This is a genomic window from Pantoea sp. B9002, assembly GCF_013385945.1.
Lineage (GTDB): Bacteria > Pseudomonadota > Gammaproteobacteria > Enterobacterales > Enterobacteriaceae > Pantoea.
In genome coordinates, this window is the sequence record NZ_JACAPA010000015.1 from 1 (window position 1) to 56653 (window position 56653).

General features: G+C 56.1%; 57 protein-coding genes (1 of these 57 cut by a window edge). 31 read left to right on the forward strand and 26 right to left on the reverse strand.

Annotated features, from left to right (window positions below; translation table 11 throughout):
- Window positions 1-81: 81 nt before the first annotated feature.
- From HX773_RS10670 to HX773_RS10700, 7 genes are all read right to left on the reverse strand, one after another.
- A complete protein-coding gene (locus tag HX773_RS10670) occupies window positions 82-2124 on the reverse strand; it encodes a pyridoxamine 5'-phosphate oxidase family protein (RefSeq protein ID WP_176971486.1) in 2043 nt (680 codons plus the stop codon).
- A gap of 10 nt (window positions 2125-2134) precedes the next feature.
- Window positions 2135-2752 (reverse strand): glutathione S-transferase family protein, encoded by a 618-nt coding sequence (locus HX773_RS10675; RefSeq protein ID WP_176971487.1) that lies wholly within the window; start codon window positions 2750-2752, stop codon window positions 2135-2137.
- Window positions 2753-2881: 129 nt separating this feature from the next.
- Entirely contained in the window at window positions 2882-3394 is a 513-nt protein-coding gene (locus HX773_RS10680; protein ID WP_176971488.1) for a ferritin-like domain-containing protein, read from the reverse strand.
- Window positions 3395-3464: 70 nt separating this feature from the next.
- Window positions 3465-3647, reverse strand: coding sequence for a general stress protein (locus tag HX773_RS10685; protein WP_110867269.1), 183 nt, complete (start codon window positions 3645-3647; stop codon window positions 3465-3467).
- Window positions 3648-4061: 414 nt separating this feature from the next.
- On the reverse strand, window positions 4062-5468 hold the full coding sequence (locus HX773_RS10690; protein ID WP_176971489.1) for an MFS transporter: 1407 nt from the start codon (window positions 5466-5468) through the stop codon (window positions 4062-4064).
- Window positions 5469-5629: 161 nt separating this feature from the next.
- Window positions 5630-6718: a tartrate dehydrogenase gene (locus HX773_RS10695; protein ID WP_176971490.1), complete on the reverse strand. Its 1089-nt coding sequence runs from the start codon at window positions 6716-6718 to the stop codon at window positions 5630-5632.
- A gap of 18 nt (window positions 6719-6736) precedes the next feature.
- On the reverse strand, window positions 6737-8047 hold the full coding sequence (locus tag HX773_RS10700; RefSeq protein WP_176971491.1) for an MFS transporter: 1311 nt from the start codon (window positions 8045-8047) through the stop codon (window positions 6737-6739).
- 130 nt (window positions 8048-8177) lie between these two features.
- Between HX773_RS10700 and HX773_RS10705 the strand changes: the two genes are divergently transcribed.
- The 12 genes from HX773_RS10705 to HX773_RS10760 all read left to right on the forward strand — a co-directional run bounded on the left by HX773_RS10705 (window position 8178) and on the right by HX773_RS10760 (window position 18727).
- Window positions 8178-9086 (forward strand): LysR family transcriptional regulator, encoded by a 909-nt coding sequence (locus HX773_RS10705; protein WP_176971492.1) that lies wholly within the window; start codon window positions 8178-8180, stop codon window positions 9084-9086.
- 159 nt (window positions 9087-9245) lie between these two features.
- Window positions 9246-10205 (forward strand): LysR family transcriptional regulator, encoded by a 960-nt coding sequence (locus HX773_RS10710; protein ID WP_176971493.1) that lies wholly within the window; start codon window positions 9246-9248, stop codon window positions 10203-10205.
- A gap of 352 nt (window positions 10206-10557) precedes the next feature.
- The gene (locus HX773_RS10715; RefSeq protein ID WP_176971494.1) at window positions 10558-12012 is read left to right on the forward strand and encodes an NAD(P)-binding domain-containing protein; all 1455 of its coding nucleotides are present in this window, start codon (window positions 10558-10560) and stop codon (window positions 12010-12012) included.
- Window positions 12009-12491 carry a hypothetical protein gene (locus HX773_RS10720; RefSeq protein WP_176971495.1) on the forward strand — a complete coding sequence of 161 codons (483 nt, stop codon included), beginning with the start codon at window positions 12009-12011 and terminating at the stop codon, window positions 12489-12491. Before HX773_RS10715 ends, HX773_RS10720 begins: the two co-directional genes overlap by 4 nt.
- Window positions 12488-13054, forward strand: a complete 567-nt coding sequence (locus HX773_RS10725) for a peroxidase-related enzyme (RefSeq protein WP_176971496.1) — start codon at window positions 12488-12490, stop codon at window positions 13052-13054. Before HX773_RS10720 ends, HX773_RS10725 begins: the two co-directional genes overlap by 4 nt.
- Window positions 13055-13064: 10 nt before the next feature.
- The gene (locus tag HX773_RS10730; RefSeq protein ID WP_154155227.1) at window positions 13065-13802 is read left to right on the forward strand and encodes an amino acid ABC transporter ATP-binding protein; all 738 of its coding nucleotides are present in this window, start codon (window positions 13065-13067) and stop codon (window positions 13800-13802) included.
- A gap of 20 nt (window positions 13803-13822) precedes the next feature.
- Window positions 13823-14638, forward strand: coding sequence for a transporter substrate-binding domain-containing protein (locus HX773_RS10735; protein ID WP_176971497.1), 816 nt, complete (start codon window positions 13823-13825; stop codon window positions 14636-14638).
- Between the two features lie 111 nt (window positions 14639-14749).
- Window positions 14750-15436, forward strand: a complete 687-nt coding sequence (locus HX773_RS10740) for an amino acid ABC transporter permease (RefSeq protein WP_154155525.1) — start codon at window positions 14750-14752, stop codon at window positions 15434-15436.
- A 15-nt stretch (window positions 15437-15451) separates the two neighbouring features.
- The gene (locus HX773_RS10745; protein WP_176971498.1) at window positions 15452-16144 is read left to right on the forward strand and encodes an amino acid ABC transporter permease; all 693 of its coding nucleotides are present in this window, start codon (window positions 15452-15454) and stop codon (window positions 16142-16144) included.
- Between the two features lie 172 nt (window positions 16145-16316).
- Window positions 16317-16862 (forward strand): helix-turn-helix domain-containing protein, encoded by a 546-nt coding sequence (locus HX773_RS10750; protein ID WP_176971499.1) that lies wholly within the window; start codon window positions 16317-16319, stop codon window positions 16860-16862.
- 38 nt (window positions 16863-16900) lie between these two features.
- On the forward strand, window positions 16901-18163 hold the full coding sequence (gene fabF, locus HX773_RS10755) for a beta-ketoacyl-ACP synthase II (protein ID WP_176971500.1): 1263 nt from the start codon (window positions 16901-16903) through the stop codon (window positions 18161-18163).
- A 141-nt stretch (window positions 18164-18304) separates the two neighbouring features.
- Window positions 18305-18727, forward strand: a complete 423-nt coding sequence (locus HX773_RS10760; protein WP_176971501.1) for a MarR family winged helix-turn-helix transcriptional regulator — start codon at window positions 18305-18307, stop codon at window positions 18725-18727.
- Here the strand turns inward: HX773_RS10760 and HX773_RS10765 are convergent.
- The 4 genes from HX773_RS10765 to HX773_RS10780 all read right to left on the reverse strand — a co-directional run bounded on the left by HX773_RS10765 (window position 18710) and on the right by HX773_RS10780 (window position 24420).
- The gene (locus HX773_RS10765) at window positions 18710-19123 is read right to left on the reverse strand and encodes an ester cyclase (RefSeq protein WP_176971502.1); all 414 of its coding nucleotides are present in this window, start codon (window positions 19121-19123) and stop codon (window positions 18710-18712) included. The genes HX773_RS10760 and HX773_RS10765 overlap by 18 nt on opposite strands.
- Window positions 19124-19299: 176 nt before the next feature.
- Window positions 19300-20364, reverse strand: a complete 1065-nt coding sequence (gene uxuA, locus HX773_RS10770) for a mannonate dehydratase (protein ID WP_176971503.1) — start codon at window positions 20362-20364, stop codon at window positions 19300-19302.
- Window positions 20365-20494: 130 nt separating this feature from the next.
- A complete protein-coding gene (locus tag HX773_RS10775; RefSeq protein ID WP_176971504.1) occupies window positions 20495-21199 on the reverse strand; it encodes a response regulator transcription factor in 705 nt (234 codons plus the stop codon).
- A complete protein-coding gene (locus HX773_RS10780; RefSeq protein ID WP_218168222.1) occupies window positions 21196-24420 on the reverse strand; it encodes a transporter substrate-binding domain-containing protein in 3225 nt (1074 codons plus the stop codon). Before HX773_RS10780 ends, HX773_RS10775 begins: the two co-directional genes overlap by 4 nt.
- 351 nt (window positions 24421-24771) lie before the next feature.
- On the opposite strand from HX773_RS10780, the gene HX773_RS10785 reads away from it, so the two are divergent.
- Window positions 24772-25719 carry a sensor domain-containing diguanylate cyclase gene (locus HX773_RS10785; protein ID WP_176971506.1) on the forward strand — a complete coding sequence of 316 codons (948 nt, stop codon included), beginning with the start codon at window positions 24772-24774 and terminating at the stop codon, window positions 25717-25719.
- An 83-nt stretch (window positions 25720-25802) separates the two neighbouring features.
- On the opposite strand, the gene treF is transcribed toward HX773_RS10785, so the two are convergent.
- Window positions 25803-27461 carry an alpha,alpha-trehalase TreF gene (treF, locus tag HX773_RS10790; protein ID WP_052026007.1) on the reverse strand — a complete coding sequence of 553 codons (1659 nt, stop codon included), beginning with the start codon at window positions 27459-27461 and terminating at the stop codon, window positions 25803-25805.
- A gap of 359 nt (window positions 27462-27820) precedes the next feature.
- Entirely contained in the window at window positions 27821-28675 is an 855-nt protein-coding gene (locus HX773_RS10795) for an SDR family oxidoreductase (RefSeq protein ID WP_176971507.1), read from the reverse strand.
- Window positions 28676-28772: 97 nt separating this feature from the next.
- On the opposite strand from HX773_RS10795, the gene HX773_RS10800 reads away from it, so the two are divergent.
- The gene (locus tag HX773_RS10800) at window positions 28773-29135 is read left to right on the forward strand and encodes a helix-turn-helix domain-containing protein (protein WP_008107191.1); all 363 of its coding nucleotides are present in this window, start codon (window positions 28773-28775) and stop codon (window positions 29133-29135) included.
- A gap of 72 nt (window positions 29136-29207) precedes the next feature.
- On the opposite strand, the gene yghX is transcribed toward HX773_RS10800, so the two are convergent.
- Complete coding sequence (gene yghX, locus HX773_RS10805) at window positions 29208-30098, reverse strand: YghX family hydrolase (protein ID WP_176971508.1); 891 nt, start codon at window positions 30096-30098, stop codon at window positions 29208-29210.
- 564 nt (window positions 30099-30662) lie between these two features.
- On the opposite strand from yghX, the gene HX773_RS10810 reads away from it, so the two are divergent.
- The 7 genes from HX773_RS10810 (at window position 30663) to HX773_RS10840 (ending at window position 36433) form a co-directional block, all read left to right on the forward strand.
- Window positions 30663-32084, forward strand: a complete 1422-nt coding sequence (locus tag HX773_RS10810) for a cytochrome ubiquinol oxidase subunit I (protein WP_176971509.1) — start codon at window positions 30663-30665, stop codon at window positions 32082-32084.
- A gap of 1 nt (window position 32085) precedes the next feature.
- A complete protein-coding gene (cydB, locus tag HX773_RS10815) occupies window positions 32086-33090 on the forward strand; it encodes a cytochrome d ubiquinol oxidase subunit II (protein ID WP_008107197.1) in 1005 nt (334 codons plus the stop codon).
- A gap of 1 nt (window position 33091) precedes the next feature.
- Window positions 33092-33259: a DUF2474 domain-containing protein gene (locus tag HX773_RS10820; protein ID WP_176971510.1), complete on the forward strand. Its 168-nt coding sequence runs from the start codon at window positions 33092-33094 to the stop codon at window positions 33257-33259.
- A gap of 222 nt (window positions 33260-33481) precedes the next feature.
- On the forward strand, window positions 33482-34348 hold the full coding sequence (locus HX773_RS10825; RefSeq protein ID WP_008107201.1) for a helix-turn-helix domain-containing protein: 867 nt from the start codon (window positions 33482-33484) through the stop codon (window positions 34346-34348).
- A 251-nt stretch (window positions 34349-34599) separates the two neighbouring features.
- Window positions 34600-34743, forward strand: coding sequence for a hypothetical protein (locus HX773_RS10830; protein WP_255433205.1), 144 nt, complete (start codon window positions 34600-34602; stop codon window positions 34741-34743).
- 278 nt (window positions 34744-35021) lie between these two features.
- Window positions 35022-35804, forward strand: coding sequence for a siderophore-interacting protein (locus tag HX773_RS10835; protein WP_176971512.1), 783 nt, complete (start codon window positions 35022-35024; stop codon window positions 35802-35804).
- 89 nt (window positions 35805-35893) lie between these two features.
- Entirely contained in the window at window positions 35894-36433 is a 540-nt protein-coding gene (locus HX773_RS10840; protein ID WP_176971513.1) for a PadR family transcriptional regulator, read from the forward strand.
- 60 nt (window positions 36434-36493) lie between these two features.
- Here the strand turns inward: HX773_RS10840 and HX773_RS10845 are convergent, their stop codons facing one another.
- The gene (locus HX773_RS10845; protein WP_176971514.1) at window positions 36494-36781 is read right to left on the reverse strand and encodes a SelT/SelW/SelH family protein; all 288 of its coding nucleotides are present in this window, start codon (window positions 36779-36781) and stop codon (window positions 36494-36496) included.
- 220 nt (window positions 36782-37001) lie between these two features.
- Here HX773_RS10845 and HX773_RS10850 point away from each other — a divergent pair, with 220 nt between their 5' ends.
- The 5 genes from HX773_RS10850 to HX773_RS10870 all read left to right on the forward strand — a co-directional run bounded on the left by HX773_RS10850 (window position 37002) and on the right by HX773_RS10870 (window position 43115).
- Window positions 37002-39335, forward strand: a complete 2334-nt coding sequence (locus tag HX773_RS10850; RefSeq protein WP_176971515.1) for a TonB-dependent receptor domain-containing protein — start codon at window positions 37002-37004, stop codon at window positions 39333-39335.
- A 48-nt stretch (window positions 39336-39383) separates the two neighbouring features.
- Window positions 39384-40406 (forward strand): hemin-degrading factor, encoded by a 1023-nt coding sequence (locus HX773_RS10855; protein ID WP_176971516.1) that lies wholly within the window; start codon window positions 39384-39386, stop codon window positions 40404-40406.
- Entirely contained in the window at window positions 40403-41245 is an 843-nt protein-coding gene (locus HX773_RS10860; protein ID WP_176971517.1) for a hemin ABC transporter substrate-binding protein, read from the forward strand. The genes HX773_RS10855 and HX773_RS10860 overlap by 4 nt, the downstream gene beginning before the upstream one ends.
- Window positions 41246-41341: 96 nt before the next feature.
- Window positions 41342-42343: an iron ABC transporter permease gene (locus HX773_RS10865; RefSeq protein ID WP_176971518.1), complete on the forward strand. Its 1002-nt coding sequence runs from the start codon at window positions 41342-41344 to the stop codon at window positions 42341-42343.
- On the forward strand, window positions 42336-43115 hold the full coding sequence (locus HX773_RS10870) for a heme ABC transporter ATP-binding protein (RefSeq protein ID WP_061720246.1): 780 nt from the start codon (window positions 42336-42338) through the stop codon (window positions 43113-43115). The genes HX773_RS10865 and HX773_RS10870 overlap by 8 nt, the downstream gene beginning before the upstream one ends.
- A gap of 72 nt (window positions 43116-43187) precedes the next feature.
- Here HX773_RS10870 and HX773_RS10875 read toward each other — a convergent pair whose 3' ends face one another.
- The gene (locus HX773_RS10875) at window positions 43188-44171 is read right to left on the reverse strand and encodes an MDR family oxidoreductase (RefSeq protein ID WP_176971519.1); all 984 of its coding nucleotides are present in this window, start codon (window positions 44169-44171) and stop codon (window positions 43188-43190) included.
- A gap of 302 nt (window positions 44172-44473) precedes the next feature.
- Between HX773_RS10875 and HX773_RS10880 the strand changes: the two genes are divergently transcribed.
- Complete coding sequence (locus HX773_RS10880) at window positions 44474-46624, forward strand: ornithine decarboxylase (protein WP_176971520.1); 2151 nt, start codon at window positions 44474-44476, stop codon at window positions 46622-46624.
- 134 nt (window positions 46625-46758) lie between these two features.
- Here the strand turns inward: HX773_RS10880 and mltC are convergent, their stop codons facing one another.
- Genes mltC through mutY form a run of 3 tightly spaced genes read right to left on the reverse strand, consistent with a single transcriptional unit; the run spans window position 46759 to window position 49250 of the window.
- On the reverse strand, window positions 46759-47838 hold the full coding sequence (mltC, locus tag HX773_RS10885) for a membrane-bound lytic murein transglycosylase MltC (protein WP_176971521.1): 1080 nt from the start codon (window positions 47836-47838) through the stop codon (window positions 46759-46761).
- Between the two features lie 54 nt (window positions 47839-47892).
- Complete coding sequence (locus HX773_RS10890) at window positions 47893-48165, reverse strand: oxidative damage protection protein (RefSeq protein ID WP_007890330.1); 273 nt, start codon at window positions 48163-48165, stop codon at window positions 47893-47895.
- Window positions 48165-49250: an A/G-specific adenine glycosylase gene (gene mutY, locus HX773_RS10895; protein WP_176971522.1), complete on the reverse strand. Its 1086-nt coding sequence runs from the start codon at window positions 49248-49250 to the stop codon at window positions 48165-48167. The genes HX773_RS10890 and mutY overlap by 1 nt, the downstream gene beginning before the upstream one ends.
- A 154-nt stretch (window positions 49251-49404) precedes the next feature.
- Between mutY and trmB the strand changes: the two genes are divergently transcribed.
- The 3 genes from trmB to HX773_RS10910 all read left to right on the forward strand — a co-directional run bounded on the left by trmB (window position 49405) and on the right by HX773_RS10910 (window position 51345).
- Entirely contained in the window at window positions 49405-50124 is a 720-nt protein-coding gene (gene trmB, locus HX773_RS10900; RefSeq protein WP_008107230.1) for a tRNA (guanosine(46)-N7)-methyltransferase TrmB, read from the forward strand.
- Window positions 50124-50450, forward strand: coding sequence for a YggL family protein (locus HX773_RS10905; protein WP_008107231.1), 327 nt, complete (start codon window positions 50124-50126; stop codon window positions 50448-50450). The genes trmB and HX773_RS10905 overlap by 1 nt, the downstream gene beginning before the upstream one ends.
- A 178-nt stretch (window positions 50451-50628) precedes the next feature.
- Window positions 50629-51345 (forward strand): DUF2884 domain-containing protein, encoded by a 717-nt coding sequence (locus HX773_RS10910; RefSeq protein ID WP_176971523.1) that lies wholly within the window; start codon window positions 50629-50631, stop codon window positions 51343-51345.
- Between the two features lie 29 nt (window positions 51346-51374).
- On the opposite strand, the gene hemW is transcribed toward HX773_RS10910, so the two are convergent.
- The 4 genes from hemW to HX773_RS10930 are packed head-to-tail and all read right to left on the reverse strand — an operon-like array spanning window position 51375 to window position 54398.
- The gene (gene hemW / locus HX773_RS10915) at window positions 51375-52517 is read right to left on the reverse strand and encodes a radical SAM family heme chaperone HemW (RefSeq protein ID WP_176971524.1); all 1143 of its coding nucleotides are present in this window, start codon (window positions 52515-52517) and stop codon (window positions 51375-51377) included.
- Window positions 52510-53103: an XTP/dITP diphosphatase gene (locus HX773_RS10920; protein WP_176971525.1), complete on the reverse strand. Its 594-nt coding sequence runs from the start codon at window positions 53101-53103 to the stop codon at window positions 52510-52512. The genes hemW and HX773_RS10920 overlap by 8 nt, the downstream gene beginning before the upstream one ends.
- 20 nt (window positions 53104-53123) lie before the next feature.
- Window positions 53124-53678, reverse strand: coding sequence for a YggT family protein (locus tag HX773_RS10925; protein ID WP_064738605.1), 555 nt, complete (start codon window positions 53676-53678; stop codon window positions 53124-53126).
- Window positions 53679-53690: 12 nt separating this feature from the next.
- Window positions 53691-54398: a YggS family pyridoxal phosphate-dependent enzyme gene (locus HX773_RS10930; protein WP_064738606.1), complete on the reverse strand. Its 708-nt coding sequence runs from the start codon at window positions 54396-54398 to the stop codon at window positions 53691-53693.
- 16 nt (window positions 54399-54414) lie between these two features.
- Between HX773_RS10930 and HX773_RS10935 the strand changes: the two genes are divergently transcribed.
- On the forward strand, window positions 54415-55407 hold the full coding sequence (locus HX773_RS10935) for a type IV pilus twitching motility protein PilT (protein WP_176971526.1): 993 nt from the start codon (window positions 54415-54417) through the stop codon (window positions 55405-55407).
- A gap of 50 nt (window positions 55408-55457) precedes the next feature.
- Here the strand turns inward: HX773_RS10935 and ruvX are convergent, their stop codons facing one another.
- The 3 genes from ruvX to gshB all read right to left on the reverse strand — a co-directional run.
- Entirely contained in the window at window positions 55458-55874 is a 417-nt protein-coding gene (gene ruvX, locus HX773_RS10940; RefSeq protein WP_061720236.1) for a Holliday junction resolvase RuvX, read from the reverse strand.
- Window positions 55874-56437 (reverse strand): YqgE/AlgH family protein, encoded by a 564-nt coding sequence (locus tag HX773_RS10945; RefSeq protein WP_008107249.1) that lies wholly within the window; start codon window positions 56435-56437, stop codon window positions 55874-55876. Before HX773_RS10945 ends, ruvX begins: the two co-directional genes overlap by 1 nt.
- A gap of 82 nt (window positions 56438-56519) precedes the next feature.
- Window positions 56520-56653: the 3' end of a glutathione synthase gene (gshB, locus tag HX773_RS10950; RefSeq protein WP_176971527.1), read on the reverse strand. The gene runs 811 nt beyond the window's last position; only the last 134 of its 945 coding nucleotides appear in the window; the start codon falls outside the window, past its right edge — the gene reads right to left on this strand; the stop codon is at window positions 56520-56522.

A 56653-nucleotide genomic window follows, 5' to 3' on the forward strand; every position in this document is an offset into this window, starting at 1 on the left:
ATTCAGTGTGCCACTACAGCTCACTAAAGTAATTAATACAAAACCTGAAGAGTAATAAATTACTTTATGATTGAGTACAAGCTACAGCGCCAGCTGAATCGCCTGCACCTCATCCTCCTGTTGCGCCGGCCGCGCGCAGCAGATCAGCACTTCATCATCCGCCACTTGCGCGCTTGGTGGCGTTGGGTAAGTCACCGCGCCTTGCAGCAGTTTGGTTTTACAGCTGCCGCAATGTCCGGCACGACAGCTATACGCCGGGCTCAGGCCACGCGCTTCCGCCAGCTCCAGCAGCGAACCGGCATCCGGCGTCCAGCGCGCCTCTTTCAGTGAATCCATAAACCTCACCGGCACCGATTGGGTTGCTACGGGCAACAGCGGTTTTTCTTCTTTAACAATATCATTGGTGCGCTGCAGTGACGACGGCCCAAAGGCTTCGGCGTGAATGCGAGCGTCGGCGATATTCAAGGCGCGCAGCCCGTCGTACAGCGCCTGGGTAAATTGCGGCGGACCGCACAGATAGAAGTCGTAATCGTTAAACGGCAGCACCTGCGAGAGCAGCGGCATATCGATGCGGCCGGCGAAGTCGTAATCAACATCCGGTTCTGCGTCCGCCGTCTGGCTCAGCACGCGCACCAGCTTCACCGCGCCGTGCGCCGCCGCCAGCAACTGGTCGAGTTCGCGCACGAAAGGGCGCTCGGCTTTGCTGCGCGCCGACTGGAACAGGAACGTGGGGCGCAGGCGCTGTTTTCGCTCTCCTTCGTAAATCAGATGGCGCAGCATCGCCAACATCGGCGTGATGCCCACGCCAGCGGCAAGCAGCACTGCCGGACGTGGTTCGCTGGCGTCGATAGTAAAATCACCCGCCGGCGCACGCGCTTCCAGCGTATCTCCGGTGTGGAGATGATCGTGCAGGTAACGCGAAACCACGCCATCGCGCTTGACGCTGATGCGGTAAAAATTCTCCGACGGCGCGACCGAAAGCGTATAGGCGCGCATCAACGGCTTATCGCTACCGGGCAAGTGCAGACGAATCGGCAGATGTTGACCGGCCAGATGCGGCAATAAACCCGCGCCATCATCCGGCATTAAATGAAACGAGCGGATCGTGGCGCTTTCATCCACCACCTTAACCACCTTGAACGGACGCCAGCGCGATGCCAGATCCGCTGCACGCAGGCGTTCGTCGGCGGCTTGCCAGTCGCCGGTCATCAGCGAACTGGGTGCGACGCCATCCGGCGGCGTTAACCAGCGCAAGGCGAGGGCGGCACGACGACGCACAATACGGCGCGGGCGAAACGTCCACAGCCGCTCGGCACCCTGAAAGGCGGCGATCTCGGGCGAGTCGAGAATCACTTCGGCATCGCCGCTCAGTTGCAGCGTGTCGCCGCTGGCGTAATCGACAAACAGCAATCCCGCTTTGCCATTCTGGTGAATGTTGCCGAGCGTGGAGAAAAACAGATTGCCGTTAAAGTCGGGAATGGTCAGCAGGCCATCTTCGCTGACGCGCACGAAACCCGGTTTACCGCCGCGATGCGAGGCATCAACCTGGCGTTCGGCATAGGTGGCGACGTAGAAGGTATCCGCCACGGCGATGGTGGCGCGGGCGGCATCATCCAGCGCGCTCAGGGTTTCCACCTCACCGCGATAAGGTTCGGCGGGATGGTGCGCAAAGTGAAAGTCGCGCAGCTGGATATAGCGCGGGCAGTTGCCAAAACTCTGTTCCACCTGCACGCGAAAACCACCGCCAATCGCCTGCAGCACGCCGTTCATGCGGTTACGTCGCCGCGTGTGCAGTTCGATGCCGAGCAGCCCAACCGGCGCGCGATCCTGCATGCCCGCCGCCGCTGGATCGCTTGCGTGCGGACGCGCCTCGATATCCAGCGTGGTGGCATTGGGCGAGAAGATAAAACCGGGTTGGCCTTCCAGCAGCGTCGCCCACGCATCGCCGTGCGCATCCACGCTGCCCGCCACAATAAACGGCAGCTGCGCGTAGAAGTCGCGATGTTGATCGGGCATGTGATCGCGGATCACGCGCTGGCCGACGTCCGCCATGCGCTCCGCCACGCCCGCCTGTTGCTGAAGCGCAATTTCACCCTGATGCCAAACCGGCAGTTTCTTGCTCATGATGGTGGACTCAGGCGATGCTGCGCAGGCCAGCCGCAGTTTGAGGGAAGGGCACAAAGCCCGGCAGCGCTTCGATGCGACGCAGCAGCGCGTTCACCGCCGGATAGCCAGAGAGATCGACATTGCCTTCTGGCGCACCCACGATATAGCTGTACTGCGCGACGTCGGCGATTGTCGGGTGATCGCCAACCAGCCACTCGCGGCCTTCGAGATGCTCTTCAATGCGTGACAGCACCAGATGCGCGCGGGCAATCACCTCTTCTGGATTGAACGGGCGGCCAAACACGGTAATCAAACGCGCCGCGGCTGGACCAAAGGCGATATCACCGGCTGCCACGGTGAGCCAGCGCTGTACCGCCGCCGCGCCCTGCGCATCTTCCGGCAGCCATTCGCTGCGACCGGTTTTCTTCGCCAGATAGACCAGAATGGCATTGGAATCGGCAATAAACACGCCGTCATCTTCCAGCACCGGCACCTGACCAAACGGATTCATGGCGAGGAATTCCGGCGTTTTGTTTTCGCCAGATTTGAGATCGACATCGATGACTTCATGCGGTAAATCCAGCAGCGACAGGAACAGACGTGCGCGGTGAGCATGACCAGAAAGCGGGAAGTGATAGAGTTTCATATTGCGGTTCCTTAGGTGTTGCTCGGGATAATCCCGAGCCTTGCCATAAGGTTCGCACAGACAATTTAGCGGCAGAATAGCCGGGTTAGCGAAGTCATTGTTGCGAAAAATGGAAGAATCGTGCAGGAGTTACTTCTTGGCTTCAACGCCCGGCGTAGCGGAGCGAATCAGATACTGTTCGGTCACGTCAGGCAAATGCGTCAAGGTCCAGTCGGCCATGGCGATTTCCTGCTCGCGGATACGCGAGAAGATATCGGCACTTTCGTGATCGTTGAGATGCTGCGCCGCCGCAATCAGTGAGGTGTAGCTGGCAATCTCAAGGTGCTCAAACACGTTGCCACTGATCGCGCCTTTCACCACTTCATCTTCCACCATCACGCCGCCAATCGACTGACCGAAAGCGGAGATTTTGCCGGCGAGATCTTTCAATACCGATTGGGAAGTGGAGTAGCGATCAATCACGCTCTGCACCAGCGTCTGATGTTCACGGGTCTCAACAATATGCTGTTCAATACGCAGCTTAAGGTCGGGATAGTGTTCAAGGCGCGAGGCCATTTTTTCCAGCATGCTTTCAGCCTGTTTTTCCATGGCATGGGCATCTTTTACCCAATCGAGAAAGTGCTCTTCGCTGTTGTGGCTCATAATATTTTCCTGACAAATAAATAAAAGGATACTGCGGCTGTTGCCGAATTACCGGCCAGCCGCAATAACGTTATGCGGGAGATTTATCGACGACTCGACGGCTTTTTTTACCGCCTTTTCGTCCCGCTTCAATCGCACGTTCTGGATTATTGCGAAAATTGCCGCCGCTTAATTGGCCGCCTTTTTTACCCGCTTCGCGGGCTCTTTCCGGGTCCATGGCAAAATTGCCAGAGCCGCCACGTGGTGTTGTCATAATGAATACCTCAGATAAAGGGTGTTAACGCATATTTCACTTACTACTTAAGGTTAGTCGTTAAAGCCTAACGCACAACAAGCGCTAATTAGGAGTTATCTCATCACCCTTGATATTGTTAAGGAATTTTTCTATCGGGAAGGGGGTGAATGAGGAGTGATAATAATTATCTTTGCATGATTTTCTATTTGATGAAAATATATTGCCGCTTCGTCTTTATAATATTTCTCTTTCAATGTGATGAAATGAATCAGCATTCCTGATGTTTCTGTTTTTACATAAGGTTGATTAACTATTGTGTTATTAGCCATTATCTTAAAAGGGGTTTGAAAAATATAATTGCTTATGTGAAAGTGATTATTTTTAAGCGAAGCGCACTATTTACCCTTTTTAACGGTAAATAGTGCGTTGGGATTATTTTACCAGCACCTGCGCACCGGCATTTTTCTCCAGTCGCGTTACGTCAAATAGCGACAGCAGCACCAACAATGCCACGCCGGCGAAGGCGATATGAATATCGCTTTGCGCAATTTCGCTATGCTCCTGCCACAACATGGATGCGCGCAGGAACAGCGCCGCCAGCGCGATACCCGCGCTCATGCTGAACTGGAAGAAGATGCTGAACACCACCGAGGCATCGCTCATCTTGTTTTGCGGCACATCGGCGAAGCCCAAACTGTTGTAGCAGCTGAACTGCAATGAGCGCGACAGCCCGCCAATAAACAGAATCGTGGCAATCGCGAAGTAGCCCAGCGACGGCGTGAGCAGCAAGCAGCCGAGCATTGCCGCGAGGCTGATCACGCCGTTGATCATCAACACACGACGAAAGCCCCAGCGCTTCATTAACCAGGTTGTCGCTGGCTTCATCGCCAGATTTCCGGCAAATACCCACAGCACCATCGCACCGGCCTGCGCCGCGCTCCAGCCAAAACCCAGCTGAAACAGCAGCGGCAGCAAATAGGGCACCGCGTTGATCGAGGCGCGGAAGAACGAGCCGCCAATCACCGCATTACGGAAGGTGGCAATTTTCATCGCGCTAAACGGCAGCAGCGGCTGCGCATGGCGGAAGCTGTGACGATACGCCAGCCAGCTGCACAGCACGCCCAGCAGCAGCAACGGAATGCCAACATTGAGATGCATCTGCCCGAGCGCTTCGAGCGCGATAATTAATGAGGTGCAGGCGGTGGCGGTAAGCACAAAGCCGCGCACATCAAACGGCCGCAGCTGTTCGCTTTTGAACTGCGGCACCAGATAAGCGGTGGCGATAATGGCGAGGATGCCGAGCGGAATATTGAGCCAGAAAATCCACGGCCAATGCCCGTAGGTGACAATCAAACCGCCCAGCGGCGGGCCGAGCACCGGCGCAATCAAACCCGGCCAGGTAATAAAGGCGATGGTTTTCACCATCTCCTTTTTTTCGGTGACGCGCAGTACCACCATGCGACCCACCGGCACCATCATCGCGCCGCCAATGCCTTGCAGAATGCGGCTCAGCGTGAACATGGCGAGCGTGTCGCTTAAGCCACACAGGATTGAGGCGAGGGTGAAAATCAGGATCGCGCTAGCGAATACCGTACGTGCGCCAACGCGCTCCGCCAGCCAGCCGCTCATCGGAATGAACACTGCGACCGCCAGTAAATAGGCGCTGACGCCAATGTTCAGCGCCACCGGGCTGGAAGCGAAGTCGCGCGCCATCTGCGGAATCGCGGTGGTGATCACCGTGGCATCGAGGTTTTCCATAAAGAAGGTCACGGCGACCAACAACGCTAACAGCATGGTGCGATAGGAATTCGGTCTGGCTTCTCTGCCTGAGTCGATCATGCGAGGTCCTGCGAAAACAGAAGGATGCAAAGACTTTTAATGAAAAGCGCAGCAGGTGCAAATCAAAATCACAGAATGCATGAGTCGTAGCGGCGCAATTCATTGCGCGATAAATCGCGCCGCTACGGAATGTGCGATGACAGGATACGCACTGGATAAAATCAGATGGCTTCTGCCACGGTAGCTTTCGCCTCAATAAACTCCACCACCGCACGCGTTACCTCAGCGGTATTCGCTGTGCCGCCCACATCCGGTGTCAAAATGCCCTGAGCGCAGACATATTCAATGCCTTGCATAATCAGCGCCGCTGCGTCGTGTTCGCCGAGATGCTCCAGCATCTGCACCGCTGTCCAGAACGTGGCTATCGGATTGGCGATGCCTTTGCCGGTGATATCAAACGCTGAGCCGTGAATCGGTTCGAACATCGACGGGAAGCGACGTTCAGGATCGATATTGGCGGTGGGCGCCACGCCTAAACTGCCCGCCAGCGCTCCGGCCAGATCCGACAGAATATCGGCATGCAGGTTAGTGGCGACAATGGTGTCGAGGCTCTGCGGATGCAGCGTCATGCGATGCGTCATCGCATCCACCAGCATTTTGTCCCACTGCACGTCCGGGAACTCCTGCGCCACTTCGGCGGCAATCTCATCCCACATCACCATGCCGTGACGCTGGGCGTTGGATTTGGTGACCACCGTCAGCAGCTTGCGTGGACGCGACTGCGCCAGTTTGAAGGCATAACGCATAATGCGCGTCACGCCAACGCGGGTGAAGATCGCCACTTCGGTACCGACTTCTTCCGGCAAACCACGATGCGCGCGGCCGCCGTTACCGGAATATTCGCCTTCTGAGTTTTCCCGCACAATCACCCAATCGAGATCGCCCGGGCCGCGATTGCGCAGCGGTGAAGTGACGCCCGGCAGAATTTTGGTCGGACGCACGTTGGCGTACTGGTCAAAGCCCTGACAAATCGGCAAACGCAAACCCCACAGCGTGATGTGATCCGGCACGTCTGGCGCGCCGACCGCACCAAAATAAATCGCATCAAACGTCTTCAGCGTTTGCAGGCCATCTTCCGGCATCATCACGCCGTGTTGCTTGTAGTAATCCGAGCCCCAGTCAAAGGTTTGCACCGCAAATTTCAGTTGCGGATCGTGGCGCGTCAGCGCATGCAGCACTTCCACGCCAGCAGAGATCACTTCCGGGCCAATACCGTCTGCGGGAATGGCGGCAATCGAGTAGTTACGCATGGTGTTTCTCCAGTTAGATCAATGTGTATGAGGATGAGCAAGTTCTGCGGGGTGCGGTGTTTTGCCGCGGGCAGAGAGAATCAGAACCACAATCGCCGATAGCACCAGCAGCCCGGCAACAAAATAGAGGCCCCACGTATAGCTGCCGGTTTGTTGGCGGATCACGCCAATCATCATCGGGCCGACAAAACCGCCAAGGTTGCCGATCGAGTTGATGGTGGCGATGCCCGCCGCCGCTGCGGGACCGCTCAGGAACAACGTCGGCATGCTCCACAGCGGCGGTTTTGAGGCGCTGATGCCAACGGTGACCAGTGTCAGGGCGATAATCACGCTAAACAGCGTGCTGACATTACCGGCATAAATCAGTCCGGCCGCTGCCAGTAAACAGGCGGCAATTACATGCCAGCTGCGCTCTTTGGTGCGGTCGGAGTGGCGTGCCCACAGGATCATGCCGATCACGCCAATCACCGCCGGGAAGGCATTAAGGAAACCAATCTCCATCGAGGATGCGCCAAAGCTGCGGATGATCTGTGGCGACCAGATGCCGAGCGTGTACAAACCTGCCGACGTACCGAAATAGACCAGCGCCAGCGCTAACACCCGTTTATCCATCAGTCCGCGCCATGCGCTGCTGTGGCTATTTTTCACGGCGCGCGCCTGCTCTTCGGCCTGCATGGTGGTTTCCAGCCATGCGCGCTCCTCATCAGTAAGCCATTTGGCTTTTGCCGGGCGATCGGTGAGGTAAAACAGCACCACGATGCCGAACAGCAGCGCCGGAATCGCCTCCAGCACGAACATCCACTGCCAACCGGCAAAGCCCAGCAGGCCGTGCATCTCCAGCAAGGCGGCGGAGATGGGCGATCCCAGCGCGGTGGAGAGCGGCGCGGCAGCCATAAAGATGGCGGTGACCTGCGCACGTTTCGCCGCCGGGAACCAGTAGCTGAGATAGAGGATGATGCCGGGGAAGAAACCGGCTTCCGCTACGCCAAGCAGAAAGCGCAGCAGATAGAAGCTGGTGGTGCCCTGCACAAATGCCATGCAGCCGGAAACCAATCCCCATGTGATCATGACGCGCGCAATCCAGATGCGGGCGCCGACTTTATGCAGAATTAAATTCGACGGCACTTCAAACAGAAAATAACCGAGGAAAAAGATCCCGGCACCAAAGCCAAATACCGTGGGCGAGAAACCTAAATCCTGATTCATGGTTAATGCAGCAAAACCAATATTGACGCGATCGAGAAAAGCGATGAAGTAGAGCAGCATGATGAAGGGCACAATGCGTAACGTCACTTTACGCATCACCCTTTTTTCGAGGTGAGAGTTCATATTAAAGTGCTCCAGATTGTGTAGGGTGGTGTTATTTTTTTGTAATCGAGTTCAGTATGCAGTTTTGCTTTGGCTTATCATCAGATGTGGATTATATAAACTATTTGCATAATCAACGGGTGAGGGGAATGTGGATATAAATCAATTGCGTTGCTTTGTTGCGGTAGGTAAAGAACTGCATTTTGGCCGCGCCGCACAAAAGATGGAAATGATGCCTGCGTCACTTTCTCGCTTCATTCGTTTACTGGAAGAGGACCTCGGCGTGCGTCTGTTAAATCGATCGACGCGTAATGTTTCATTAACTGCCGAAGGCGCGCTCTTTTTTGACGACGCCAGCAAATTAATCGATCAATTTGATGCGCTGGCGAAACGTTTTAAAGTGGGATTAAAAGATGAACGTCGCACATTACGTATTGGCGCAATTGATAGTGCCGCGCGTGGATTAGTTCCGGCGTTACTTAATTTATTTGTTCCACTGCATCCGCACAGCGATATTCATATTATTGAAGACAAAACCATTAATTTAATCCCGAAATTAAAGTCGGGCTGGCTGGATATGATTTTTATTCGCGAGCCGCAAAGTATTGATGCGTCATTAGCGGTGCGCTTTATCACCCGCGAAAGCTGCGTGCTGGCGGTGCCGATTCAGCATGCGCTGGCGGAGCGTGAACGGGTGGCGGTGGCTGATTTTCAACACGAAGCGATGATCATTCCAGACCGGCGCACACGCCCGCACAGTCACGATCTCACCATGAGCCTGTTTAAACTGGCGGGATTCACACCGCACATCGCGCAGTTTGCCGAAGAGAAACAAACCATTCTGAGCCTGGTTGCTGCCGGTTTAGGATTGGCGGTGGTGCCGGCTTCGTATCGCACCATGAACAGCGACAGCGTGCGCTATATCGCGCTGGATCTGCCGGAGCAGATTAAAGGTTTGCCATTGAGCATTGCCTGGCAGAAGGGCAACGAAGATCGGTTTCTGCGCGAGATGCTGCGCCTGTTGCGTGAGCATCAGCGTGAGCTGACGGAGAAGTTGTGATTTCCCTCACCCTAACCCTCTCCCGCCTGCGGGAGAGGGTTAGGGTGAGGGGCAAAGCGCACTTTCCACCCTGTGGCTAATTCCCACGACTCTCTCTATGATGAAAACTTTCCCGCGCCAATGTCGGGAACGATCAATGAGTTAGGGAAAAATCGCGCGATGACCATTTTAAACGACCTGGATTTGCGGCAGCTGGAAGCCTTCTCGGCGGTGATCTCTGCCGGTAGCGTCACGGCGGCGGCGAAGGCGCTCAATCGCTCGCAGCCGGCGGTGTCGCGTTTGATTCAGGAGCTGGAACAATCGCTGGGTTATCCGCTTTTTATCCGCAACGGGCCGCGCATTCATCCTTCGGAAGAGGCGCTGCAGCTGCATCAATACGTGCAGAAAGCGCTGCTCTCGCTGCAGCAGATTCGCCTGCGCGCGCAGGAGATCGCCCATCAGCAGCATCGTCCGCTGAGCATCGCCGCCACGCCGGCATTGGCGGCGGGTTTGCTGCCGCAGGCGCTGGCCGCCTTGAACCTGCAGAACAAAGTGCAGATCATCAGCGAATCGGCGGTGCAGACGGCGCATGCGGTGATCACCGCCGAAGCCGATCTCGGTTTATGCAGTCTGCCGCTGGAGCATCACGCGGTGGAGTTGCACTGGATTGGGCAATCACAGTGCGTGGTGGCGCTGCCGGAGAATGACGAGCTGGCGGCGCACTCTCAGCTGTCGTTGAGCAGCCTGGCGGGACGCCGTTTGATTGCGCCGTGGAGCCCGCAGCGACTGCGCGGACGCTACGAAAAAGCGCTGAAAAAAGTCAAAACGCCGCTGCACGAAACCATCGAAACCAACTCTTCCGCCAATATTCTTGGCTGCGTGCGCGCCGGGCTGGGCGTGGCAATCCTCGAACCGGTCACCGGTTGGGGCATGCCGCTAGCCGGTGTGGCGATCCGTCCAATCGAGGAGGATATTCCTTATTATTTTGGCGTGATTACGCCGCAGGGAAGACAGATTTCCACTGCCGCGCAGGCGCTGGTGGAGGCGTTAGCCAGCGCTGCCGCCGATTTGCTGCCGGGATTTGAGCGTCTGCCCGCCAGCGAACATCCGCGTATTATGCGGTTGATTAATCAGGATTAAACATCTTTCTCAAATCGTATTTTGTAGCGGCGCAATTTATTGCGCGATAAATCGCGCCGCTACGGAATGTGCGTGATCTAAGTCATCAGCCAGCGTATGAAAAATCTTCTCTTAAAAGCCTTATAACATTTCCGGCATAAGATATAAGAAATCCATTGGTCAAAAGCTGAGCGCGATTATTGACTCTGTTTTAGGGCAAGAGGATTATGCGAAGCCTTAGCTCTTACTATGTGATTTAGTGATTATTAACCATTAACTATGTGTTATCAGGATAATGGAAATGCTTAGTCACTAACGCGCTTTGGTGGTTTCGTCCGCACTCTGGCCGCCGCTTATTTCTGGGAAAACGTGTATGACTTATGCCGCCGATGGCCTTGCCGCGCTGGAAGCTCAGCTTCAGCAGGATCTGGAATATCTTGAACTGCCCGCGAAATCCTGGGTGCCCGAGCGCACGCAGGATGGCGCACCCGTGCGTGATGTGGTGGTGATCGGCGCGGGCATGTGCGGGCTGGCGGCGGTGGCGAAATTGCAGTTCAGCGGCATCAGCAATGTGGTGGCGTATGACGCCGCACCCGCCGGGCTGGAAGGTCCGTGGGTGACCTTTGCGCGCATGGAAACGCTGCGTTCACCGAAATCCCTGCACGGCCCGGCGCTCGGCATGGCGCAACTGACGTTCCGCGCGTGGTTCACCGCGCAGTGGGGCAAAGAAGCCTGGCAAGCGCTGGATAAAATTCCCAAAGCGCAGTGGATGGATTACCTGATTTGGTATCGCAAGGTGCTGAATCTGCCGGTGCGCAACAATGTGCGCGTCACCCATATTGGCTTTGCTGGCGATCTGATTGCGCTCGATGTTAGCGGTGCCGAAACCGGCCGCATTTACACTCGCCGTTTGGTGCTGGCCACCGGACGTTCTGGTCTTGGCGGCTTCGCCGTGCCGGATTTCCTGCAAGGTATCGACCGCCAGTTCTGGGCGCACTCCGCCGACGACATTGATTTCTCAGCCCTAAAAGGCAAACGCATCGCGGTGATTGGCGCGGGCGCATCGTCGATGGATAACGCCGCCACCGCACTGGAAAACGGCGCGGGCGCGGTGGATCTTTTGATTCGTCGTAAGCAGATGCCGCGCATCAACAAAATGACCGGCATCGGCAGTCAGGGCGTGGTGCACGGCATGCATCAGTTGCCGGACGCGTGGAAGTGGAAGTTTGTCGATTACACCGCCACCACGCAAACGCCGCCGCCGCGCTCCTCGACGCTGCGCGTATCGCGTCATGCCAATGCTCGCTTCTTGCTTGATTGCGGCATCAAAGCGGTTAAGCAAGAGGCCGATGGCCTGCTGATCGAAACCACGCAAGGCGCGCTGTGCTACGACTACCTCATTGCGGCCACCGGCTTTAGCAACGATTTCCACGGCCGCCCGGAGTTTGCCGCGCTGGCACCGCATATCCGCAGCTGGCGCGACGGACGTTATCAGCCGCAAATGGGCGCGCCGCGTGCCAATCTGCTGGAAGCGCCGGATCTCGGCCCCGCCTTTGAATTCCGCGAACTGACGCCAGGCGCATGTCCGCTGTTGGCGCACATTCACTGCTTTAACGATGCCGCGATGCTGACGCACGGCAAAGTCTCCGGCGATATTCCGGCGGTGAGCGCCGGTGCCGATCGTCTGGTGCGCGGTATCACCGCTTCGCTGTTTGCCGAAGACGTCGAGCAGCATTACGCCAACTTACAGGCTTTTGACACCCCTGAATTGCAGGGCGATGAATGGGTGGATTCCACGCCCTTACTCAACCAGGAGAACGCGCAGTGAGTGACGCAATTGATCGCGCAGTCGGCTTAAACGCTGAAGATGCGCTGTACGGCACGCGCCGCCTGCGCCCGGAATTTGTTGACGGCGCGGAACAGTGCCGCCTCTCGGTGCTGGCACCGCAGGACGATCAGGGCTTAGCGGCGGATGTACGTTTTGCGCTGGCGCAGCGCATGGCGCAGCTGAATAACGATGCCGCGCTGCAACAGGATTATCAGACGCAGCTGGCGGCGTTGCAGCCGTCAGAGGCGCTGCTGGCGCTGGCGGCAGGCGCACGCGATCTGCCAGAACCGCTGGCAGCCCTTGCGCGCCACGCCGATCTTGTTACCCAGCAGCCGATGAACGCCACCGAGCAGCACATTCGCCTGCTGGAGCAGGCCGGAATGAGCAATCCGCAGATTGTGGCGCTCTCCGAGCTGATCGCTTTTGTTAACTTCCAAACGCGCGTCGCGGCCGGATTACGTTTGTTGAGGTCTGCATGATTCCGTCGGTTAATCTCAAGCCGCTGCACTGGCATCCGTATATCGCGCCGGTTGAGGTGGCAGAGGCCACGCCCGCGCAGCTCGATGCGATGAAAGTGACGCCATCGAATAAGAAGATTTCCGAATATGTGCGCACGTTAGCGCACGATCCCGACAGCTACGTGGCGCGTACCGTACTGTTCAACGCCATTATGTATGTCGATGGCGGGCTGGATCGCGCGGATCGTGAACTCGGCGCGCTGGGCGCGTCGATCGTCAACGGCTGCAAATATTGCGCGGTGGTGCATGCGCGTCGCCATGCGCAGCTGGCCGAAAGTGATGCGGTGGTGAGCGCCATCTATTTTGATCGTGCGGATGTGCTCGGCGAGCGTGATGCGGCGATCTACCGTTTTGCCCGGCGCCTGTCGGTGACGCCGTCAAAAGCCAGCGCCGAAGATATGGCAGCACTGCGCGCGGTCGGCATGAACGATCAGGAGATTATCGATCTGATCCACGCCATCGCCATTTTTGGCTGGGCCAACCGTCTGATGCATGTGCTTGGCCATGCTGATCTGAACAAATAAGGGCTGCTGCATGTTAGAACTCAACGATATTAAGCTCTCTTACGGCAGCACGCCGATCCTGAAAGGTGTCGATCTGTCGGTGAAACGCGGCGATGTGGTGTCGATCATCGGGCCAAGCGGCACCGGCAAAACCACGCTGCTGCGCTGCATTAACTATCTGGCGAAACCGGCGTCGGGCACCATTCAGCTCGATCAGATCCGCATGGATTATCAGTCACCGGATAAAGCGGCGATCCAGGCGATCCGCCTGCGCACCGCGATGGTGTTCCAGCAGTTCAACGTGTTCAAAAACATGACGGTGCTGGAAAACGTGATGGATCCGCTGATCGTCATTCAACGCAAAAGCAAACAGCAAGCGCGCGATATCGCCGTGCAGGAGCTGGAGCGCGTCGGATTGGGCGCCAAACTCGATCACTATCCGTCGCAGCTTTCCGGCGGTCAGCTGCAGCGTACCGGCATCGCCCGCGCGCTGGCGGTGCGCCCTGATGTGATGTTGTTTGATGAACCGACTTCATCGCTCGATCCGGAGTTGGTGGGCGAGGTGCTGAAAGTGATTAAAGATGTGGCGTCTTCCGGCATTACCTCGCTGCTGGTGACGCACGAAATGCAGTTCGCCAAAAGTATCTCGAACCGCATCGTCTTTATGGATCAGGGCGTGGTGGCCGCGCAGGGCAGCCCGACTGAGATGTTTGATAATCCAACCCTGCCGCGACTCGCTCAGTTCCTCAATTCAGAACGCGTATTCTAATAATTAAAGGAATCAACGACATGCCTGCAATCAAAACCACCTTACGTCGCCTGGCCGCGCCTGGCATCATCGCGCTGGCGCTCATCAGCGGTAACAGCTTCGCCGACGCGGTCCGCACCATCAAAATTGCTACCGCAGCGGAATCTAAACCGCTGTCGTGGGGCGCGATTGGTCACGAGCCGCAGGGCTACGAGCCGGACGTGCTGAAAGCCATCAACGCCAAACTGCCGCAGTACAAATTCGTGATGGAAGGTGCGGCGGATATCGCCCAGGAAACCGGCCTCGCCACCGGCAAATATGACATGGCGACCGGCGGTTATTACAAAGCGCCAACGCGCAGCAAACAGTTCCTGATCCCGGATGCACCGATCGGTGCCAGCCTGATGAAGATCTACAGCCGCAGCGATAGCACCATTAACGGCATGAAAGATCTGGTCGGCAAGAACATCGTGCCGGTTACCGCGGGCGGCGGCGTGTACAAATTCGTGACGCAGTGGCAGCAGGAAAATCCGAACGACAAAGTTGAGATCAAAGCCTCAAGCGCTGGCGTGCCTTATCCGGATCGTCTGAAAGAGGTGCAGCGTGGCAAATATGATGCGCTGATCCTGCCTTCGAACCTCGGCGAGCAAACGGTGATCGACAACCAGAAACTGGCGATCAAAGCCAGCGAGCCGGTTGCCATCAACAACACTTACGTGCTGATTCACCGTTCTGCTGAGAACCAGGCGCTGAACGATGACATCAACAAAACGCTGCAGCAGCTGAAAGCGGACGGCACGCTGGATAAGCTGGCGCAGAAGTGGTTTGGCGAAGACGTCACGAAGTACATGAAGTAAGAGATTCACCGTGCTCGATGATGCGTTGAAAAGGGCGGGCCGAAGGCCGCCCTTACGCCGCATTCACCGGCTCTTTTTTAGCAGGAGTGTTTCACCGTGAATCTGACTTCGATGATTCCCGAGCTGCTCTCGGCGCTGCCGTTGACGCTTGGCATAATGTTTGTCGCGATGATCGTCGGGTTCTTCCTGGCGCTGATCGCCACCGTATTCCGCGTGCGCCGCATCCCGGTCATCAGCCAGTTTGTGGATTTATATGTCTCGTACGCGCGCAGCGTGCCGGTGGTGCTGCAGCTGTTTGTCGCGTTTTATGGCTTGCCGCTGGTGGCCGAGCAGTTTGGTTTCAGCGATTTTGTCACCGCCAACATCGCGGCGATGATTGGCCTGAGCCTGTATCACGGCGGGTATCTGTCGGAAGTGATGCGTCCGGCGTTTCTCGCCGTGGAGAGCGGCCAGCACGACGCCGCCGACAGCATGGGCTACAGCTTCCGCCAGAAAATGCTGCGTATTGTCGGTCCGCAAGCGGTGCACTATGCGCTGCCGGGTTACGGCAATGCGATTATCTATCTGATTCATAACGTGGCGCTGGTGATGTACATCGGTGCGGCGGATGTGATGGCGACTGCGCATCTGATCATGGAACGCGACTACAACCAATATCAGTTCGGTACCTATCTGGTGCTGGCGGTGCTCTATTCGCTGCTGTGCGGCGTGGCGTGGTTGATTATCCGTTTCTTCGAACAACGTCACGCGAAGTACAGCTCGAAAACCGCTGCACGCGTCAAATTCACCAGCGTCTGATAAGGGAGAGAAACCATGTTTGATCTTGAGGTTTTGCTGCCGGACTTCTGGAGCATTCTCGATGCGGTGCCGGTGACGCTGCTGATGGCGGTGACGGTGTTTATCTGCTCAACGCTGCTCGGCGGGCTGTTTGCCTTTATTGAACATCGCCGCATTCCGGTGCTGCGCCAGTTGGTGATCGCTTACAAGATTGCCTTTAAAGGCGTACCGATGGTGGTGGTGATTTTCCTCGCCTATTACGGTTTGCCACCGGCGCTGGACTTCGTCGCCACGCTGTTTGGCGTGAAAGTGAATGCGCACTCGCTGCCGAACTGGGTGATCATCATCGTCGCCCTGAGCGCCTGCGTCGCGGCGTTTCAGGCGGAAGTGTGGAAGGGCGCGCTCAACTCATTTGATAGTGGACAATCGGATGCAGCGCTGTCGCTCGGTTACAGCGGCGGCCAGCTGTTCCGCCGCGTAATGTTCCCGCAGATTATCGTGGCGGCGATTCCCGATTTGGCTAACGCCTTTATGGTGATCATGAAAGCGCTGTCGCTGGCGTTTGCCATCGAAGTGGTGGATATCTTTGCCCAGGCGCAGTTGACGGCGGCGCTGAATTTCTACTACCTCGAAGCCTTCCTGGTGGCGGTGGTGTTCTACATGGTGATTGCGTATGTGGTGACTAAGATCGCCGACAAGATTGAGGCGGCGTTGCGGGTACGGACCTGACCAAATCCGCGCGATAAATCGCGCCGCTACGATCAAGTGCGCCCAACCGTAGCGGCGCAATTTATTGCGCAAAGAAACCACCGTCAAGTCACTTTCATTCTGCAAGTTACTTGCAAAATGAAAGTCACTCTGCAACAGTATCCGCCATCAAACCGATGTGGGATAGCCAACCTTGAAAAACCAACCGCTCTACAACATGCCTTGTCCTATCGCGCGTAGCCTTGGGCGCATTGGCGATGGCTGGAGCATAATGATCATGCGCGATGCGCTGGCCGGTTTTACCCGCTTCGATGAGTTCCAGAAAAGCAGCGGCGTGGCGCCCAACATTTTGTCGCGGCGGCTGAAAGAGCTGGTGGACGATGGCTTGCTGGAGAAGGTGTGTTACAGCACCAGCCCGGCGCGCTTCGAATATCACCTGACGGCTGTCGGTCGCGATTTTCGCGGCGTGATTCTGGCGCTCACCGAGTGGGGCAGCACCCATTTCTCGCCGGAAGGCCGCCAGATGCAACTGGTGGAAAGCGCCACGCAGCGTCCGGTGAAGATGCAGCTGGTCGATAGCGAAAACGGCCAGCCGCTGACGCTGGATAAATATCAGATGGTGCCCGGCCCGGCAGCGGAGCCGATGATGCACTATCGCCATGATTATCTGCAGAAAAAACGCGCTGGAGATAACACCCAGCGATTTGCGCCGCCGCCGCTAAACCAGCCGCAATCATAACGTCGACGCGCGAATATCTGCAGATTAAGGAGTGAAAAATGAAACGAATTGTCATTACCGGCATGGGGCTGGTATCGCCGCTTGGCTGTGGCACGGAAGCGGTTTGGCAGTCGCTGCTGGCGGGAAAATCGGGCATCAGCGCCTTGCCGCCGGAGATGGTGCAGGATATCGCCTGCAAAGTCGCGGGACAGGTGCCGACGCTGGAGCAGGATCCCCAGCACGGTTTTAATCCCGACGGCATTATCGCCGCCAAAGATCGCAAGAAAATGGATCGCTTTATTGAGTTCGCGCTGGTGGCGGCGCATGAAGCGCTGACGCAGGCCAACTGGTTCCCGCAGGACAGCGCACCGCAGCAGCGCACCGCCACGGTGATCGCCACCGGCATCGGCGGCTTTAACGAAATCGCCAATGCGGTTGAAACCACCGCCGAGCGTGGGCCACGTCGCTTGTCGCCATTTACCATTCCTTCGTTCCTCGCCAATCTGGCCGCCGGACACGTTTCGATTGCGCACGGTTTTCGTGGGCCGATTGGCGCGCCAGTGACGGCTTGCGCGGCGGGTGCACAGGCGATTGGCGATGCGGCACGGCTGATTCGCAGCGGCGAAGCGGATATTGCGCTGTGCGGCGGCACCGAAGCGGCGATCCATCGCGTGAGCCTGGCCGGATTTGCCGCAGCGAAAGCGATGTCGGGCGGCTTTAACGATCGTCCCGAGCAGGCTTCACGTCCGTTTGACCGCGATCGCGACGGTTTTGTGATGGGCGAGGGCGCGGGATTGCTGGTGATTGAGTCGCTGGAACATGCGCAGGCGCGCGGCGCGATACCGCTGGCGGAGTTGGTGGGTTACGGTACCAGCGCTGACGCTTACCATCTCACCGCCGGCCCGGAAAATGGTGAAGGGGCACGCCGGGCGATGGAAACCGCGCTGGCACAGGCGGGCATTATCGCGAGCGAGGTGCAGCATATCAATGCGCATGCTACGTCGACGCCGGTCGGCGACAAGGGCGAACTGGCAGCAATTAGCTCGCTGTTTGCTGGCAGCGAGGTGGCGATCACCTCCACCAAATCGGCCACCGGACATCTGCTCGGTGCGGCGGGTGGCGTAGAAGCGATCTTCTCGATTCTGGCGCTGCGCGATCAGGTTGCTCCGCCGACGCTCAATCTGCAGCATCCGGATGAAGCGGCCGTTGGGCTGAATCTGGTGGCGCTGAAACCACAGCCGACGGCGATGACCTATGCGCTATCCAACGGTTTTGGCTTTGGCGGCGTGAATGCCAGTTTGTTGTTTAAAGCCTGGCAATAGGTTTCCTGATGCCCGTCAGTTAGACGTAAAACGGTCGCCATGAATGGCGACCCTACTGTTGTTTGGAAAGGTTTTCGTAGGGTGCGCATTCATGCGCACCTTCATATAATGCAACAACGATAGCGCGCAGGAATCGCCCCTTTGAGCACTGAAATTGCAACCCAGCAGCTGGCGGAAGAGCTCCGTCAGCTGGTTAGCCACTTGGTGCGTAACGTGCGCGTCAGCACCGCGACCGTGCGCACCTCGCAATATGAAACCTTAGATCTGCTCGATAGCCACGACGCGCTCTCCATCGCCGATCTCGCGCGGCTGCGCGGCGTGAAACATCAAAGTATGCGTTTGGTGGTAAATGAGCTGGAGGCGCAAGGTTTGGTGCTGCGGCAAAAAAGCGCGCAGGACGCACGGGCGCAGGTGATTGTGCTGAGCGATCAAGCACGCGCTGCGTTGGCGGCGGCGCGTCAACAGCGTACCGACTGGATTGCGGCGCGCATCAGCGAAACACTTGACCAGCAGGATCGCGACGATCTGCAAAAAGGGCTGGCTGCGTTACGCAAACTGCTTTAGCTGCGTCATCACTGCCGCCAGCGTGTTCATGCCCCAATGTTCCGCGTATTTTCCCTCTTCAATTCGCACCATATCGATCACCGCGATCGTCACAGCTAAACCGGTGGGCGCGATGCCCATCAGCGATCCGCTGTGGACGCCGCTAATGGTTTTGCGCGTTGTAACCCAATCGCGCTCGGCGATTTGATCTTCAATGTGCACCTGCAGATGGGAGAAAGCGGGGCGCAGGATCTGATCGAAGGTGTGCCAGAGACTTTCGCGATCGCTGGGCGCGCCGGCTGGCGCTGAGCGGTTAATGAAGTTTTCGCCGACGAGTTGATCGAAAGCCTGGCGATCGCCTTCGGTAATCACCTGCTGATTGAAGTGACGTACAACGGCTTTGTTTTGTTCTGACATGGTGAGTCTCCGCTGAATATGTACAGTTTAACTGTATATATTTAACGGCAAGTGGGGAAAGAGAGTTTGCCAGGTTGTGCGGTGAGATTAATGTGAAAAGGTCGCCATGAATGGCGACCCTACAAAGGATTGGCGCGTTTTTCGTAGGGTGCGCATTTATGCGCACCGCGTAAAACTCAGCGCTTACCCAACGCTTCCCACAATCCCAGCAGATACGTGGTGCCCAGCGCGCGGTCGTACAAACCGTAGCCCGGACGGCCGGTTTCGCCCCAGATAAAGCGGCCGTGATCTGAACGGATGTAGCCATCGAAGCCGTTGTCATACATCGATTGCAGCACTTTATACATATCCAGCGAACCGTATTCGGTTGGGTGCGCGCACTCGTAGAAATCTTTATCCTGAATAATCTTGATGTTACGCACATGCGCGAACGGAATGCGTTTGCGGCGCGAGAACTCGGCCAGAATGCCGTACACATCATTATTCGGATCTTCGGCAATCGATCCGGTACACAGCGTGATGCCGTTAGCTTCGGAATCGACCACGTTACAGATCCAGTCGAGATCGTCGCGGTTCTTCACCACGCGCGGCAGGCCGAAGATCGAATACGGTGGATCGTCCGGGTGGATCGCCATCTTGACGCCCACTTCTTCACACACCGGTATCACCGCTTTCAGGAAGTAAGCGAGGTTTTCACGCAGCTTAGCGTCATCAACATCTTTGTATTGGGCAAACAGATCCTGCACTTTCGCCAGACGTTCCGGTTCCCAGCCCGGCAGGGCAAAACCGTTGGAGTTGCCCAGCACTTCCTGCACCACCTCGTCGAGGCTCTTATCGATGCCTTTCTTCTCAAACGCCATGGTGAGCGAGCCGTCTGGCAGCACGTAGTTCATGTCGGTTTTCATCCAGTCGAACACCGGCATGAAGTTGTAGCAAATCACCTTCACGCCGACCTCGGCCAGGTTACGGATGCTTTGCTTGTAGTTTTCGATATAGCGATCGCGGCTCGGCAGACCGATTTTGATGTCGTCGTGGATATTGACGCTTTCAATCACTTCCACGGTCAGCCCGGCGGCATGCACCTGCTCAACCAGCGCGTTAATCTTCTCTTTCGGCCAGGTTTCGCCCACCGGCACGTCGTACAGCGCGCCTACAACGCCGCGCACGCCCGGCACCTGACGAATATATTCCAGCGAAACTTTATCTTCTTTCGGACCAAACCAACGCATTGTCAGTTGCATAATGTCATCCACCGTTATCGTGTCTGTGATAACTGATAAACTACCATTCTAGTAAACATCATGACAGCGCGGTGCGGCGAATAAGCCTTGATCCGCGTCACAGAACACAATTTATCCGCATTGGGTTGGATCAAAGATGAACCGCCAGCTCGCTGAAATGCTCTTTGTATTTGAACAATTCCAGATCGGATCGCAGCCCCAGTTTGCGCAGTGCGGTCTGCTTTTGCCCGCTGATGGTTTTGCGGCTGCGCGCGTATTTACCGGCGATCTGCGTGACGCTTAAGCCATCCAGGTAGCAGCGAATTACTTCCAGCTCGCGCGGGCTCAGTTCACGCAGTAGCACAGCAATGTCATCGCCGAGTTCACGCGGCAGCAAGTAATCATGCATCTCACGATCGTGTTCCTCGAACTTATCCATCTCTAACAGCATCTCGGCACTGAGAAAATGCTTGTTACGGCACACTTCATGTAGCGCTTTGATCAACACTTCCTGATCCTGGCTTTTACCGACAAATCCATGCACGCCGGCTTTAAGCAGCAGCTTGACGATCGCCGGTTTCTCCACCGATGAAGAGACTAAAATTTTCAGCTGTGGATACTGCACGCGCAGCTGTTTCACCATTTGCAGACCGTCAATTTCGTCCTCGCCCAGCAGGTAATCCAGTACCAGTACGTCGACGCTATTCGTGCGTAAAAATGTCATCAGTTGCTGGCGCTGACTGAAGCTGCCCGCGAGATCCAAATCCGCTTCCTGCGACAAGCGATACTGAATGGCTTTACTGATCAGCGGATGATCGTCTAATACGGCAATTTGCCAAATGGCGTCTTCTTTCATCTTCTCACCTCATTTTCAGGATTATTTTCCAGTGCGCGCTGGAAGATCGCTTCCAGCTCTTGTATCGCCGTGACGATGGCTGGCAGCTGCTGTTGCAGCAAGGCCGCGTCTTCGCGCTCTGCGGCTTGCTCGGCGGCAAGACAGCATTGTTGTAATTCTTCGGCATACAGCAATTTGGCACTGCCGAGCAGCCGATGGGCGGCGTGGCGCGCGCCGTCGAAATTGGTTTCTTCAATGGCTTGCTGAAGCTGGGCCAGATCGCGCGCATTTTGTTGCTGTGCGGTGGTCACCAGATCGCGCCAGGCTTGTGGATCGTTAGCTGCCAGATTTTCCAGCGTGAGTAAGGTGTCGGGACGTGTCTGGCTGGTTGTTACACCCGTCACCACTTTCAGCAGCTGCGTGCGCTCCAGCGGTTTAAACAGGCAACCATCCATGCCAGCCTGCGCCGCCAGTTGCGCGACGCGCTCTTCCGCCATCGCCGTCAGGCCGTAAATCGGTACCGCACGGCGGTTCAGCAGTTTTTCTTCGATACGCAGTTGGCGGGTAAATTCGAAGCCATCCATGCCGGGCATATTGCAGTCGGTGATCACGCGCTCAACTTCATGTTCACGCCACAGCGCCAGCGCCGCTTCGCCGCCATCCGCCACCAGCACATGATGTCCGGCGTAACGCAGCTGTTGCGCCAGTAGCTGTCGATTGGTGGCGTTGTCATCCACAATCAGCATTCTCAGTGACACTTGCTCACTTTCATCAACTGGCTCAACTTGCGCTTCAATCAGCGTGGCGGGCTGGGCGACAAAGCGCAGCATAAACACGCTGCCCTCATCGGGTTCGCTCTCAACGTGCAGTTCCGTTCCCAGCATGCCGGCCAGACGGCGACAAATATTGAGCCCAAGTCCGGTGCCGCTCACGCGATTGGTACTTTGCTCGACCTGAATAAAGGGTTCAAAAATCGCCTGTTGCTGCGCCGGCGTTAAGCCAATCCCGCTATCACACACTTCCAAAACATATTCCGGTTTGCTGTTATCAGCCTGATACAACGCCACTTCGACTTCGCCCTGAGCGGTGAACTTGATGGCGTTACTCACTAAATTGGCGAGGATTTGCTTCAGCGCCACCGGATCAAACAGCACGCAATCCTGATCGATTTCTATCATCACATTGAGCGACAGCCCTTTGTTATGCGCCACCTGACGGAACAGCGCTTCGGTGTCGTGCACCACATCGCTCAGCGACATCGGTTGATGACGAATGCTGAAATGGCCGGATTCGATTTTCGCCAGGTCGAGAATATCGCCGACCAGCGAGAGCAGCGAACGTGAGGATTCCCACGCCAGATCGATATTCTTTTGCCGCTGCGATTCGTCGCTCTGACCCAAGTGTTCGATCTCCAGCAGGCCAATCAGCGCCGCCAGCGGCGTGCGGATTTCATGGCTCATATGCGAGAGGAAGGTACTTTTCGCCTCGCTGGAGCGCAGCGCGGCACGTTTTGCTTTGTGTACATCCTCCAGCAGCGTTTCGATGGTGTGCAGCTGGTTGCTGATTTCGCGCTCGTGCTGGCGCTGCTTCGCCAGCGACGATTTCAGCAGATGGTTACGCCACAGGAAAAACAGCAGGCAAATACCGGCCACCGCAGCAATGCGCAGCACGTAACTGCGATAGCTCTGCCACGAGGTGCTGGTGGCGGGCGGCGTGTATTTGATCCAGCGCTCCATCAGCGACTGCATGGTTGGCTGCGGAATATCGGACAGCGCTTTATTCAGGATTGAATTCAGATGTTCATCCGCGACGTTGGTGGCCATCGCCATGCGAAACATCGGCAACGGCGCTACAAACGCCACTTTGAAGCGATCGTTGAAGTGGTTATTCAGCAAATATTGCGCCGATTCGTAGGGCACGATAAAGCCGTCAACCTGCTTGTCCTGCAGCTGCCCGAGAGAGTCGAGCGATACGGCATTTTCATTAAAATCGATGGTTGGCCAGCGGCGACGCAGATCAAAACGATAGTAAGAACGTTCGTAGATGCCGATGCGTTTGCCTGCCATCTCATCAAAGCTGCGCCAGTGACTGTCGCTACGGGTCATCACCACCCAAGGCGAATAGACGTAAGAACGCGTGTATTGAATATGCGGACTCTGCTTTGACGCGCCGTCACTCACCACGATCAGTGAATCGCGTTGATTAACCAGCGCATCGCGCATGGTGCTTAATCCATGCATCTCGTTGTAATGAAAACGGATCCCGGTGCGCTGCGAGATGAGGTTCAGCAGATCGACGCTCAGTCCGGCGACGCGCTGCTTGCCATCCAAAAAGGTGAAAGGCAGATGGGTAGGATCGTAATTCACCGTGATATCGCGGTGCTGCTCCAGCCAGCGCGCTTCCGCTTCGCTCAGATCGAGCGGATGGTTCTTCACCACCGACTGATAATCCAATCCCCAGGCTTCGGCGATTTGTACCGCGTTGCGCAGCGGGATATTTTTGAGGATTTCATTGATGGAATTGATCAGCGATTGATTGTCTGCGCGGGCAGCAAAGCGCGCATCGACATCATTCACGTAAGGCGTGTTATGTCCTTCAATGGTGTTTTGCAGGCCGCGCTGCGACAAATAGCGGTGAGTAGCGGAGTTACTCCAGAACACGGTGTTTTCAGTTAACGCGGTATCGGTATAAGCCCAGAGCGGCGGTGAGGCGGGCGCTAAGGTCGCTTCGGGATAGCGTTTATGCAGCAGCGCTTTGAGTTCGTCGTCACCGTAGTACATCAGGCGATAGCGGCTGTCATTCAGCTGACGATCAAATTTTGCCTGACGGCGGCTGATCAACACGCTTTGCGCCAGCGAATAGGGAATACTCAGCGCCAATTTAGTCTCGTGATTCGCGGCTTGCGGGTAGTAAGGAATTAAATCGACTTGTTTGTTATTGAGCGCGTTAACCAGATCGATACGGGTGTTATAGCGTTTAACTTCGACCGGGCGGTTCAGCGTTTTCGCGATGATGGCCAGATAGTCGGCGGACAGACCTTCAAAGGTATCCTCTTCAAATTCAACCGAATAGGGCGGTAACGTGTGGCTCCATACGCCGACGCGCAGCACCGGATGACGTTTTAGCCACTGCTGGCTCTCTGCATTCAGCGTCACTTCAGGGGAAACCAGACCATAACGCGGCGTGAATTTTAACGTGGTAGCGCTCCAGGCCGACAGGCAAAAGCCCAACAGAAAAATCATGCTTAAAATGCGTTTGCCCACGAATTGATTCTCAGTCTTCTATCGCTGCGTCAGGCACTGCCGTGCGGCGGTGCGGCCCTCTGGCTACGCTTTAATGCGCCAGTGACTCCCTACAGCGGCACGAAACTAAACGGTTATTAAATGGAATTTGAGAAAATTCTTAGATGGCGCTTTAGTCCTTACTAAAGACTGGCACTTAAGTAAGTTTAGTCAGCTGTTTTGACTGGAAACTTTCGACGTTACTCCTGAAGTTTCTCCAATTTGCCGCTGCTAATCGGCTTTTCATTTGTTTTATTTACAGAAACTTCCCGGCAGGCAAAATAGCGCTTATTTCCTCTCCTTCAGCCAACCATGTCAGAAGAAGCGCTACGTCAGCAGATTCAGAACCTGAAAAAGCATAATGCGCGATTAAAGCGTATAGCGCATGACGCGCGTAACAAGCTGAGTGCAGCGCTGGATGGAACCGGTTTATGTTTGTGGCAGCTGGATATTCCCAGCGGCAAGCTGGTGATTTTTAACCGGCGCTGGGGCGCGATGCTCGGTTTCCAGCCTAAAGAGACCAAAGCGCAGTTCGATGTGTGGCGCGATCGCCTGCATCCGGATGACGCCGATGAAGTGCTGAAAGCCTTTTACGATCACATCGAAGGGCGCGCGCCTTACTACGAAGCGCTGCACCGCATGCTGGGTAAAAACGACAAGATAAAATGGGTGCTTGATCGCGGGCGGGTCACCGAATGGGACGCTGCGGGCAATCCGATCAAAGTCACCGGCACGCACATCGATATGACCAAAGAGAAGCAGTATGAAGCGCAGCTCTCATCGCTGGCGCATCACGATCCGCTTACCGGGCTGACCAATCGCCATGCGCTGCATACGCAGTTCAGCAAGATGAAAGCGCTGGGGCCGCTGTGCGTGGCGTTTATCGATCTCGATAACTTCAAACACGTCAACGATACGCTGGGACATCGCAGCGGTGATGAAGTGTTGATTCAGCTGAGCCAGCGCATTATCGACGTGGTGCCGCCAAACGTGGTGATTGGCCGACTCGGCGGCGATGAATTTGTGCTGCTGATGCCGTTCCTGATCGACTATCCGAAAGTGCGCATTATGATGCAGGCGGTGCTGGATGCCGCGTTGACGCCGTTTGATATTGATAACGGGCACGCGCAGATTGGTGCGTCGATCGGTATTGCGCAAGTGCAGGAGCGCGACAGCTTCGATGAGGCGCTGACGCGGGCCGATGAAGCGATGTATCAGATTAAGAAGAATGGTAAGCAGGGGTTTGGGTTGGCGGGGTAAACCGTAGGGTCGCCATTCATGGCGACCGCTTCACATATTGCGCATTGGGTCGCCATAAATGGCGACCCTACAGTGCGCATTAATCAATCCGCCAGCAAATGCCCATACATGGTCATCAACCTGCGGGTCACGCCGTTGGTCCAGCCGAAACCGTCCTGCAGCGGATACTCACCGCCGCCACCCGGACGGGCGCGATCGCCGCTGATGTCATACTTCTCCACCAGCTTATGATGCAGTGAGTAGAAATTATTCACGGTATTCAGCCAGTTAACGGCAATTTCTGTCGCCAGCGTCTCTTCACCGTAGTGATTCAAACCGACCACCGCCATCCACTGCAGCGGAGCCCAGGCATTGGGTTTATCCCACTGCTCACCGCTCTCCACCATCGAGGTTAACAAGCCGCCTTGCGTCAATAACAGATGGCGCAGCGCCACGGCCTGCAAGTGCGCCTGTTCAGGCGAGGCGAGGCCAAGGAACAGCGGCACCACCGCAGCAGCGGTAAAGGCGCCAAAGCGCTCGCGGCGCCAGTCGTAATCGCGGTACACACCGGCGGTGTTATCCCACAGATAGCGATGAATCGCCTGCTTACGCGCATCGGCTTTTTTCTGCCACGCCAACGCCGTCAGCTCTTCACCTTTGGCGTGCGACAGCGTCGAAATCATCAGCTCCAGCTTGTAGAGGAACGCGTTGAGATCGATCGGAATAAATTGCGTGGTGCGAATACTCGCCAAACGCTGCGGATCGCGCAGCCAGCGTGAAGAGTAATCCCAGCCCGATGCAGCACCGGCACGCAAATCGCGATAAACCTCATTGGCCGGACGCCCCGATTTCTTCGCAGTTTCAATATCTTCCAGCCACGACTCATCGCGCGGCGTGTCGCGATCGTCCCAGTAACGGTTCAGCAGCGAACCATCTGGCATGCGCACCACATGGCGATAGGCCTGATGCGGCATCAGCTCGCCCGCGCCGTCCATCCAGAACTGGTACTCTTTCATCAGCTGATCGAGATAGCGTTTCGCACCGCGAATGCCATCCTCTTCGAATAGTTCAACCATCAGCGCAAACACCGGCGGCTGCGAGCGGCTGAGATAATAAGTACGGTTGCCGTTCGGCACGTGACCATAGTTATCAATCAGCCAGGCGAAGTTATCCGCCATGTGACGCAGCAGATCGTCGCGGCCCGCATCGGCGAGGCCGAGCATGCTGAAGTAGGAGTCCCAGTAATAGGTTTCTCCAAATCGGCCGCCGGGCACCACATACGGTTTCGGCAACGGCAGCAGCGATGAGTGCGCTAAATGTTGCTGCGGCATTTTGGTTAACACCGGCCACAGATCGTCAATATGTTCGGTTAAGGTTTTATCTGGATTAGAAACATAAAAACTCTCATTCACCTGAGGTGAATAAAAATGTTCGTGCACGAATGCTTCCAGATCAAAATCCGCTGCGCGTTTACGACGACGAAAACGGATTAAAATATCCAGCGGATCGAATTTTGGTGCGCAGTCCGGAAACGTTTTGCTGTCGGCAAATATGTGCGATGTCTGCACCTGCTCAAACAGTTCCATGTAGCGATCGGCAGGCGTCAGCGCATCCGGCGCGGGCAAACCTTCAATCAGCTCGGGTTCCGGCTCCGAATCCTGCATACCTTCGCGAACGAACTCGTGAGGATTATATTGATACTCCAGTTCAGCATCAGCGCGTCGATCCTCGAAAGCGTTATATTGCTGTTGGTTAGTATTAATAGCAGCCTCCTGGTAAATTCTTGAATGCGTAAAGAACAAATTATAGAGCTCTGAACGGGCGAAACAACAATGCGATTTATCTATGAACGTAATAAATCATGTCGATGGATCCGGTGTTTTTATGATTTTTCAGCGATTACAACGGACTATATTTCAGGAAATGAAAGCGGCTTTTAGGATGGATGTTTAAATAGGGACGCAGAATTATCTGTATTTAAGAAAATCGCTAAAATTTGCGCGAAAAAGCGCGGGGTGGCTTGATCAATTTATGGCAAACGCAGCGGTGATTGACCAGGTTGGCATGAATGCCAACCCTACAAAATGGCGTAGAGTCGGCATTCATGCCGACCTGGTTAACCTTACTTCTGCAACGCCGCCTTGATCACGTCCGCGTACGGCGTGGTTGGGCGGCCAATCAGTTTGCTCAGCGTATGGCTATCATCAAACAAGCCGCCTTTTTCGGCACCGGCATCGGAATCCGCCAGCATCTCAGACAAGCCATCTGGCAAACCGGCACCTTTCAGCGCGGCGGCAAATTCGGCTTGTGGCAGATTGATGTAATCCACTTGCTCGCCAGACTGTTTGGCAATCTCGGCGCTGAACTGCGCCAGCGTGTAACTGTCATCGCCAGCCAGTTCATACACTTTGCCCGCCTGATCGTCACGGCTGATCACTTCGGCCGCCGCCGCCGCATAATCAACGCGCGCCGCGGAAGCGATGCGACCTTCGCCCACCGCCCCAATAAAGGCATGATGCGCCAGCGCCGGCGCAATACTCGCCGCGTAGTTTTCGGTGTACCAGCCGTTACGCAGCAGCGCGAACGGAATGCCGGAGGCTTTTAGCTGCGCTTCAGTCGCACGATGCTCAACGCCTAAACCTAATGGTGAAGTATCGGCGTGCAGCAAGCTGGTGTAGGCGATAAAGCCAACGCCGGCGGCTTTTGCCGCATCGATCACCGCCTTGTGCTGCGCTTCGCGCTGGCCGACTTCACTGGAGGAGATCAGCAGCAGCTTATCGACCCCGGCAAATGCGCTTTGCAGCGTTTCCGCTTTGCTGTAATCCGCCGCACGCAGCGTTACGCCCAGCGCTTGCAGATCGGCCGCTTTCTCCGGTGAACGCACCGCCGCAATGATTTCGCTAGCCGGCACTTTTTTCAATAACTCGTTAATCACCAGACGGCCCAGTTGGCCCGTGGCACCTGTAATCGCAATCATGTTGTTCTCCTTTTGAACTGGTATGAAAACAGCCTAAGCGATAAACTAACTTTTAGTAAGTACTTACAGATTTGTTAGTTTGGGGAAGGTAAGTTAAATGTCTGAAAAGATGAGTGAAAAATTTACGCGCGGTGAGTTGCTGAACGTGAATTGCCCGTCGCGCGAAGTGCTGAAGCGCATTACCAGCCGCTGGAGCGTACTGATTTTGCTGGCGCTGCGCGAAGAAACCCTGCGCTTTAGCGAGCTGCGTCGCAAGATTGGCGGCGTCAGCGAACGCATGTTGGCGCAGACGCTGCGCTATATGGAAGAGGATGGTTTTGTTGAGCGCATTGCCTATGAAGTGGTGCCGCCGCACGTTGAGTATCGTCTAACGTCGTTAGGCCGCGAAGTAGAAGGGCAGGTGACCGGGCTGGCGGATTGGCTGGAGAGCAATGTGCATCGGATATTGAAGGCGCATTGAGGAGGTCGCCATAAATGGCGACCTTACAACGGCTCTGAGGTGGTCGCCATAAATGGCGACCCTACAACGGCATCACGCGCGTAAATACTTCTCAAACCAACCCAACGTGCGGCTCCAGGCTAATTCGGCGGCGGCTTTGTCATAACGCGGCGTCGAATCGTTGTGGAAACCATGATTCACGCCCGGATAAACATAGCCTTCGTAGATTTTGTGATTGGCCTTCAGCGCCTCTTCATAGGCTGGCCAGCCTTCGTTGATGCCTTTATCCAGCGCGGCGTAGTGCAGCAACAGCGGCGCTTTGATGCGCGGCACATCTTCTGCTTTAGGCTGACGGCCATAAAAGGGTACCGCGCAGGCCAAATCAGGAAACGCGACCGCCGCCGCATTGGCTACGCCGCCGCCGTAGCAGAAGCCGGTAATGCCCACTTTGCCGGTGCCTTCCTGGTGATGCATCAGGAAATCAATCGCGGCGAAAAAGTCATTCATCAACTTAGCGGGATCGACTTTGGCCTGCATCACTTTACCTTCGTCATCGTTGCCCGGATAACCGCCCAGCGAGCTCAAACCATCTGGTGCCAGCGCGATGTAACCGGCTTTCGCTACGCGGCGCGCCACATCTTCGATATAGGGATTAAGGCCACGATTCTCGTGTACCACCACCACCGCAGGCACTTTGCCGGATGCATTGGCCGGTCGCACCAGATATCCGCGTACCTCACCGTGACCTTGCGGTGACGGATAGTGAATGTACTCCGGTTTGATCGCCGGGTCGGTAAATTCCACCTGCTGCGCCAGCGCATAGTTGGGGCTCATGGCGCTGAGCAGCGTGGCGCCCGTCATACCGGCGATGGTAAATTTCGCTGCCATCGAGATAAATTCGCGTTTGCTGATTTTGCCATGGGCGTAGTAATCGTAAAGCTCGAGCAGTTCCTGAGGGAAATCCTGTGCAGTAAGACGGGCCATAACCTCTCCTTCGCTGTTTAACTGGTTGATTACTGCTCTAAAAAAGCACAGCTTGTCGCCGCTGGCAAATGCCATGCCGTAGCGGGTTAATGCCGCATCGTTTACATCACGTCACTAATAAGCAGCAGGAATTACGCTTTTCGTATTAAATTAATTATCTTTTAATTAACAATTCTGATCATCTCGCGCTGTCCGGAAATATTTACATGCTTCGATGAGTTGCTATAAATAACGCTTTTTTTCTTCGCACTAAAAAATAAATAAATGAAGTGGTTACCTGATAAGCACAGCGGGAATAAGCGAAAAATAATAACAATATTGTCACAATGAATGAGGGTGATTAACCTTAACGTGGTGATTTTAAAGTATTAGTTTCTACTGAAAACAATGATCGAAATCAAAAAACACTGTTATAGTTTTACCGACTTCCCCTGTATCTTTTCGTTCGCACCACTTCCTTTTACATTGGCGCGACATTTCTTTAAGCACGGCGAAATAACCGCTGCGCTCTGCTTGTTAATTATAAGTAAAAATTCGGTGTAATTTGTGGCAATGAGGTAAGCAATGTTTGGATTAGACGCCTTTCATCTGGCTAGGATTCAGTTCGCATTTACTGTTTCCTTCCATATTATCTTTCCAGCCATCACCATCGGTCTCGCCAGTTTCCTGGCGGTGCTTGAAGGGATGTGGCTGAAAACCCGTAACGAGACCTATCGCGATCTCTACCATTTCTGGTCGAAAGCTTTTGCCGTTAACTTCGGCATGGGCGTGGTATCCGGATTGGTGATGGCGTACCAGTTTGGTACTAACTGGAGTGGTTTCTCACAGTTTGCTGGCAGTATCACCGGCCCGCTGCTCACCTATGAAGTGTTAACCGCCTTCTTCCTTGAAGCGGGCTTCCTTGGCGTGATGCTGTTTGGCTGGAACCGCGTCGGTCCAGGCTTGCACTTCTTTGCAACCTGCATGGTCGCGCTCGGCACCATCTTCTCCACCTTCTGGATTCTGGCGTCGAACAGTTGGATGCATACGCCGCAGGGCTACATCATCCAGAACGGCATCGTGGTGCCGGAAGATTGGCTGAAAATCATCTTCAACCCATCGTTCCCTTATCGCTTGTTCCACATGTCGGTCGGTGCCTTCCTGGCCAGCGCCTTCTTTGTTGGCGCGTCGGGCGCATGGCATTTGCTGCGCGGTAACGACAATCCAGCGATTCGTAAAATGTTCTCGATGGCGCTGTGGATGGCGCTGATCGTCGCGCCGATTCAGGCGATGATCGGTGATGCGCACGGCCTGAACACCCTTGAGCATCAGCCAGCGAAAATCGCGGCAATCGAAGGACATTGGGAAAACAAGCCAGGTGAAGCCTCGCCGCTGATTCTGTTCGGTGTGCCGGATATGGAGCAGGAGCGCACCAAGTACGCGCTGGAAATTCCGTACCTCGGCAGCCTGATTCTGACGCACAGCCTGGAGAAGCAGATTCCTGCGCTGAAGAGCTTCCCGAAAGAGGACCGTCCGAACTCCACCATTATCTTCTGGTCATTCCGCGTGATGGTGGCGCTGGGCCTGCTGATGATTACGCTCGGCGTAGTTTCTTTGTGGCTGCGTTTCAAAGGCCGTTTGTATCACTCGCGTCCGTTCCTGTGGTTCACGCTGCTGATGGGCCCATCGGGTTTGATCGCCATTCTGGCCGGTTGGTTTACTACCGAGATTGGGCGTCAGCCTTGGGTGGTATATGGCGTGCAGCGCACCATTGATGCGGTCTCGGCGCATGGCGATATGCACATGAGCATCAGCCTGCTGGCGTTCATTCTGGTCTACTCGTCGGTGTTTGGTGTCGGTTACCTCTACATGATGCGTCTGATCAAAGAGGGTCCGGTGACCGGCGAAGGTAAAGAGGTTGATCACGGTGGTCCGGGTCAGCATCACACGCCAGCGCGTCCGTTGTCGGCGGCCAAAACCCATAGCGAAAAGAGTGGGGAGCACTAAGATGATCGACTTTTCAATTATCTGGTTTGCCATCATCGTCTTTGGCACCTTGATGTACATCGTGATGGATGGCTTTGATCTCGGCATTGGCTTGCTGCTGCCGTTCAACAAAGATCCTATCGAACGCGACATGATGGTTAACACCGTTGCCCCGGTTTGGGATGGCAACGAAACCTGGCTGGTGCTGGGCGGCGCGGCGCTGTATGGCGCGTTCCCGCTGGCCTACTCGGTGCTACTGGATGCGCTGTCGATTCCTTTGACGGCGATGCTGATTGGCCTGATCTTCCGTGGCGTAGCCTTTGAGTTCCGCTTTAAAGCCACGGTAGAACACCGTCCGTTCTGGGATAAGTCGTTCATTGCCGGTTCACTGCTGGCCACCTTCAGTCAGGGCGTGGCGGTTGGCGCCATCCTGAATGGTTTCCCGGTGGTTGGCCGTGAATATGCGGGTTCAGCGATGAGCTGGTTAGCGCCGTTCCCGCTGTTCTGCGGCGTTGGTCTGGTGATTGCCTATGCGCTGCTGGGTTGTACCTGGCTGATCATGAAAACCGAACACGATCTGCACCGTAAGATGTCTGCGCTGGCGACGCCGCTGACGCTGACGCTGCTGCTGGTGGTGGGCATTATCAGTATCTGGACGCCGCTGACGCATGCGGATATTGCGCAGCGCTGGTTCTCGCGTCCGAACCTGTTCTGGTTCCTGCCGGTTCCGGTGCTGGTGGTGCTGTGTTCGTGGGGGATTGTGCGTGCCATCAAACGTGAAGCGCATTACTCGCCGTTCATCCTGACGTTGGCGCTGATTTTCCTTGGCTTCTCGGGCCTCGGTATCAGCATCTGGCCGAACATCATTCCACCGTCAATCACCATCTGGCAGGCGGCGTCTCCGGCGAGCAGCCAGGCGTTTATGCTGGTGGGCGGCTTGCTGATTATTCCGGTCATTCTGGGTTACACCTTCTGGAGTTACTACGTGTTCCGCGGAAAAATCAAAGCCGACGAAGGATACCATTGATATGAAAACCGAGGTCAGCAACATGAAAACTCACTCTGAAACGAAGATTCCGTGGTGGAAGCAGATGATGTGGCTGATAATCATTTACGGCGCAAGCGTGCTGGCACTCGGTGTGGTGGCATCACTGTTTCGTATGATGATGACGGCAGCGGGCATGCGTTCGCACTGAGTTCCGGCATTGACAGAATCCGCTGATATCCCCGTAGGGTCGCCATTCATGGCGACCTTTTTTATTTTTACTATCCAAAAAACGTTAGTAACCTAAGCAATTAATGCTTTTCCCGCTTCGGTACGTTTACTCTTCCTTACGTTAGTAATACGTTTTTGTTATATTTATGTGACGAATAACGCAAATTCATTACGTTAACCACCTCATTCGACCATCAAAATCATGCTCAGCCTGAATGTAAAAAAACAGTACATCAACGATCTGGTGGACTGGATAGAAGCGAACCTGACCGACGAGCTCAACATCGATCTGATTACCCTGAAATCCGGTTACTCCAAATGGCACATGCAGCGCATGTTCAAAGAGATGACCGGGCAAACGCTGGCGTCCTACACGCGCAAACGTCGTCTGACCATGGCGGCGATGGCGCTGCGTCTGACCAGCATGCCGCTGATCGATATTGCGGTGCGCTTCGGTTTTGATAATCAGCAGAATTTTACCCGCGTGTTTAAAAGTCACTTCTCAATGACGCCGGGTGCTTATCGTCGCATTCCGGAAATGCTGATGAAGGATTTCCACAGCCGCATCTCCACGCAGCGCGAGTGGGTCAATGCGCGTCTGGCGCAGAAGCCGGAGATTCAGCTGTGTGGCGAAGTGATTGAGTGGGAATGCCGCTTCGGGGAATACATCGATCACCATAATCATGTGGTGGCGCAGCATACGCGCGACTTCATCGCCTTTGCCGGCCAGCATGTGAACCGCGGCTGGCTGGGCTTCCAGTTCAGTCCGGGCGTACATTCTGCCGATCAGCAGCACATCAGCCTGTTCCAGGCGCTGGAGAGTCAGTACGCCGATGTGCTGCCGCGCAACGTGCAGAACTGGACCGGCGAGAGTGGTTTGTATGCGGAGATTGACTGGCACGGCGCGCCGGAAGAGATCAACGCATTTACCGCAGAGATTTACTACAACCACTTGCCAGCGCTGGGCGTGGCACGCCGTGCGGGCAAAGATTTGCTCAAGCTGGATCTGAAATACAGTACGCCCGATCTGCTGCAAGGCACCTTCTATATTCCGGTGGCGGATAAGTAATGCATAATTCGTGCGGTAAACCGTGACAAACCGCACGATTTTATAAACTCACTGGCGTAATAGGCGTAAAATTCTTCATCGAAACCTGATTGGCCGCGTAAATCACCAGCCGCCACACATCAGGCTGGATAATCACCTGCATTTCTGGTCCATTCCGGGCCGCTATAGTGAACAGACAAAAAATTATGCGACTTCTACCGTTGTTCCTCATGACAGCGCTTGTAGCGTTTTCTTCGCTGGCAAGCGCGCAGATGGCTGAACCTTTTTCACCGCCGGGCGGACTGCATCCGCATCAACCGCATTGTGCGCAGCATGAAATTCTGGGCGACAATGTGCTGCCAAACCATACCCAGGATGATGGCAGTTTCGTTACCTGCGGCAATCACCAGGCGTAATCTCGTTTTAAATTCCGCACCAGACCGTAGCAATTTCTGCACGGTCTCGGCAGTAATACCCATTTATTCTTTGCGCAATAAATTGCGCCGCTACAATTCCTGCCTGTAATTTGCACCTAATCCCTGACTGCACTTCATCGTAGCGGCGCGATTTATCGCGCTGTTTTGACATGCCAATTTTCCAATAGCATTTTTCGGCATTGCATCGAAGATATATCATAACTATTCTCTCCCCATCAGATGAGAATGACTTTCACTATCTTTTAGGGAGACACCACTTGCAAACCAACCCTTCCGAACGCGCACCACGTCGTGTGCGCAATGAACTGCGTTTCCGCCACATCACCGTGGTCAGCAAAACGCTGATTGCCGGTGAATTCTGGCGCATTGTTTTCAACGGCAGCGATCTGGCCGGCTTCAATTCGCCATCGTTTGACGATCACATCAAAGTGTTCTTCCCGGAACACGCCGGTGCTGAGCTGGCGCTGCCGCAGATCACCGATGAAGGCATCGTTTGGCCGAATGGCGTGCGTCCTGCCGCGCGTGATTACACGCCGCTGGAATTTAACGGCGTCGATTCCCTGACCATCGATTTCTACATCCACGATGGCGGCGTTGCCAGCAGCTGGGCAAACGAAGCCAAAGTGGGCGATCAAATCGCGATGGGCGGCCCGCGCGGTTCATTGGTGATCCCGGCGGATTATGCCTGCCAGATTTACGTCTGTGATGAGACCGGTCTGCCCGCCTTTAAACGTCGTTACACCGAAATCCAGGCGCAGGAAATTCACCTGCTGGCCTATGCCGATGAAGCCACCGGCCGCGATTATCTCGGTGATCTGCCGAATGTGCAGGTGAGCTGGTTGGGCAGCGGCACCATGCAGGCCGATAACCTGGCACCGATAACGGCGCAGCTGGATAGGATTACGCTGCCCGCCACTAAATACTTCATCTGGCTGACGGGCGAGGGCGAAGCGGTGAAACTGTTGAGCGATTACTTCACCCAGGGACGTGGTGCAGATAGCGATTACGTGCGCGCCGTAGCCTATTGGCATCAGAAATAACGCCAACGCCGCGCGCGCTGCCGCCTGTGTTGAATTTTGCCAGGCGGCAGACTACTATCAACCTCCCTTAATTAGCGCTCAGGAAGGCAATGAAACAGCAGCGGGATTTTCCATGGCAGTCCGATCACGCACAGCGTACCGTCTGTGCAGGCGCACGTAAAAAGCGTCGGGAGCGGATGCTGGATGCCAGCGATATCCGCCTGTTAATGCTGCACTTTCTCGCCATCAGCTCTGCGCACGGTTATGAGCTGATCAAATCGGTTGAAGAGCTCTCCAAAGGTGAATACTCACCAAGCCCCGGCATTATCTATCCCAACCTGACGCTGCTCGAAGAGATGGATGCGATTCGCGTGGTCGATGCGCAGGCATCGCGTAAAGCTTATGCGCTGAATGAGAGCGGCGTGGCGCTGCTGGCGGAGAATCGTGACAATGTTGAGGCGATTATCGAGCGCTTAACCTCGCTGGCGATTCTGGTGAATAACCGCAGCATTCCGCAGGTTGAGCAGGCGATTCATCTGATTAAACACACTCTGAATCATCGTCTGGCGCAGGAAGATATTTCGCATGAGGCGCTGGAGATAGTGATCAGCGCGCTGCATGAAGCGGCGGAAAAGATCGCTAAAAGTTAGAAGGTCGAACGTAGGGTCGCCATTCATGGCGACCGTCCAGAAAACCGCACCAACCCTAAATCAACTCTTCTTATTATCCACATGCCCCAACGCGCGATCCGGCCAGCAAACATCGCGCACGCGCTGCTTCAGCGCTGCCGCATCCGGGAATCCGCCTTCCTGCTTACGCTCCCAAATCACCTGACCATCAATCGTAATCTCAAACACGCCGCCGGTTCCCGGCTGGAGCGTTACCGCGCTTAAATCCTCGGCAAAGGTATGCAGCAACTCCTGCGCCATCCAGGCGGAACGCAGCAGCCAGTTACATTGTGTGCAGTAATGAATGTTAATAGCCGGTTTTTGTGACATGACGTGTCTCTTTTAGCTCGATAAGTTAACAAAATGTGCGGTCCAAGATACATCTTAGCTTACTGCTAGTTGATAATGATTACCACTTGCATTACATTCCTGTCGACATCATTTATTACATAAAATAAGTCCATAATTTTTACGGTCTTTTAACCAAAGCCCGTACTTTCCGGCAGCAAGCAAGTGAGCGAATACTAACAATTAACCAGGTATTTCGCGCATGTCTTCACTCTTTCAGGGAACGGCCCAGCAACGTCTTTTCAAAGTTGCCATCTTATCTTCAGCCATTCATGCCGCTTGCAGCTTTGCCGCCAGCGACAGCACCAGCAATGAACCGGTTCTCACCGTCACCGCGCCAAAACAGCAGGCCGGCAATAAAACCACCATCACGGCACAAGAGCTGCAAAAACGCGGCGCGAACGATTTCGGCTCGATCATGCGTTATGAGCCGCTGATCAGCGCCACCGGTTCCAGCGGCGGATCCTCTGCCGGCAAAAGCGGTTTCGATCGCGCAGGTTACACCGGTTACAACATTCGTGGTCTGGAGAGTAACCGCGTCGGCATGGATATCGATGGCATTCCGATTCCGGATGCCACCGGCCGCCCTTACGTCAGCCGCACCGGCAACAACACCTTTGGTATTGGCCGCGATTACATCGATCCCTACATGTTCGGCAGCGTTGATATTGAGAAGGGCGCCACGGCGGTGGATCAGCCGAATACCTCGATTGGCGGTAACGTCTCGTTCCACAACAAAACCGCTGACGATTACCTTAGCAGCGACAAAAATAGTTACTTCGGTTACCAGAGCGATTACGACTCATCGAATCGCAGCTGGCACAACGGCATCACCGCCGCCGCTGGCGATGATGAGCTGCGCGGCCTGTTTGTTTACAGCCGTCGCGACGGTCAGGAAACCCGCAACAACAGCGAGGTGAAACAGGCTTATCCGGCCAACTGGCACTCTGACGCCTTTATGACGTCCGGCATCTGGCAGCCGAACGATCAGCACAAGCTGAGCGCTACTTTCGATTACTATCACAAAACCAATCACAGCCATTACGATACCTGGGACACCAGCGGCAACACCGTTTGGGGCACCGCGCAGCAGCAGAGTGACACGCGTCGCTGGGGCATCAATCTGGCGGATGAGTGGACGCCGTACAACGACGTCATCGATACGCTAACTACACGCCTTTACTGGCAGCAAACTGAAGCGCACGACAATACCTATCTGCCGACCAGCGCCAGCCAGTACGGCTTTGTCTATTCCGATTTCAACGTCGATACCTACGGCTTCGATACGCGCGGCACCAAAACGCTGGGCCGTCATGAGTTGAGTGCCGGTGTCAACGCGCGCCTGGATAACAGCGAACGTCCGTTCCGTCAGGAGCCAGCGCCGAGTACCTTCAGCGCCATCACGCAGCCGCAGTCTGACAGCCGCACCTTCGCGGTGGCGGGTTATCTGCAAGATAAGATCAATTTCGATCTTGATAGCCACAATTTCGCAGTTATTCCCGGCGTGCGCGTGATGTATCAAAGCACCAAGCCGAAAAATCTCGGCGATCTCACCACCGGCAGCACGGTGCTGACCGAAGAGCAGGTTGATGCGCTATACGGCAAAACCAATTCCGATACGCAGGTGCTGCCATCGCTGACCTTCCAGTACGACTTAACGCCAGCGCTGACCACCTATCTGCAATACAAACGCGGCGTGCAGTTCCCCACCACCAGCCAGCTGTATGGCTCATGGAACCTGGGTTCCAGCTATGCGGGTAGCGCGCAGTATGCGCTGATTGGTAACACCGATCTGAAAACCGAAACCAGCAACAACTTCGAGTGGGGCCTGAAAGGCCAGGCGACTGAGGGCGTAACGGTCAACACCTCGGTGTTCTACAACCAGTACAAAAACTTCATTGCCTACACGCGCTATCGCCGCGCCACCAATCCGGAGATGTTCGTCAACGTACCGAGCAACATCTACACCAGCTATCAGGCTGAAAACCGCGATAAGGCCTACATTTATGGTGCTGAGATCTCCACCAAAGTAAATTACGGCACCTGGTTCCCGCAGGTCGATGGCCTGAGCAGCACCTTTGCGCTGGGCTATAACGAAGGTAAATCCAAGTCCAGCTACGCCGGTGACAAGTACATCGATCTCGATAGCGTCGCGCCGCTGAAAGCGATTGTTGGCCTGGCGTGGGATGACAAAGCGCGCGGCTACGGCGCAGCGCTGACCGCCACCTTCGTGAAAGGCAAGCAGGCCACGGCGACCAACCGCGAAAGCTACACCAACACCGGCACGGCGATCACTGATTCCACCTCGGAATATATGCGCGTACCGGGTTACGGCATGGTGGATGCGACCGCTTACTGGCAGGCGACGAAAAACGTCAAGCTGAGCGGCGGCATCTATAACATTACCGATCGCAAATACTGGGATTACACCAGCAGCCGCACGCTGACCAGCAGCAATGCCCAGGAACGCAACGACATCAACCTGGCCGTGATGCCAGGCCGCACCTTCCAGTTGGGTGTGAACGTCGATTTCTAATCACTTTTCGCCCTGCGGCAGCGCAGGGCATTTTCATGGAGCAAGGCAATGAACCCACGTTACGATCACTATCTGGCGCTGAAAGGCGAGCATCCGAAAAAGTACGCGCGCGATCTCGCGGCGCTGATGGGCATTGGCGAAGCGCAGCTGTGTGAAGCGCGTGTCGGCCAGGATGCAAAGGCGTTAAAAGCCGATTTCCCTGCGCTGCTGGCAGCACTGGCGGCGGTGGGTGAAACCAAAAGCATCACCCGCAATGAATATGCGGTTCACGAGCAGGTGGGCAAATATGAAAACCTGCACCTCGGCGAACACGCCGGACTGATTCTCAACCCGCGCGCGCTCGATCAGCGTCTGTTCCCGCATCAGTGGCACAGCGCGTTCTTCCTGCGTGAGCAGAGCGCCCACGGTGAACGTCAAAGCATCCAGATTTTTGATCGCCACGCTGATGCGGTGCTGAAAATCTACACCACCGACAACACCGATTTCGCCGCGTGGGATGCGCTGATTGCGGCGTTTGTGCTGGAGAACGCGGCGGCGTTAGATCCGCAGCCCGCCAGCGCGCCGCAATACAGCAGTGCGGTTGATGCCAGCAAAGTAGAAGCCGAATGGCGCGCCATCACCGATGTGCATCAGTTTTTTGGCCTGCTGAAGCGCCACAACATTTCGCGCCCGCAGGCGTTCCGCGCGGTGGCGGACGATCTGGCGCGTCAGGTGAGCAATGACTCGCTGGCGCAGCTGCTGGATCTGGCGCAGCAGGACGGCAACGAAATCATGATTTTTATCGGCAACCGTGGCTGCACGCAGATCTTCACCGGCGCGGTGCAGAAGCTGATGCCGATGGATAACTGGATCAACATCTTCAATCCCACCTTCACGCTGCATTTAATGGCGGATCACATCAGCGAAAGCTGGGTGACGCGCAAACCGAGCGGCGACGGCTTCGTCACCAGCCTGGAACTGTTTGCCGCCGACGGCACGCAGATCGCGCAGCTGTATGGTCAGCGCAGCGAAGGCACGCCGGAGCAGGCGCGCTGGCGCGAGCAAGTGATGTCGCTGGAGGCATCAGCATGAGAAAACTTCTGTTGCTGCTGACTGCGCTGGCGCTGCCGGCTGTTGCGGCCGAGCGGGTGATTTCGATTGGCGGTGACGTCACGCAAATCATCTATGCATTGGATGCGCAGCAGGATCTGGTGGCGCGCGACAGCACCAGCCAGCATCCGGCGCAGGCCAACAAGCTGCCGGATGTCGGTTATATGCGTCAGCTGAATGCCGAAGGGATTCTGGCGCTGAAACCGACGCTGGTGCTAAGCAGCGAGCTGGCAAAACCGTCGCTGGTGCTGCAGCAAGTGGCGCAAGCTGGCGTAAAAGTGGTGGATGTCACCGGCAAAAACAGCCTCGACGCCATCGCGGAAAAAATCGCTACCATCGGCAAGGCGCTGCATCGTGAAGAGGAAGCCAACGCGCTGATCGAAAAGATCAACAAGCAGCGCGCGCAGATCCCACAAAAACCGTTGCCGATCAAAGTGCTGTTTATCATGGCGCACGGCGGCATGCGCACTCAGGCGGCGGGCGCGCAAACCGGCGCGGACGGCGCGATCCGCAGCGCGGGTCTGATCAATGCGATGGCGGCGGTGCCGCACTATCAGCAGCTGTCGCAGGAAGGCGTGGTCGCAGCCGCACCAGATTTGATCGTGGTGGGTGAAGATGGCCTGCGTACGCTGGGCGGCGAAGAGAAAGTGTGGGCCTTGCCCGGTTTGGCACTGACGCCAGCCGGTCAGCATCGCGCTTTGCTGGTGGTTGATGAGATGGCGCTGCTGAGCTTTGGTCTGGATACGCCGGGCGCGATTATCAAACTGCGCCACGCAGCCGAAGCGGCTTCCCCGTCATACTTCAAGCCGCAGGCGCGTTAGCTGCGTGTTCTCACCCCAGTCACTTACTTGTGTAAGCTCCTGGGGATTCGAACACTTGCTGCCTTCCTGCGCCTTGAATTATTAAGGGGGAAAAATATGGCGATTACATCCGTGATGCGCTGGCTCGGTTTGATGACCATCTGCATGCTGATAGTGATGCTGATGGCCGCCAACTTCGGTGCGATGCCGCTTTCAATGCGCACTTTGCTGCGTGCGCCGCTCAGCGATATGGCGTGGCAAATCTGGATCAACATCCGCCTGCCGCGCGTGCTGCTGGCGGTGCTGCTCGGCATGGCGCTGGCGGTGTCCGGCGCGGTGATGCAGGGATTGTTTCGCAATCCGCTGGCCGATCCCGGTTTGCTCGGCATCAGCAGCGGAGCCGGTTTGGCGGTGGCGATATCGATCGTTATCCCGCTCGGCTTGCCGCCGCTGCTGGCGCTGTGGCTGCCAACACTCGCCGCCTTTATAGGCAGTTTGGTGGTGACGCTGCTGATCTTCAGCTTTAGCCGTCTGGCGCTGGGCAATTTGTCGCGCTTGCTGCTGGTCGGTATCGCCATCAACGCCTTATGCGGCGCGGCGGTTGGCGTGCTGTCGTGGTTGAGTAATGATCAGCAGCTGCGTCAACTGGCGCTGTGGGGCATGGGCAGTTTGAGCGCGGCGCAGTGGCCGAGCCTGGCGGTATGCGCGGTGCTGATCCTGCCGGCGCTGATAGCGATTCAGCTGCGCGCGCGTCGTCTCAATTTGCTGCAACTCGGCGAAGAGGATGCGCATTACATGGGCATCGACGTTAAGCGCACGCAGCGTCAGCTGCTGGTGCTGAGCGCGTTGCTGGTGGGCACCGCCGTGGCGGTGAGCGGCATTATCGGCTTTGTCGGTTTAGTGGTGCCGCACCTGATGCGTTTCTGTCTCGGCAGCGACCATCGCTGGATGCTGCCCGGTTCGGCGCTGGCGGGCGCAATTTTGCTGCTGCTGGCCGATACGCTGGCGCGCACCGTGGTGGTGCCGGCGGAAATGCCGGTGGGCCTGTTAACCAGCCTGCTGGGCGGCCCGTGGTTTCTCTGGCTGATTCTGCGTGAGCAAAGGGGGATGAATGAGTGACTGCATGCAGGCGCGCGGGCTGCGTTTTAGCCACGGCTCACGTGCGTTGATCGACGACGTTTCCCTGACTTTGCCGCCTGGCGAAATGATCGCGCTGATCGGCCCCAACGGCGCGGGGAAATCCACGCTGCTGCGTTTGCTCACCGGCTTTCTCACGCCGCAAGCGGGCGAGTGCTGGCTTGGCGATCGGCCGCTAAATGATTGGCCGCGCGAACCGCTGGCGCAGCGCCGTGCGGTGATGCGTCAGCAAAATAGCGTGAGTTTTCCACTGCCTGCTGCCGATGTGGTGGCGATGGGCCGCGCGCCCTGGCCGCGCAGTCAATCCAAAGCGGTTATCGACGAGGTGATGCACATTACCGGCAGCCTTGAGCTGGCACAGCGCGATTATCGATCGCTTTCCGGTGGAGAACAGCAGCGCGTGCAACTGGCGCGCGTGCTGGCTCAGCTGTGGCACGATGACGGCCCGCGCGGGTGGCTGTTTCTCGACGAACCCACTTCCGCGCTGGATCTGTTCTGGCAGCAGCACAGTTTACGTTTGCTGCATCGTCTGACGCGCAATGGGCGTTTCAGCGTCTGCACCGTGCTGCACGATCTTAATCTCGCGTCGCTGTGGTCGGATCGCGTGCTGTTGCTGCATCAGGGCAAGCTGGTGGCGGAAGGCGCACCCAATGAGGTGATGACCGAACGCACGCTGACGCGCTGGTATCAGGCGGAGCTGGATGTGGTGATGCAAGATGAAAAGGGCAGACCGCAGATTCAGTTACGTGCATGAAACCGTAGCGGCGCGATTAATCGCGCTCTGTGAAAAGACGCGCAATAAATTGCGCCGCTACGTGATGTGCAATTATCTACAATCGATAATCAAACGTCCGCGTACTTTACCCGCCAGCAACTGCTCGGCACCTTCGCGCGCTTCGCTCAGCGGAATCACCTTGGTTAACTGCTGCAACAGGTCGCCATCCACCAGTTCCGCCAGGCGCTGCCACGCCTGCTGACGCAGCGGTTTTGCGCACATCACGCTATCCACACCCGCCAGCACCACGCCGCGCAGGATGAACGGCGCGACGCTGGTCGGCAGATCCAAACCTTGTGCCATGCCGCACGCCGCTACCACGCCATCGCGCTTGATGCCCGCTAACACATTGGCCAGCGTGTGGCTGCCGACGCTATCAATCGCCGCCGCCCAGCGCTCTTTCGCCAGCGGTTTGCCCGGCTCGCTCAGCTCTGCGCGATCGATAATCGACGCCGCACCCAGCGTGTTGATCAGGTAATCGCTATCGCTGGCGCGGCCGCTGGAAGCAATCACCTCATAGCCGAGACGTGCCAGCAAGCTGACGCTGAAGCTGCCAACGCCGCCGCTCGCGCCGGTGACTAAAACCGGGCCGTGCTGCGGCGTGATGCCCTGTTTTTCCAGCGCCAGCACGCACAACATGGCGGTGAAACCCGCGGTGCCAATCGCCATGGTTTGTAGCGGGCTGAGTGCGGCCGGCACTTTCACTAGCCAATCGCCCGAGACGCTGGCTTTCTGCGCCAGTCCGCCCCAATGTTTTTCGCCTACGCCCCAGCCGGTGAGCAGCGCCACGTCGTCCTGCTGCCATTCGGCATGGCGGCTGCTGATCACCCGGCCGACAAAATCGATGCCCGGCACCATCGGGAATTGCCGCACAATCGGGCCTTTATTGCAGATGGCGAGCGCGTCTTTGTAGTTGAGCGTGGAGTAGCTTACTTCGAGGGTGACATCCTGATCGGGCAGCTGTTTTTCTGACAGATCTTTCAGGGATGTGCGATATCCCTGTTCATCATTTTCAATGACCAATGCCTTGAACATGCAGCCTCCGGCTGGTTGAGGAAAGTGGGGTAATAGTACTCCTTTTTTGCCCTCACCCTAACCCTCTCCCACAGGTGGGAGAGGGAACCGATCCAGCTCACCTTTATACCGGCTCGGACGGCTCCCTCGCCCGCTTGCGGGAGAGGGCTGGGGTGAGGGGCCGCGCAGCGGTTGTTCCTGCGAAAAAAAGATGACATTATTGCGCCCCAGTTAGTGATCAACTCCCAGATTTACTTCGCCGAGGAAACCTCCTCATTGCTGTGCCATCGGCACCCACTCATCCTCTCTCAGGGATTTGTGTTATGAACCCATTGAAAATTGCTGCCAGCGTTGCTGTAGCGCCAACCCTTAGTCTCAACACTGCGCGCGACGTGGTGACGCTGGACAATACCGACTTTACCGATGTCGCTGCGGTCGTGATCACCTTGTCGGACACGCGCAGTGGCGTGCTGACGCTGTTGCGCAAGATCGGCTTTAACCTGCCGGTGTTTGTCGCCAATGCGTTCGATGAAGAAGTGCTGAAGCTGCCGGGCGTCACCGGCGAAATCAACGGCGCGCCAGAAGAGTGGGATGCGCTGGAGGACGCCGCGCAGGCGTATGAAGCCGAGTTGCTGCCGCCATTTTTCGAAACGCTCACGCGCTATGTCGATATGCAGAACAGCACGTTTGCCTGTCCGGGGCATCAGGGCGGTGCCTTCTTCCGCAAACATCCGGCGGGACGTCAGTTCTATGAGTTCTACGGCGAGAACGTCTTCCGTTCGGATATGTGCAACGCCGACGTTAAGCTCGGCGATCTGCTGATCCACGAAGGCTCAGCCAAAGATGCGCAGAAGTTCGCGGCGAAAGTGTTCAACGCCGACAAAACCTATTTCGTACTTAACGGCACGTCCAGCGCCAATAAAGTGGTCACCAACGCGCTGCTGACGCGCGGCGATCTGGTGCTGTTTGACCGCAACAATCATAAATCCAACCATCACGGCGCACTGATTCAGGCGGGCGCGACGCCGGTGTATCTGGAAGCGGCGCGTAATCCGTTCGGCTTTATCGGCGGCATTGATGCGCACTGTTTTGACGATACTTATCTGCGTGACCAAATCGCCAAAGTGGCGCCCGATCGTGCCAACGATCAACGCCCCTTCCGCCTGGCGATTATTCAGCTCGGCACCTACGACGGCACGGTATACAACGCGCGTCAGGTAGTCGATCGTATCGGCCATCTGTGCGATTACATCCTGTTTGATTCGGCGTGGGTGGGTTACGAGCAGTTTATTCCGCTGATGGCCGGCTGTTCGCCGCTGACGCTGGAGTTGAATGAGAACGATCCGGGCATTTTTGTCACGCAGTCGGTACACAAGCAGCTGGCCGGTTTCTCGCAGACGTCGCAAATTCACAAGAAAGACAATCACATCCGTGGGCAGAAGCGTTTCTGTCCGCACAAGCGCCTCAACAATGCGTTTATGCTGCACGCCTCAACCAGCCCGTTCTATCCGCTGTTTGCTGCGCTGGATATCAACGCGCGCATGCATAAAGGCGAGGCCGGACGCAGCATGTGGCACGAGTGCGTCACCATCGGCATTGATGCGCGTAAAGCGATTCTGGAACGTTGCGAGATGATCCAGCCGTTCCTGCCGGAGAAAGTGCACGGCAAGCTGTGGCAAGCGGCGGAAACGGAAGCCATCGCCGCCGATCCGGCATACTTTAGCCTTGAACCGGGCGCGAAGTGGCACGGTTTTGAAGGCTACGCGCAGCAACAGTATCTGGTTGATCCCTGCAAGCTGCTGCTCACCACCACCGGCATTGATGCTGCCAGCGGTGAGTACACCAGCTTCGGCATTCCAGCGACCATTTTGGCCAACTATCTGCGCGAGAATGGCATCGTGCCGGAGAAGTGCGACCTCAACTCGATTCTGTTCCTGCTGACGCCAGCGGAAACGCCGGAGAAGATGGCGCATCTGGTGGCGATGCTGGTGCAGTTTGAGCAGCACGTGCGCGAGGATGCGCTGCTGGCGGAAGTGCTGCCGAGCGTTTATCGCAAGAATATTGAGCGCTACAAAGGCTACACGCTGCGCCGCTTGTGTCAGGAGATGCACGATCTCTACGTCAGTTTTGACGTTAAGGATCTGCAGAAAGCGATGTTCCGCTCAGCCTGCTTCCCGCCGGTGAAAGTGAATCCGCAGGATGCGCATCAGGCCTATATTCGTGGTGAAGTGGAGCTGGTGCCGATTGCCAAAGCCGAAGGGCGCATTGCCGCAGAAGGCGCCTTGCCGTATCCGCCGGGCGTGTTGTGCGTGGTGCCAGGCGAAGTGTGGGGCGGCGCGGTGCAGCGCTATTTTCTCGCGCTGGAAGAGGGCATTAATTTATTGCCGGGCTTCTCGCCAGAGCTGCAAGGGGTTTACACCGAGGAAGATGAGAGCGGGCGTAAGCATCTGGTGGCGAATATGATGGTGAGCTGATTGCCCTCACCCTAACCCTCTCCCGCAAGCGGGAGAGGGAATGTTTAGAGGGCGCTCATTGTTACGTACATGCTGGATCGGCCCCTTCTCCCGCGTGCGGGAGAAGGTAGGGATGAGGGACAAACCGCACCATCTTAAAACCGACGATAACTCCGCTGCGCCTGGCTCACTTTATACAGATAACGCCGTGATTCTGCCGATGGATGGTTGGTGGTCAGCGTCTGATAAACTTCCGCTGGCGACATACCGTTAATCGACGAGAACGCGCGATCCTTATCGCTGGAGAACACGCGCAGCACGCTGCCCGCACCGCCGTTGTAGGCGGTAATTACCGCATAACGCCGTGAAGTCGGATCCTGAATCCCACCCAAATAACTTCTCTGCAGCAGCGACAAATACGCGGTGCCCGCATCAATATTATTCTCAGGATCAAGCAGATAGCTGCGGCTCGGTTTGCCACCTTTGCCCTTCATGCGGAACACATCGACACCGGCGGTATGCTGCACCACCTGCATTAGTCCCAGCGCATCAGCGTGGCTCACCGCATACGGGTTGAAGCTCGATTCAATCTGCATAATCGCCAGAATCAGTGACGCATCTACGCCATATTGCTCAGCGGCTTTACGCACCATCGGCAGATATTTGTGCGCACGTTTGTCGAGGTGGTTTGGCACCATCGGAATGGTAACCGACCAGATGACGTGCAATCCGGAGGTGCGTTTCTGCAGTTTGTTTTGAATCAGGTAATCAGCAAAGCTGCCGGCGCGGCCCTGCCAGCGAATCGGCTGGCCGGTATTATCCAGCACCTGGCCGTACAGCAGCGGCTCTTTACTGATTTGAATATCGTTGGCATCGGAGTAGAGATCGACATTGCCCGGATCTTCGCCAATCAATAGCGTGGTGATGATCGCCTGACGCAGGCTGGCCATTGGATCGGTGCCGGAGATGGTCTCAATGGTGATGCTACCGCTGTCAAAGTTGATGTGACTGCGGGTGTAATAGCCGTCGCTATATTTGACGTAATCTTTCGGTCCGGCGATCAGAACTTCATTGATTCCCCAAATGTTTTCAATATTGTGGGCAAACTGCCCCATCAAAATATCGAAACCGTTGGTGTCCTTGACCCACTCTTCATGAAACTGCGATTTTTTTTGTCCGGAGCAGGAGACCAAAAGTGGTGCAATCACCAATAGCGCTATCAGTTTTTTATTCATTGTTAATGCGTGCCTGAATCGAAAAAGAGGGCCTCAAAGGGAAGCCCTGAACGGTTATTTTTCTGGCGGGGTGTAACCTTCAATGTGCACATCTTTGCCTTCGAACAGGAAATTGATCATCTCCTTCTCCAGCACTTTGCGATCTTCCGGATTCATCATGCTCAATTTCTTCTCATTGATCAGCATGGTTTGCTTGGACATCCACTGCTGCCAGGCTTCTTTGGAGATCTCATTAAAGATGCGCTTACCCAGCTCGCCAGGATAGAGCTGAAAGTCCTGACCTTCAGCGTCGCGTTGCAGATAAGTACAAAAAATGGTGCGGCTCATTACTCTTCCTCTTCGGTCACGTCTGCTCGACGCGTAAGCTGCTGGGGATGGCGCAATTCATGCAGCAAGCGCTCAACCGGCGCCGCCAAACCCACTGACGGTGGTTGCGCTAAGTTATACCAGAGACCGCCCGCTTCATCCATCAGCGACCCAGCGGAAGGCCATGCTAGCCACATAGGCACAATGTCTAAGTGGAAATGGCTGAAGGTGTGACGGAATGCGGTGAGCTGCTGCGGTTTAGCATGAATGCCGCGCTCGGTTAGCCAGTCAGTTAGCGCTTGCTCACTTGTAAACTGCGGGAAGCAGAACAGTCCGCCCCACAGGCCAACCGGCGGACGCTGCTCTAACCACACGTCATCGCCATCCTGCATCATCAACATCCAGCCGCTGCGCTCTGGCAAGGTCTGCTTGGGTTTCTTACCGGGATACTCCGCCCAGCTGTTGTTGGCATAAGCGACGCAACCGCTGTTGAGCGGGCAGATTTCGCATTTAGGGCGTGAGCGAGTACATACTAACGCGCCAAGGTCCATCATCGCCTGATTGAACTGGCTGACGCCTTCCGCTGGCGTCACTTCTTCGCTGATCTGCCACAGCCGTTTTTCGACGTCCTTTTTACCCGGCCAACCGCCCACCGCGTAGCAGCGCGCCAGCACGCGTTTTACGTTGCCATCCAGAATCGGGAAGTGCAGCCCGAGCGACAGCGATAACACCGCGCCCGCGGTAGAACGGCCAATGCCCGGCAGCGCCGCGACATCGTCGAAGTTACGCGGGAACTCGCCGCCGTGTATCTCCACCACCTGTTTCGCGGCTTTGTGCAGGTTACGCGCACGCGCGTAATAGCCGAGTCCGGTCCACAGATGCAGCACTTCATCCAGCGGCGCAGCCGCCAGATCGGCCACCGTCGGGAAGCGCGCCATAAAGCGTTCAAAATAGGGAATGACGGTAGCAACCTGGGTTTGCTGCAGCATCACTTCAGAGAGCCATACCTTGTACGGCGTTTTCTCCTGCTGCCACGGCAGGGTTTTGCGACCAAAGCGCTGATACCAATCCAGCACTTGTTGCGCGAACGTCGGCGCTTGCATCATAAGAAGGAAATTTTCCGTGTTTACTCTACAATCAGGCAGGAATTCCAGCACAGAGACCTCAGGGTGTAAACCGGAACATTGCAAAGGCTTGCTTCTGCTTCCTAACTTTGCATAATGCCCGTTTCCCAGAACAGGCTAACCAGCAGGCTTCAACATGATTAATGACGTCATCACCCCAGAATTTGATGAGAACGGGCGGCCATTACGCCGTATCCGCAGTTTTGTGCGCCGTCAGGGGCGCTTAACGAAAGGACAGCAGCTCGCGCTCGATAATTTATGGCCGGAGATGGGCGTGGAGTTCCAGCAGGAGCCGCTGGATCTGGTGACGCTGTTTGGCCGCGACGCGCCGGTGGTGCTGGAGATTGGTTTCGGTATGGGCGCCTCACTGGTGACCATGGCGCAGAACAATCCGCATCAGAACTTCCTCGGTCTGGAAGTACACGCGCCTGGCGTGGGTGCTTGTCTGGCATCGGCGAAGGAAGCGGGCGTGGAGAACCTGCGCGTGATGTGTCACGACGCAGTAGAAGTGCTGCAGAAGATGATTCCGGATAACTCGCTGCGCATGGTGCAGCTGTTCTTCCCGGATCCGTGGCACAAAGCGCGCCATAACAAACGTCGCATCGTACAGGTGCCGTTTGCTGAGCTGGTGATGCGCAAATTGAAGCTGGGCGGCGTGTTCCATATGGCGACCGATTGGGAAGCCTACGCCGAACACATGTTAGAAGTGATGAGCAGCATCGACGGATATAAAAATCAGTCGGAAAGTAACAATTACGTGCCGCGTCCGGAAACGCGTCCGTTAACCAAGTTTGAGCAGCGCGGGCAGCGACTGGGCCATGGCGTATGGGATCTGATGTTTGAGAGGGTGAAATAATGGCCGTACAGCGTAGCCGTCGTTTGCGTAAAAAACTGCATATTGATGAGTTTCAGGAATTAGGCTTCTCCGTCGCCTGGCGTTTCGCCGAAGGCACCACCGAGGAGCAAATCGACGCCACTGTTGATCAGTTCATTAATGAAGTGATCGCGCCGAATGGTCTGGCGTATGACGGCAGCGGTTATCTGGTGTGGGAAGGTCTGGTGTGTCTGCAGGAAACCGGCAAATGCACCGATGAGCACCGCGAGCTGGTACGCAAGTGGCTGGAAGCTCATAACCTGACAGATGTGCAGGTAACTGAACTCTTCGACGTTTGGTGGGACTAAGGTTTAGTGGTTGATGCGGGAAGGTGGCCATAAATGGCCACCCTACGGATTCCGTTGCGGGACCGCCATAAATGGCCACCCTACGAATTCCGTTGCGGGATCGCCATTTATGGCCACCCAACCAAATCCGTTGTAGGGTCGCCATTTATGGCGACCTTTTTATTGCTCAGGAGATTTCATGGTTCGTAAGGCACTTATCGCCGCGCTGCTGCTGGCGGCAACTCAGGCTCAGGCTGCATACGAGTGCAGCGTCAAGCCACAGGATGATGTGATCATTAAACCGCAGAGCGTGCAGGTGGTGGGAACCAACGGCAACCTCGAAATCACTCCGCAGGGCGATGTGCAGTTTAATGGCCAGAAGGTCAGCGTTGATAATGCCGCGCGCCAGAAAGCCATTGACTACCAAACCGCGCTGCGTCGCGATTTGCCGTGGATCGATAGCGGCGCAACCTCGCGTCTGGAACGCAGCCGCGTGGCGCTGGACAAAGTGATTGTCGAAAAGCTCGGCGAGAACAGCAACGTGCGTAATCGTCTCACCAAGCTGGATGGTCAGCTCAAGCAGCAAATGAACCGCATTATCGAGCATCGTCCCGACGGCTTGACCTTCCATCATCAGGCTATCGATCAGGTGCGCGCGGAAGGCGAGAAGCTGGTACAGAGCACGCTCGGCGGCATCATGCAGGATAGCCTCAACGAAATGGGCAGCAGCCAGGCAGCAAGCGGCAGTAATCCACTGCAGGCGATTATGGGCAACCTTGGCGGCTTACAGCAGTCGGTACAGGCGGAATGGAACAAGCAGGAGCAGGATTTCCAGAACTTCGGCCACGAAGTGTGTAACCGCGTAACCGTGCTGGAAGAGCAGCGCAAAGGTTTGATGCAGGGCGTTAAAGGTTAAAAACAAAAAGGCCGGTTTCCCGGCCTTTTTTACTCATCTTCGCTTAAGAACAGCTCCAGCAGCGAATTCAGGAACAGCTTCCCTTTCTCAGTAATCTGCCAATTCTCCGTGGTTTCCACCACATATCCCGCACTTATCGCCGCATCAATTTGCGGGCGAATCACCTGCTCATCCATGCCGGTATAGCGGCGGAAATCGGCGCGCGGTGCGGCTTCCAGCAGACGGAAACGGTTCATAAAGAACTCGAACGGTTTGTCGTTTTCGGCCACGTCGTGCTGCTTATCGAGGTAATTGCCTTTCATAAAGCCGCGCGGATGACGGGTTTTCACCGTACGCACGATGCGACCATCGGCTTGCGTCAGCTTGCCGTGTGCGCCACAGCCAATGCCGAGGTAATCACCAAAGCGCCAATAGTTGAGATTGTGCTCGCAGCGATAACCCGGTTTGGCATACGCCGAGGTTTCATATTGCTGATAGCCCGCAGCGCTCAGCAGTTGATGACCTTGCTCAAAGATATCCCACAGCGCATCGTCATCCGGCAGTTTTGGCGGGCGTGAACCGAATAAGGTATTCGGCTCAATCGTCAGCTGATACCACGACAGATGCGGCGGATTGAGCGCAATCGCCTGGCGTAAATCATCCAGCGCTTCTTCCAGCGACTGATCCGGCAAGCCGTGCATCAGGTCGAGGTTAAAGCTGCGCAGGCCTAATCCTTCCGCCAGCTGTGCCGCGCGCACGGCTTCTTCCGGTCCGTGAATGCGACCTAAACGCTCCAGCTTCTGCGGACTGAAACTCTGCACGCCAATCGAAATACGGTTAATACCGGCTTTCTGGTAGGCGCTAAAGCGATCGGCTTCCACGGTGCCCGGATTGGCTTCCATGGTGATTTCTGCATCGGCCGCCAGCGGCAACCGCGCACGCACGCCGTCCATTAGCATCTGCATCGCATTGCTGCTTAACAGGCTTGGCGTGCCGCCGCCGATGAAAATAGTGCGCACTTCACGCCCGCTGGTCAGCGGCAAATCCTGTTCGAGATCGTTGAGCAGGTGCTGCACATACTCAATGTGCGGCACCTCGCCTTTTAACGCGTGAGAGTTGAAATCACAGTACGGACACTTCTGCACACACCACGGAATGTGGATGTACAGGCTTAAGGGAGGTAACTCAGGCATTGCGCATCGCTTCCAGCAGCAGCGTCAATGCTTTACCACGGTGAGAGACGGCGCGCTTTTCGTCTTTACTCAGCTCTGCCGCCGTTTTACCTAATTCAGGCACATAGAAGATGGGATCGTAACCGAAACCGCCTGCGCCCGCTGCTGCGCGGGTGATTTCCCCAGCCCAGCTACCGTGGAACACCAGCGGCGTTGGATCGGCAGCGTGGCGCACGTAAACCAGCACGCAGTGGAACTGCGCCTGACGTTCGCCATCCGGCACGTTTTCCAATGCTACCAGCAGCTTATCCAGATTTTGCTGGTCGCTGGCATCAACGCCCGCATAGCGCGCGGAGTAGATCCCCGGCGCGCCGCCCAGCGCATCGACTGCCAGGCCGGAATCATCGGCAATCGCCGGTAAACCGGTAATCTCAGCCGCATGACGCGCTTTCAGGATGGCGTTTTCGATGAAGGTCAGGCCGGTTTCTTCCGCCGACTCAACGCCGAGTTCGGTTTGCGCCACGATATCAAGTCCGAAGGCCGCTAACAGATCGGCCAGTTCACGAACTTTGCCGGGATTTCCGGTCGCGAGTACAACTTTTTGCATAACAGTTCCAGATAGACGAATTACAGCAAATACCAGAGACCTGGGAACAGGTCCATGCCGAGGAAATTCAGCGCGTACAGCACCAGAATCACAATCATGGCAGAAAAATCGATACCGCCCATCGCCGGCAGAATACGGCGAATTGGCGACATCAGCGGTTCAGTCAGCTGCAGCAAGACCTGATCTACCGGGCCGCGACCCTGGCTGATCCAGCTCATCAGCGAACGAATGATGATCACCCAGAACACCAGATAACCGGCGGATTTCACCAGCGACAGCAGGCCGACCAGCAGGTTGGTGGGATCAACCGAGAACACGCCGACCTGAATCAGCAGCAGGATCGGATATTTCAGCGTGGTCAGCACAAAGGCCAGCAGCAGCGAGGCGGTATCAATCGGGCCAATCGCCGGGATCACGCGGCGCAGCGGTTTGATAATCGGTTGGGTGATCTTCACGACAAACTGCGCCAGCGGGTTGTAGAAGTCACAGCGCGACCACTGCATCCAGATGCGCAGCAGCAGCACCATCACGTACAAATCGATCAGCGTTTTGACTAAAAACGTCAGTGTTAACATGAGGTTCCTCAATTATTGTTGTGAAGGTCGCGCATAATCCCGCGCGCCAAAAACGGCGGTGCCAATACGCACCATGGTGCTGCCCGCGGCGATTGCCGCGTCCATATCGTCGCTCATTCCCAGAGAAAGCGTATCGACGTCAGGATAGTCCTGTTTTAAGGCTTGAAACGCGGCGGCCATCTGCTGACACACCGCCAGTTGCCGCGCGTATTCTGACTCTGGCGCCGGAATCGCCATCAGCCCACGCAGGCGCAGCTGTGGCAGTGCGGCGATCTGCTGCGCCAGCTCCGGCAACGCCTCCAGCATGATGCCAGATTTGCTGTTCTCGTCACTGATATTTACCTGAATTAACACGTTGAGCGGCGGCAACGACGCCGGGCGCTGATCGTTCAGACGCTGCGCGATGCGCTGGCGGTCAACGGTGTGGCACCAGGCGAAGTTTTCCGCCACCAGACGGCTTTTATTGGATTGCAGCGGGCCGATAAAGTGCCATTGCAAATCAGGATGTGCGGCCAGCTCAGCCACTTTTTCAACCCCTTCCTGCACGTAATTTTCACCGAACGCTTGTTGTCCAGCGGCAATGGCTTCTGCGACCGCGCTCGCAGGTTTGGTTTTGCTCACTGCAAGCAGCGTAATTTCTTCTGGCGCGCGGCCGCAACGTGCGGCGGCAGCGGCGATACGCTCACGCACTTGCTGTAAGTTGTGCTCAATGGAAGTCATAGTCAGGAGAAGTTAAATGGAGTTGGATGAAATAGTGGCCCTTAGTGTAAAGCATAACGCCGCCGATCTGCACCTTTGCAGCGGACATTTGCCGCACTGGCGGCGACAAGGCGTGCTGGAGCCGATTCCGCAGCAGAGCGCGCTGGATGGCGGCTGGCTGGAAGCCTTTATGCAGCAGTGGCTCACGGCGTCGCAACAGGCCGAGCTGGAGGAGAACGGTCACGCTGACTTCGCCATCACCCTTGCCAGCGGCATACGGCTGCGCGCCAACCTGTTTATGCAGCGTCACGGTTTATCGCTGGCGCTGCGGCTGATTGCCAGCCAGGCGCCCGATCTCAGCAGCCTGCATTTGCCCGAGGTGGTGAGCCAGCTGTTACAGCTGGAAGAAGGGCTGATTTTAATTACCGGTGCCACCGGCAGCGGCAAATCCACCACGCTGGCGGCGATGGTGGATTGCCTGAACCGTCAGCAGGCGCGGCACATTCTGACGCTGGAAGATCCGATTGAGTTTGTGCATCGCAGCCAGCGATCGCTGATTCAGCAGCGCGAAGTGGGTGCGCACTGCGCCTCGTTTCAACACGGGCTGAAAGCCGCGCTGCGTGAAGATCCCGATGTGATTCTGCTCGGCGAACTGCGCGACAGCGAAACCATCCGCTTAGCGCTCACTGCAGCAGAAACCGGGCATCTGGTGCTGGCTACGCTCCATACGCGCGGCGCAACTCAGGCGGTCGATCGGCTGGTGGATGTGTTTCCCGCCGAGGAGAAAAACCTGGTACGCACCCAATTAGCGGGCAGCCTGAAAGCGGTGCTGGCGCAACGTTTAGTGCCAGCAAAAGCGGGCGGGCGTATTGGTTTGTTTGAAGTGTTGGTGGCGACGCCAGCGGTGGCGAACCTGATCCGCGAAGGCAAGATGCATCAGTTGCCTGGCGTGTTGCAAACCGGCGCGCAGGCGGGCATGCAAACCTTTGCCCAGAGCGAGCAGTCGCGGCAGTTAGCGGGGATGATTTAACGTGTTGTTATATCGGTCGCCATGAATGGCGACCCTACAAAATGAGCGTTTTAATGCGTATCAAACCAATCTTCGAGGATAATCACCGCGGATTGTGAATCGACCTGGCCTTTCTGCAACGCGCGAAAGCCGCCGCGTTCAAACAGATCGGCACGCGCCTCAACGGTGCTCAGGCGCTCGTCCTGCAGCTCGACGCGTACGCCAAAACGACCATGCAGGCGATTGGCGAACTTACGCGCGCGCGCGGTGAGTTCCTGTTCGGTGCCATCCATATTCAGCGGCAAACCCACCACCACATAATCGGGCTGCCACTCTTTCAGCAGCTTTTCGATCAGCTTCCAGTCCGGCGTGCCATCCTGCGCTTTTAGCGCCGTCAACGCGCGCGCGGTGCCCGTTAATTGCTGACCGACAGCAACGCCGATGCTTTTGGTGCCGAAATCGAAGCCCAGTAAGGTTTCACTGGCCATCAGGCGTGCCCTGCATCGGTGGCAATGTTGTGAATATCGACGCCCAAGCCGCGCGCCGCTTCACGCCAGCGCTCAGCGATGGGCGTCTGGAACAGAATATTGGTGTTAGCCGGCGAGGTGAGCCAGGCATTCTCCAGCAACTCATCTTCCAGCTGACCTTTCTCCCAGGCGCAATAACCCAGCGCGACCAGTACGTTATCGGGCTGTGAAGTGGTGCCGATCGCTTCCAGCACATCACGCGAAGTGGTAATCACCGTGGTGTCTGAAATACGAATGCTCGAGGAGTAAATGCGCTGCGCCGAGTGCAGGATGAAGCCACGATCTTCCGCCAGCGGACCGCCGGCAAACACCGGCTTGTCCAGTTTGATGGCAGGATCGCGTTCGGATGCGCTAATTTTAAGCTTTTTAAGAATGCCTTCGACCGTCAGGTTGTCCATTGGCTTATTGACGATCAAACCCATGGCGCCATCTTCATTGTGCTCGCAGATATAAACTACAGAGCGTTTGAACAGTGGGTCCTGCAGCGACGGCATCGCAATTAAAAAATGATGCTGTAAATTCATTATCACTCGTATACCAAAAATAACCGGCGCAGCCGCGGCAACGCCGGTTTTGGGTGTTCACGGAGTGGAGACTCCGACGGCATCAGCCCAGGCGTTTCTCAATGGCATCCATCAGCATGCCAGTGATCGATATCGGGAACGCGGCCTCGATTTCACGTACGCAGGTTGGGCTGGTCACGTTAACTTCAGTCAGTTTATCACCGATGATATCCAGGC

What these genes read in the sequence shown, in the direction of transcription:
- HX773_RS10810 (WP_176971509.1), top strand. Translation starts at nt 30,663, where the DNA reads ATGTTTGGATTAGACGCCTTTCATCTGGCTAGGATTCAGTTCGCATTT.
- HX773_RS10685 (WP_110867269.1), bottom strand. Translation starts at nt 3,647, where the DNA reads ATGACAACACCACGTGGCGGCTCTGGCAATTTTGCCATGGACCCGGAA.
- HX773_RS10710 (WP_176971493.1), top strand. Translation starts at nt 9,246, where the DNA reads ATGACCATTTTAAACGACCTGGATTTGCGGCAGCTGGAAGCCTTCTCG.
- HX773_RS10860 (WP_176971517.1), top strand. Translation starts at nt 40,403, where the DNA reads ATGAGAAAACTTCTGTTGCTGCTGACTGCGCTGGCGCTGCCGGCTGTT.
- HX773_RS10905 (WP_008107231.1), top strand. Translation starts at nt 50,124, where the DNA reads ATGGCCGTACAGCGTAGCCGTCGTTTGCGTAAAAAACTGCATATTGAT.
- HX773_RS10870 (WP_061720246.1), top strand. Translation starts at nt 42,336, where the DNA reads ATGAGTGACTGCATGCAGGCGCGCGGGCTGCGTTTTAGCCACGGCTCA.
- HX773_RS10690 (WP_176971489.1), bottom strand. Translation starts at nt 5,468, where the DNA reads ATGATCGACTCAGGCAGAGAAGCCAGACCGAATTCCTATCGCACCATG.
- HX773_RS10730 (WP_154155227.1), top strand. Translation starts at nt 13,065, where the DNA reads ATGTTAGAACTCAACGATATTAAGCTCTCTTACGGCAGCACGCCGATC.
- HX773_RS10830 (WP_255433205.1), top strand. Translation starts at nt 34,600, where the DNA reads ATGGCTGAACCTTTTTCACCGCCGGGCGGACTGCATCCGCATCAACCG.
- HX773_RS10850 (WP_176971515.1), top strand. Translation starts at nt 37,002, where the DNA reads ATGTCTTCACTCTTTCAGGGAACGGCCCAGCAACGTCTTTTCAAAGTT.
- HX773_RS10825 (WP_008107201.1), top strand. Translation starts at nt 33,482, where the DNA reads ATGCTCAGCCTGAATGTAAAAAAACAGTACATCAACGATCTGGTGGAC.
- HX773_RS10840 (WP_176971513.1), top strand. Translation starts at nt 35,894, where the DNA reads ATGAAACAGCAGCGGGATTTTCCATGGCAGTCCGATCACGCACAGCGT.
- HX773_RS10930 (WP_064738606.1), bottom strand. Translation starts at nt 54,398, where the DNA reads ATGACTTCCATTGAGCACAACTTACAGCAAGTGCGTGAGCGTATCGCC.
- HX773_RS10700 (WP_176971491.1), bottom strand. Translation starts at nt 8,047, where the DNA reads ATGAACTCTCACCTCGAAAAAAGGGTGATGCGTAAAGTGACGTTACGC.
- mutY (WP_176971522.1), bottom strand. Translation starts at nt 49,250, where the DNA reads ATGATGCAAGCGCCGACGTTCGCGCAACAAGTGCTGGATTGGTATCAG.
- cydB (WP_008107197.1), top strand. Translation starts at nt 32,086, where the DNA reads ATGATCGACTTTTCAATTATCTGGTTTGCCATCATCGTCTTTGGCACC.
- trmB (WP_008107230.1), top strand. Translation starts at nt 49,405, where the DNA reads ATGATTAATGACGTCATCACCCCAGAATTTGATGAGAACGGGCGGCCA.
- HX773_RS10740 (WP_154155525.1), top strand. Translation starts at nt 14,750, where the DNA reads ATGATTCCCGAGCTGCTCTCGGCGCTGCCGTTGACGCTTGGCATAATG.
- HX773_RS10865 (WP_176971518.1), top strand. Translation starts at nt 41,342, where the DNA reads ATGGCGATTACATCCGTGATGCGCTGGCTCGGTTTGATGACCATCTGC.
- HX773_RS10910 (WP_176971523.1), top strand. Translation starts at nt 50,629, where the DNA reads ATGGTTCGTAAGGCACTTATCGCCGCGCTGCTGCTGGCGGCAACTCAG.
- yghX (WP_176971508.1), bottom strand. Translation starts at nt 30,098, where the DNA reads ATGGCCCGTCTTACTGCACAGGATTTCCCTCAGGAACTGCTCGAGCTT.
- HX773_RS10670 (WP_176971486.1), bottom strand. Translation starts at nt 2,124, where the DNA reads ATGAGCAAGAAACTGCCGGTTTGGCATCAGGGTGAAATTGCGCTTCAG.
- HX773_RS10775 (WP_176971504.1), bottom strand. Translation starts at nt 21,199, where the DNA reads ATGAAAGAAGACGCCATTTGGCAAATTGCCGTATTAGACGATCATCCG.
- HX773_RS10855 (WP_176971516.1), top strand. Translation starts at nt 39,384, where the DNA reads ATGAACCCACGTTACGATCACTATCTGGCGCTGAAAGGCGAGCATCCG.
- HX773_RS10880 (WP_176971520.1), top strand. Translation starts at nt 44,474, where the DNA reads ATGAACCCATTGAAAATTGCTGCCAGCGTTGCTGTAGCGCCAACCCTT.
- HX773_RS10780 (WP_218168222.1), bottom strand. Translation starts at nt 24,420, where the DNA reads ATGATTTTTCTGTTGGGCTTTTGCCTGTCGGCCTGGAGCGCTACCACG.
- HX773_RS10925 (WP_064738605.1), bottom strand. Translation starts at nt 53,678, where the DNA reads ATGTTAACACTGACGTTTTTAGTCAAAACGCTGATCGATTTGTACGTG.
- HX773_RS10920 (WP_176971525.1), bottom strand. Translation starts at nt 53,103, where the DNA reads ATGCAAAAAGTTGTACTCGCGACCGGAAATCCCGGCAAAGTTCGTGAA.
- hemW (WP_176971524.1), bottom strand. Translation starts at nt 52,517, where the DNA reads ATGCCTGAGTTACCTCCCTTAAGCCTGTACATCCACATTCCGTGGTGT.
- uxuA (WP_176971503.1), bottom strand. Translation starts at nt 20,364, where the DNA reads ATGCAACTGACAATGCGTTGGTTTGGTCCGAAAGAAGATAAAGTTTCG.
- HX773_RS10765 (WP_176971502.1), bottom strand. Translation starts at nt 19,123, where the DNA reads ATGTCAGAACAAAACAAAGCCGTTGTACGTCACTTCAATCAGCAGGTG.
- HX773_RS10795 (WP_176971507.1), bottom strand. Translation starts at nt 28,675, where the DNA reads ATGATTGCGATTACAGGTGCCACGGGCCAACTGGGCCGTCTGGTGATT.
- HX773_RS10675 (WP_176971487.1), bottom strand. Translation starts at nt 2,752, where the DNA reads ATGAAACTCTATCACTTCCCGCTTTCTGGTCATGCTCACCGCGCACGT.
- HX773_RS10875 (WP_176971519.1), bottom strand. Translation starts at nt 44,171, where the DNA reads ATGTTCAAGGCATTGGTCATTGAAAATGATGAACAGGGATATCGCACA.
- ruvX (WP_061720236.1), bottom strand. Translation starts at nt 55,874, where the DNA reads ATGGCCAGTGAAACCTTACTGGGCTTCGATTTCGGCACCAAAAGCATC.
- mltC (WP_176971521.1), bottom strand. Translation starts at nt 47,838, where the DNA reads ATGAATAAAAAACTGATAGCGCTATTGGTGATTGCACCACTTTTGGTC.
- fabF (WP_176971500.1), top strand. Translation starts at nt 16,901, where the DNA reads ATGAAACGAATTGTCATTACCGGCATGGGGCTGGTATCGCCGCTTGGC.
- HX773_RS10680 (WP_176971488.1), bottom strand. Translation starts at nt 3,394, where the DNA reads ATGAGCCACAACAGCGAAGAGCACTTTCTCGATTGGGTAAAAGATGCC.
- HX773_RS10785 (WP_176971506.1), top strand. Translation starts at nt 24,772, where the DNA reads ATGTCAGAAGAAGCGCTACGTCAGCAGATTCAGAACCTGAAAAAGCAT.
- HX773_RS10800 (WP_008107191.1), top strand. Translation starts at nt 28,773, where the DNA reads ATGTCTGAAAAGATGAGTGAAAAATTTACGCGCGGTGAGTTGCTGAAC.
- HX773_RS10725 (WP_176971496.1), top strand. Translation starts at nt 12,488, where the DNA reads ATGATTCCGTCGGTTAATCTCAAGCCGCTGCACTGGCATCCGTATATC.
- HX773_RS10735 (WP_176971497.1), top strand. Translation starts at nt 13,823, where the DNA reads ATGCCTGCAATCAAAACCACCTTACGTCGCCTGGCCGCGCCTGGCATC.
- HX773_RS10820 (WP_176971510.1), top strand. Translation starts at nt 33,092, where the DNA reads ATGAAAACCGAGGTCAGCAACATGAAAACTCACTCTGAAACGAAGATT.
- HX773_RS10945 (WP_008107249.1), bottom strand. Translation starts at nt 56,437, where the DNA reads ATGAATTTACAGCATCATTTTTTAATTGCGATGCCGTCGCTGCAGGAC.
- HX773_RS10935 (WP_176971526.1), top strand. Translation starts at nt 54,415, where the DNA reads ATGGAGTTGGATGAAATAGTGGCCCTTAGTGTAAAGCATAACGCCGCC.
- HX773_RS10715 (WP_176971494.1), top strand. Translation starts at nt 10,558, where the DNA reads ATGACTTATGCCGCCGATGGCCTTGCCGCGCTGGAAGCTCAGCTTCAG.
- HX773_RS10745 (WP_176971498.1), top strand. Translation starts at nt 15,452, where the DNA reads ATGTTTGATCTTGAGGTTTTGCTGCCGGACTTCTGGAGCATTCTCGAT.
- HX773_RS10890 (WP_007890330.1), bottom strand. Translation starts at nt 48,165, where the DNA reads ATGAGCCGCACCATTTTTTGTACTTATCTGCAACGCGACGCTGAAGGT.
- HX773_RS10845 (WP_176971514.1), bottom strand. Translation starts at nt 36,781, where the DNA reads ATGTCACAAAAACCGGCTATTAACATTCATTACTGCACACAATGTAAC.
- HX773_RS10695 (WP_176971490.1), bottom strand. Translation starts at nt 6,718, where the DNA reads ATGCGTAACTACTCGATTGCCGCCATTCCCGCAGACGGTATTGGCCCG.